Annotated in this window: 53 protein-coding genes (2 of these 53 cut by a window edge); 41 read left to right on the forward strand and 12 right to left on the reverse strand. The window is 28.0% G+C overall.

Annotated elements, in window-relative coordinates:
* Positions 1-631: the 5' portion of an arsenic resistance protein gene (locus tag ACYUEX_RS05820; protein WP_460287066.1), read on the reverse strand. 158 nt of this gene lie to the left of the window's left edge; only the first 631 of its 789 coding nucleotides appear in the window; its start codon is at positions 629-631; its stop codon lies off the left edge, out of view.
* Positions 632-634: 3 nt separating this feature from the next.
* A complete protein-coding gene (locus ACYUEX_RS05825; protein WP_460286983.1) occupies positions 635-817 on the reverse strand; it encodes a hypothetical protein in 183 nt (60 codons plus the stop codon).
* Positions 818-1,047: 230 nt separating this feature from the next.
* Between ACYUEX_RS05825 and ACYUEX_RS05830 the strand changes: the two genes are divergently transcribed.
* Positions 1,048-1,407, forward strand: a complete 360-nt coding sequence (locus ACYUEX_RS05830; protein WP_460286985.1) for a hypothetical protein — start codon at positions 1,048-1,050, stop codon at positions 1,405-1,407.
* An 88-nt stretch (positions 1,408-1,495) separates the two neighbouring features.
* Positions 1,496-1,690 carry a hypothetical protein gene (locus tag ACYUEX_RS05835; protein ID WP_460286987.1) on the forward strand — a complete coding sequence of 65 codons (195 nt, stop codon included), beginning with the start codon at positions 1,496-1,498 and terminating at the stop codon, positions 1,688-1,690.
* 242 nt (positions 1,691-1,932) lie between these two features.
* On the opposite strand, the gene ACYUEX_RS05840 is transcribed toward ACYUEX_RS05835, so the two are convergent.
* Complete coding sequence (locus tag ACYUEX_RS05840; protein ID WP_460286988.1) at positions 1,933-3,837, reverse strand: NAD(+) synthase; 1,905 nt, start codon at positions 3,835-3,837, stop codon at positions 1,933-1,935.
* 336 nt (positions 3,838-4,173) lie between these two features.
* Here ACYUEX_RS05840 and ACYUEX_RS05845 point away from each other — a divergent pair, with 336 nt between their 5' ends.
* The 5 genes from ACYUEX_RS05845 (at position 4,174) to ACYUEX_RS05865 (ending at position 7,792) form a co-directional block, all read left to right on the forward strand.
* A complete protein-coding gene (locus tag ACYUEX_RS05845) occupies positions 4,174-4,605 on the forward strand; it encodes an NfeD family protein (RefSeq protein WP_460286989.1) in 432 nt (143 codons plus the stop codon).
* Positions 4,606-5,556 carry an SPFH domain-containing protein gene (locus ACYUEX_RS05850; protein WP_460286990.1) on the forward strand — a complete coding sequence of 317 codons (951 nt, stop codon included), beginning with the start codon at positions 4,606-4,608 and terminating at the stop codon, positions 5,554-5,556.
* A 159-nt stretch (positions 5,557-5,715) separates the two neighbouring features.
* Complete coding sequence (locus tag ACYUEX_RS05855; protein WP_460286991.1) at positions 5,716-6,666, forward strand: amidase domain-containing protein; 951 nt, start codon at positions 5,716-5,718, stop codon at positions 6,664-6,666.
* A gap of 522 nt (positions 6,667-7,188) precedes the next feature.
* On the forward strand, positions 7,189-7,344 hold the full coding sequence (locus tag ACYUEX_RS05860; RefSeq protein ID WP_195263398.1) for a zinc-ribbon domain-containing protein: 156 nt from the start codon (positions 7,189-7,191) through the stop codon (positions 7,342-7,344).
* A gap of 292 nt (positions 7,345-7,636) precedes the next feature.
* Positions 7,637-7,792 (forward strand): zinc-ribbon domain-containing protein, encoded by a 156-nt coding sequence (locus ACYUEX_RS05865; protein ID WP_460286993.1) that lies wholly within the window; start codon positions 7,637-7,639, stop codon positions 7,790-7,792.
* 159 nt (positions 7,793-7,951) lie between these two features.
* Here the strand turns inward: ACYUEX_RS05865 and ACYUEX_RS05870 are convergent, their stop codons facing one another.
* A complete protein-coding gene (locus ACYUEX_RS05870) occupies positions 7,952-8,146 on the reverse strand; it encodes a hypothetical protein (RefSeq protein ID WP_322459217.1) in 195 nt (64 codons plus the stop codon).
* A 14-nt stretch (positions 8,147-8,160) separates the two neighbouring features.
* Positions 8,161-8,349, reverse strand: a complete 189-nt coding sequence (locus tag ACYUEX_RS05875; protein WP_322459218.1) for a hypothetical protein — start codon at positions 8,347-8,349, stop codon at positions 8,161-8,163.
* Positions 8,350-8,817: 468 nt separating this feature from the next.
* Here ACYUEX_RS05875 and ACYUEX_RS05880 point away from each other — a divergent pair, with 468 nt between their 5' ends.
* The 13 genes from ACYUEX_RS05880 to ACYUEX_RS05940 all read left to right on the forward strand — a co-directional run bounded on the left by ACYUEX_RS05880 (position 8,818) and on the right by ACYUEX_RS05940 (position 26,495).
* Positions 8,818-12,561, forward strand: a complete 3,744-nt coding sequence (locus tag ACYUEX_RS05880) for a phosphoribosylformylglycinamidine synthase (RefSeq protein WP_460286998.1) — start codon at positions 8,818-8,820, stop codon at positions 12,559-12,561.
* A 42-nt stretch (positions 12,562-12,603) separates the two neighbouring features.
* On the forward strand, positions 12,604-13,083 hold the full coding sequence (purE, locus tag ACYUEX_RS05885) for a 5-(carboxyamino)imidazole ribonucleotide mutase (RefSeq protein WP_460286999.1): 480 nt from the start codon (positions 12,604-12,606) through the stop codon (positions 13,081-13,083).
* A complete protein-coding gene (purC, locus tag ACYUEX_RS05890; protein ID WP_460287001.1) occupies positions 13,083-13,787 on the forward strand; it encodes a phosphoribosylaminoimidazolesuccinocarboxamide synthase in 705 nt (234 codons plus the stop codon). The genes purE and purC overlap by 1 nt, the downstream gene beginning before the upstream one ends.
* A gap of 65 nt (positions 13,788-13,852) precedes the next feature.
* Complete coding sequence (gene purF, locus ACYUEX_RS05895) at positions 13,853-15,259, forward strand: amidophosphoribosyltransferase (protein ID WP_460287002.1); 1,407 nt, start codon at positions 13,853-13,855, stop codon at positions 15,257-15,259.
* A gap of 22 nt (positions 15,260-15,281) precedes the next feature.
* Complete coding sequence (gene purM / locus ACYUEX_RS05900; RefSeq protein ID WP_460287004.1) at positions 15,282-16,283, forward strand: phosphoribosylformylglycinamidine cyclo-ligase; 1,002 nt, start codon at positions 15,282-15,284, stop codon at positions 16,281-16,283.
* Positions 16,271-16,879 (forward strand): phosphoribosylglycinamide formyltransferase, encoded by a 609-nt coding sequence (gene purN / locus ACYUEX_RS05905; protein ID WP_460287005.1) that lies wholly within the window; start codon positions 16,271-16,273, stop codon positions 16,877-16,879. The genes purM and purN overlap by 13 nt, the downstream gene beginning before the upstream one ends.
* Positions 16,880-16,969: 90 nt before the next feature.
* Positions 16,970-18,472, forward strand: a complete 1,503-nt coding sequence (gene purH / locus ACYUEX_RS05910; RefSeq protein ID WP_460287007.1) for a bifunctional phosphoribosylaminoimidazolecarboxamide formyltransferase/IMP cyclohydrolase — start codon at positions 16,970-16,972, stop codon at positions 18,470-18,472.
* A gap of 297 nt (positions 18,473-18,769) precedes the next feature.
* Positions 18,770-20,017, forward strand: coding sequence for a phosphoribosylamine--glycine ligase (gene purD / locus ACYUEX_RS05915; RefSeq protein WP_460287008.1), 1,248 nt, complete (start codon positions 18,770-18,772; stop codon positions 20,015-20,017).
* A gap of 586 nt (positions 20,018-20,603) precedes the next feature.
* Positions 20,604-23,180, forward strand: a complete 2,577-nt coding sequence (locus ACYUEX_RS05920; protein WP_460287009.1) for a GmrSD restriction endonuclease domain-containing protein — start codon at positions 20,604-20,606, stop codon at positions 23,178-23,180.
* 341 nt (positions 23,181-23,521) lie between these two features.
* On the forward strand, positions 23,522-23,845 hold the full coding sequence (locus ACYUEX_RS05925; protein ID WP_460287010.1) for a hypothetical protein: 324 nt from the start codon (positions 23,522-23,524) through the stop codon (positions 23,843-23,845).
* A 61-nt stretch (positions 23,846-23,906) separates the two neighbouring features.
* On the forward strand, positions 23,907-25,412 hold the full coding sequence (locus ACYUEX_RS05930) for a P-loop ATPase, Sll1717 family (RefSeq protein WP_460287011.1): 1,506 nt from the start codon (positions 23,907-23,909) through the stop codon (positions 25,410-25,412).
* A 49-nt stretch (positions 25,413-25,461) separates the two neighbouring features.
* Positions 25,462-26,154: a hypothetical protein gene (locus ACYUEX_RS05935; RefSeq protein WP_460287012.1), complete on the forward strand. Its 693-nt coding sequence runs from the start codon at positions 25,462-25,464 to the stop codon at positions 26,152-26,154.
* A gap of 149 nt (positions 26,155-26,303) precedes the next feature.
* A complete protein-coding gene (locus ACYUEX_RS05940) occupies positions 26,304-26,495 on the forward strand; it encodes a hypothetical protein (RefSeq protein WP_460287013.1) in 192 nt (63 codons plus the stop codon).
* 213 nt (positions 26,496-26,708) lie between these two features.
* Here ACYUEX_RS05940 and ACYUEX_RS05945 read toward each other — a convergent pair whose 3' ends face one another.
* Complete coding sequence (locus tag ACYUEX_RS05945) at positions 26,709-27,326, reverse strand: DUF4318 domain-containing protein (RefSeq protein ID WP_460287014.1); 618 nt, start codon at positions 27,324-27,326, stop codon at positions 26,709-26,711.
* Positions 27,327-27,330: 4 nt separating this feature from the next.
* Positions 27,331-27,780, reverse strand: a complete 450-nt coding sequence (locus ACYUEX_RS05950; RefSeq protein WP_460287016.1) for a LytTR family DNA-binding domain-containing protein — start codon at positions 27,778-27,780, stop codon at positions 27,331-27,333.
* Positions 27,781-28,106: 326 nt separating this feature from the next.
* Between ACYUEX_RS05950 and ACYUEX_RS05955 the strand changes: the two genes are divergently transcribed.
* The 15 genes from ACYUEX_RS05955 (at position 28,107) to ACYUEX_RS06025 (ending at position 43,315) form a co-directional block, all read left to right on the forward strand.
* Entirely contained in the window at positions 28,107-28,256 is a 150-nt protein-coding gene (locus tag ACYUEX_RS05955) for a hypothetical protein (protein WP_460287018.1), read from the forward strand.
* Positions 28,257-28,755: 499 nt separating this feature from the next.
* Positions 28,756-29,592, forward strand: coding sequence for an AraC family transcriptional regulator (locus tag ACYUEX_RS05960; RefSeq protein ID WP_460287019.1), 837 nt, complete (start codon positions 28,756-28,758; stop codon positions 29,590-29,592).
* Between the two features lie 93 nt (positions 29,593-29,685).
* Positions 29,686-30,231 (forward strand): DUF6144 family protein, encoded by a 546-nt coding sequence (locus tag ACYUEX_RS05965; protein ID WP_460287020.1) that lies wholly within the window; start codon positions 29,686-29,688, stop codon positions 30,229-30,231.
* Positions 30,232-30,862: 631 nt separating this feature from the next.
* Positions 30,863-32,614, forward strand: coding sequence for an ATP-dependent nuclease (locus ACYUEX_RS05970; protein WP_460287021.1), 1,752 nt, complete (start codon positions 30,863-30,865; stop codon positions 32,612-32,614).
* Positions 32,607-34,262, forward strand: coding sequence for a UvrD-helicase domain-containing protein (locus ACYUEX_RS05975; RefSeq protein ID WP_460287022.1), 1,656 nt, complete (start codon positions 32,607-32,609; stop codon positions 34,260-34,262). The genes ACYUEX_RS05970 and ACYUEX_RS05975 overlap by 8 nt, the downstream gene beginning before the upstream one ends.
* 165 nt (positions 34,263-34,427) lie before the next feature.
* Positions 34,428-34,643 (forward strand): hypothetical protein, encoded by a 216-nt coding sequence (locus tag ACYUEX_RS05980; RefSeq protein WP_460287023.1) that lies wholly within the window; start codon positions 34,428-34,430, stop codon positions 34,641-34,643.
* Between the two features lie 190 nt (positions 34,644-34,833).
* The gene (locus tag ACYUEX_RS05985; RefSeq protein ID WP_460287024.1) at positions 34,834-35,097 is read left to right on the forward strand and encodes a hypothetical protein; all 264 of its coding nucleotides are present in this window, start codon (positions 34,834-34,836) and stop codon (positions 35,095-35,097) included.
* Between the two features lie 41 nt (positions 35,098-35,138).
* Positions 35,139-35,735: a hypothetical protein gene (locus ACYUEX_RS05990; protein ID WP_460287025.1), complete on the forward strand. Its 597-nt coding sequence runs from the start codon at positions 35,139-35,141 to the stop codon at positions 35,733-35,735.
* A 69-nt stretch (positions 35,736-35,804) separates the two neighbouring features.
* Positions 35,805-37,076: a hypothetical protein gene (locus ACYUEX_RS05995; protein ID WP_460287026.1), complete on the forward strand. Its 1,272-nt coding sequence runs from the start codon at positions 35,805-35,807 to the stop codon at positions 37,074-37,076.
* A gap of 322 nt (positions 37,077-37,398) precedes the next feature.
* The gene (locus ACYUEX_RS06000; protein WP_460287027.1) at positions 37,399-37,953 is read left to right on the forward strand and encodes an RNA polymerase sigma factor; all 555 of its coding nucleotides are present in this window, start codon (positions 37,399-37,401) and stop codon (positions 37,951-37,953) included.
* Positions 37,954-39,312, forward strand: a complete 1,359-nt coding sequence (locus ACYUEX_RS06005; RefSeq protein WP_460287028.1) for a DUF4179 domain-containing protein — start codon at positions 37,954-37,956, stop codon at positions 39,310-39,312.
* A gap of 880 nt (positions 39,313-40,192) precedes the next feature.
* Positions 40,193-40,810: a TetR/AcrR family transcriptional regulator gene (locus ACYUEX_RS06010; RefSeq protein ID WP_460287029.1), complete on the forward strand. Its 618-nt coding sequence runs from the start codon at positions 40,193-40,195 to the stop codon at positions 40,808-40,810.
* 1 nt (position 40,811) lies between these two features.
* Entirely contained in the window at positions 40,812-41,690 is an 879-nt protein-coding gene (locus tag ACYUEX_RS06015) for an ABC transporter ATP-binding protein (RefSeq protein ID WP_460287030.1), read from the forward strand.
* A gap of 14 nt (positions 41,691-41,704) precedes the next feature.
* The gene (locus tag ACYUEX_RS06020) at positions 41,705-42,505 is read left to right on the forward strand and encodes an ABC transporter permease (protein ID WP_411168471.1); all 801 of its coding nucleotides are present in this window, start codon (positions 41,705-41,707) and stop codon (positions 42,503-42,505) included.
* Between the two features lie 12 nt (positions 42,506-42,517).
* On the forward strand, positions 42,518-43,315 hold the full coding sequence (locus ACYUEX_RS06025) for an ABC transporter permease subunit (RefSeq protein ID WP_411168470.1): 798 nt from the start codon (positions 42,518-42,520) through the stop codon (positions 43,313-43,315).
* Between the two features lie 192 nt (positions 43,316-43,507).
* Here the strand turns inward: ACYUEX_RS06025 and ACYUEX_RS06030 are convergent, their stop codons facing one another.
* A complete protein-coding gene (locus ACYUEX_RS06030) occupies positions 43,508-44,392 on the reverse strand; it encodes a LysR family transcriptional regulator (protein WP_411168469.1) in 885 nt (294 codons plus the stop codon).
* 210 nt (positions 44,393-44,602) lie between these two features.
* Between ACYUEX_RS06030 and ACYUEX_RS06035 the strand changes: the two genes are divergently transcribed.
* On the forward strand, positions 44,603-45,424 hold the full coding sequence (locus tag ACYUEX_RS06035; RefSeq protein ID WP_460287032.1) for a nitroreductase family protein: 822 nt from the start codon (positions 44,603-44,605) through the stop codon (positions 45,422-45,424).
* A gap of 533 nt (positions 45,425-45,957) precedes the next feature.
* The gene (locus tag ACYUEX_RS06040; protein ID WP_411168467.1) at positions 45,958-46,815 is read left to right on the forward strand and encodes a DegV family protein; all 858 of its coding nucleotides are present in this window, start codon (positions 45,958-45,960) and stop codon (positions 46,813-46,815) included.
* A 497-nt stretch (positions 46,816-47,312) separates the two neighbouring features.
* Here the strand turns inward: ACYUEX_RS06040 and ACYUEX_RS06045 are convergent, their stop codons facing one another.
* The gene (locus ACYUEX_RS06045) at positions 47,313-47,864 is read right to left on the reverse strand and encodes a TetR/AcrR family transcriptional regulator (protein WP_411168466.1); all 552 of its coding nucleotides are present in this window, start codon (positions 47,862-47,864) and stop codon (positions 47,313-47,315) included.
* A 251-nt stretch (positions 47,865-48,115) separates the two neighbouring features.
* On the opposite strand from ACYUEX_RS06045, the gene ACYUEX_RS06050 reads away from it, so the two are divergent.
* The 4 genes from ACYUEX_RS06050 (at position 48,116) to ACYUEX_RS06065 (ending at position 55,307) form a co-directional block, all read left to right on the forward strand.
* A complete protein-coding gene (locus tag ACYUEX_RS06050) occupies positions 48,116-48,817 on the forward strand; it encodes an ABC transporter ATP-binding protein (protein ID WP_411168465.1) in 702 nt (233 codons plus the stop codon).
* A 10-nt stretch (positions 48,818-48,827) separates the two neighbouring features.
* Positions 48,828-52,235, forward strand: coding sequence for an FtsX-like permease family protein (locus ACYUEX_RS06055; protein ID WP_460287033.1), 3,408 nt, complete (start codon positions 48,828-48,830; stop codon positions 52,233-52,235).
* A gap of 797 nt (positions 52,236-53,032) precedes the next feature.
* Entirely contained in the window at positions 53,033-53,584 is a 552-nt protein-coding gene (locus ACYUEX_RS06060; protein ID WP_460287034.1) for a helix-turn-helix domain-containing protein, read from the forward strand.
* A gap of 472 nt (positions 53,585-54,056) precedes the next feature.
* The gene (locus ACYUEX_RS06065) at positions 54,057-55,307 is read left to right on the forward strand and encodes a GNAT family N-acetyltransferase (protein ID WP_460287035.1); all 1,251 of its coding nucleotides are present in this window, start codon (positions 54,057-54,059) and stop codon (positions 55,305-55,307) included.
* Positions 55,308-55,436: 129 nt separating this feature from the next.
* Here ACYUEX_RS06065 and ACYUEX_RS06070 read toward each other — a convergent pair whose 3' ends face one another.
* From ACYUEX_RS06070 to ACYUEX_RS06080, 3 genes are all read right to left on the reverse strand, one after another.
* On the reverse strand, positions 55,437-56,444 hold the full coding sequence (locus tag ACYUEX_RS06070) for an ABC transporter substrate-binding protein (protein WP_460287036.1): 1,008 nt from the start codon (positions 56,442-56,444) through the stop codon (positions 55,437-55,439).
* A 114-nt stretch (positions 56,445-56,558) separates the two neighbouring features.
* Positions 56,559-57,314, reverse strand: a complete 756-nt coding sequence (locus tag ACYUEX_RS06075) for an ABC transporter ATP-binding protein (protein ID WP_460287037.1) — start codon at positions 57,312-57,314, stop codon at positions 56,559-56,561.
* A protein-coding gene (locus ACYUEX_RS06080) for an ABC transporter permease (RefSeq protein ID WP_460287038.1) crosses the window boundary here: on the reverse strand, positions 57,301-57,671 show its 3' portion. 523 nt of this gene lie beyond the right edge of the window; the window shows 371 of its 894 coding nt (coding positions 524-894); its start codon lies off the right edge, out of view — the gene reads right to left on this strand; its stop codon occupies positions 57,301-57,303. Before ACYUEX_RS06080 ends, ACYUEX_RS06075 begins: the two co-directional genes overlap by 14 nt.

Here is a 57,671-nt window from a genome sequence, read left to right on the forward strand (position 1 = left end):
GAGAGTTTCGAGCGAGAGTAGTTAAACTTAAAGAAACACTATCTTGGTAATTCAGTTTAATAGCCTTACCTACTAATCTTCCAACTATAAAGTTAATTATAAAGAATAGCAATATTGGTACTAATAAAATAAATAATACTTGATAATTTTCTAGCAAGACTTTTCCCTGTGAAGCAAACATAGATATAATGGCTATATTTAAAAAATATCCTTGATAATCACACGCTTTAGGAAGTAGTTTATCTTCAAATACACTATCACCTATTTTATTTATAATAAGTTTTCTAGCGACTATTGAGCACAATAGAGGAATCATTAAACTAAATACAACTCCTTTACCCAAGCTTATAACATTTATATCTACACTAGTTCCAGCTATCAATAATATATACACGGGTAATAAAAGTAATTGAAGTATTATATTTAAAGGAAGGATAGAAGAACCTAAAGCTACATTTCCCTTGGCAATTCCAGTAAATATTAAATACCAATCTGTGCAGGGAGTTACCATAAGCATAATAAACCCTATTAAAAGTTCTGGATGATTATTTAAAAATAATCTGCCTAAGATAAATACTATTATTGGTGTCCACACAAAATTTATGATAATTGATGTTGATGTAAACTTTATATTTTAAAATGAGTTTCCTATTTCTCTTAAAGGCACTTGTAGAAATACTAAAAATAACATTATTGTTAATGATGGCATTATTAAATATTCTGAATAAGTTTGGATCAGACTTATTTGACCTAGTAGAATTCCTAATAAAACCATCGCGAAAATAGTAAAACTTTGAAACTTATTTATACTTTCCATTAATAATCTCCTTTAATTTAAAGTAATAGTAATTGAATATGGTTATCATTTGGTGAATTAAATTATATTATATAGTAAATGATATTACAAGTTTTAATACTATAAATTTTTGTCTAGGAAAGTCAGAATATGTTTATTAAATAATTACTGAAATATATTCTTTGAAAATTGAATAATATTGTGTTGGGAAAATATGTTATAATAGATTAATAATAGTAAGATATTGTGTATTGAACAGAAAGGAAGATTTAATAATTAATAAATGGCAAAAAGGAATATTAGATATAACAATCTCATCATTCTTAATTTTTGTATTTTTATCGTTAGCAAATCCTAAGAAAAGTGTTAATTGGATAAAATGGTATCTTTTACTTGAGGGAAAAGAGAAGAAAAACTATAATCCCGAGATAGCACTAAATAATATAAAAAGAATATTACTATTGATTGGAGTTATTGGTGTTGTTGGATTAATTTTATCTATTTTTATAAATAAACTATTTGCAATACCAACATTTATATTAATACTATTAGTATTTATTGTATTTATTAAATATACTGGACCTAAAAGTAGCTTAATTATTAAAAAATGAATTAAGTGAAAATACCGTATCATTCAAAAAAGTGAATATGCGGTATTTTTTATTTTGTAATTCTAATAATACTGAAAGGAGAGTTTTTATGAAAGAGATAAAAATAGAGAAATGTCCATATTGTGAATCTACAGATTTTGCTAAAGGTTATCAGTTGGCACAAGGAAGTGTTTATCCACAGTCATTTGGATTTAAAATGGGTAGTTCTATTGAGCACATTATTTGCAAAGAGTGTGGTAGCATAATTCATTCAAAAGTAATAAAGATAGAAAGATTTAAATAAGCTCAACTATATAGATGTGGATTGACGCAAAATTCAGTTTATATAAGAAATAAAGATATTGTATGGAAAGTAGTATTATCATGAACTGTTGGAGTTTTATAATTCTATGTTTCAAAATGCCGTTAAGAATTACTATTGCCTGAGCGAATGCGAGTTATAGTAATTTAGGTATTTTGAATAAATAGAATTATAAAAACTCCCAGTGAAATGATACTGACTACTTGGAATACAATATCTTTCTTTTATTTAAAAGAGTTAAAAGAAGCATCAGAAGGCATTCTCCAATCACCACGAGGACTCAATGATATGCTACCAACCTTAGGGCCATCTGGAAGAGCGCTTCTCTTAAATTGTTGAGTAAAGAATCTATAAACAAATTTATCAAGCCATTTTCTTATTTCTTCAGAAGTATAATCATCTTTAAATGCTTGTTCTGCAAGCATTTGGATTCTTTCTTTTGAAGATCCATTTTTAATAAAGTGATATAAGAAGAAGTCATGTAATTCATAAGGTCCAACTATGTCCTCAGTTTTTTGAGTTATTTCACCTTTTTCACTTTTAGGTAAAAGCTCAGGACTAACTGGCGTATCTAATATATCTAAAAGAGTATCTGAAACTTGAGAATTAGATTCCTTTTCAGCAACATATCTAACTAAATATCTAACAAGAGTTTTTGGTATTGATGGATTAACTGAATACATACTCATATGATCTCCATTATAAGTACACCATCCAAGAGCTAATTCAGAAAGGTCTCCTGTACCAATTAATAAACCACCTTCTTTATTAGCTAAATCCATAAGAATTTGAGTTCTTTCTCTTGCTTGAACATTTTCATATGTAACATCATGAATATTTTTGTCATGACCTATATCTTCAAAATGTTGAAGAGAAGCCTTAACTATATTTATTTCTCTTAAATCACAACCTAGTTCATTGCATAAAGTTAAAGCATTGTTATAGGTTCTATCAGTGGTACCAAATCCAGGCATAGTTATTGTAACTATATTTTTATTATCTAATCCTAATAATTCAAAGGTTTTAACGACTACTAATAAAGCTAATGTAGAGTCTAGACCTCCAGAAATACCTATAACTGCTCTCTTTAGACCAGTATGTTCCATTCTTTTTGCAAGAGCAGAAGCTTGGATATTAAATATTTCTTTACATCTTTCTTCTCTAACTTTTGCATTAGAAGGAACAAAAGGATGCTTATCCACAAATCTATCAAAGTTAGATAGTTTAGTGTCTTTATAATTAAAGTTAATATTTTCAGCTTCAAATGGAAGTATCCTTGAAGCATCTCTATAGCTTATATTCTTAAGTCTTTCACTATTTAGTTTAAATACATCTATGCATGAATATATTACTTCATTATCTCTTTGGAATCTTTCATTTTCTTTAAGTAAAGTTCCATTTTCAGAAATTATCATATGACCACTAAATAATAAGTCAGTAGTTGATTCATGTACTCCAGCAGAAGAATAAATATAAGCTGACATACATCTAGCACTTTGATTAGAAATAAGTGCTTCTCTATAATCTTTCTTACTTACAAGCTCATTTGAAGCAGAAAGGTTTCCTATTATATTTGCACCAAGAAGTGAAAGGTAAGAGCTAGGGGGAATTGTAACCCAAAGATCTTCACAAACCTCAAAGGCAAATCTAAAGTTTCCAGAAGTAAATATTAAGTTAGTTCCAAAAGGAACTTCTTTTTGAAAAGAAAAATCTACTTTCTCATCAATTATTCCAAGACCTTCACTAAACCAACGTTTTTCATAAAATTCACTGTAGTTTGGTATGTATGATTTAGGAACTATTCCAAGAATCTTTCCATCAAAAATTATGTAAGCACAATTAAATAAAGCATTTTTAAATTTTAAAGGAGCTCCAACTGCAATTAGCATATCTAAGCCTTTACTTTTTTCAATAAGCTTTTCTATGGCAGAATTAGCTTTATCTAACAAACTAAATTGCATAAATAAATCACTGCAGGTATAGGAGGTGATGCATAATTCAGGAAAAACTATTGACTTAGCTCCATTCTTATGTGCCTCATCTAAACAAATAAATATATTTTCTAAGTTATAATCAACATCAGCTACACGAGTTACTGGACATGCTGCTGCAATCTTTATAAAATCCATAAAATCTCTCCAATCTATATTAAGCTAATAATAATCTTGTATATAAGTTATTTTAACTCTTTTTACTTTTTAAATTCATTTGGTTAAAAATAGTTTAGGCATTTTAATTAAATTTTACATATATAAATAATAATAAAAGGAAAACTATAGAAAATCAATGATAATAGAAGGAAGATGAATTTAAAGTTAAAATAAGTTATAAAATACTATATAAAAAGATAAAAAAGACATTGTAAAGGAGTGGGGTGTATAGTATAATCAATTCATAAGTTAACAAAATTTTAATTTTTGCTAAAATATGTTATAATGTTATCAGAAATAAAGGAGGGGGAAATAATGAGTGCAGTAATTTTTTGGATTATAGTTGCTGCTGTAGTAATTGCCATAGATATAGCAACTAGTAATTTCTTGTTTGCTTGGTTTGCAGCTGGAGCATTTGCAGCTATGATAGCAGATTTGTTAGGAGTATCTTTTGGGGTTCAAGCAGTGCTTTTCTTAGTTGTAAACTTAATAACTGTATCTGTAGGTTATCCATGGGCAAAACGAAAGTTTAAAGCTGGAGTTAAGCGTACACCGTTAATGGAAGAGAACTATATAGGAAGAGTTATGAAAGCAAAAGAAGACATTAAAGACAGAGCTAAAATAAAAGTTGACGGAATATATTGGACTGTACAAAACTTAGGAGAAGAAATAAAACAAAATGAAAGCTTTAAGATTATAGGAATAGAAGGTATTAAATTAATAATAAAAAAAGAGGAGGAAATTTAGATGGAAGGCTTATTAGGACTAATAATTACAGGGGTAGTAATACTTTTTGTATTAATAGTAATTTTATCATCAATTAAAATTGTTAACACAGGATACTTATACGTAGTAGAAAGATTTGGTCAATATCATAAGACTTTAGAACCAGGATGGCATTTCTTAATTCCTTTTGCAGATTTTGTTAGAAAGAAAGTTTCAACAAAACAACAAATTTTAGACGTACCGCCACAATCAGTTATTACAAAGGATAATGTTAAAATATCAGTAGATAATGTTATATTCTACAAATTATTAAATGCAAGAGATGCTGTTTATAATATTGAAGATTTTAGATCAGGTATAGTTTATTCAGCAACAACTAATATGAGAAATATACTTGGTAATATGAGTTTAGATGAAATATTATCTGGAAGAGATAAAATAAATCAAGATCTTTTAAGTATAATTGATGAAGTTACTGATGCATATGGTATTAAGATACTTTCAGTTGAAATTAAAAATATAATTCCACCAACTGAAATTCAAGAAGCAATGGAAAAGCAAATGAAAGCAGAAAGAAATAAAAGAGCTATGATTCTTGAAGCTGAAGGTTTAAGACAATCTCAAATTGAGAAAGCTGAAGGGGAAAAGAGAGGTAAAATCCTTGCAGCAGAAGCTGAAAAAGAAGCTAATATTAGAAGAGCTGAAGGTTTAAAGGAATCTCAATTACTTGAAGCAGAAGGTAAAGCTAAAGCTATAGAAGAAATATCAATTGCAGAAGCAGAAGCTATAAGAAAAGTAAACCAAGCAATTATAGAATCAGGTACTAATGAAACAGTTATAGCTTTAAAGCAAGTTGAAGCCCTTAAAGAAATGGCTAATAACCCAGCTAATAAGCTTATATTACCAAATGAGACTTTATCTTCACTTGGAAGCATTGCAGCTATAGGTGAAATGTTAAAGAAAGATAATTAGTATTAGAAATTAAAAAGTTAATATATTAAATTATGATAAGGTACTATAAATAAGATAGTACCTTATTTTGCTATATAAATTAATAAGAAATATATAATAAATTTAATTTTATTTCAAAGACTATATATTGAAGTTTAAATTAGTTTGGAGAAATAAAATATGAAAATGTTTATAAAAAAAAGAATAAAACTAATAATTATATTAGTTTTATTAATACTAGAAACTTTTAAAATTAGTACGGATGCAAGTTCATTAGGAACTGGAAGTAAAAATATTAATTATAATAGGGAAGCAGCTAGAGAATATGCTTTAAAATGGGCCACATCATCAAATAGTAAATATTATAACTACGTTAATGAAGGGGGAGATTGTACTAATTTTGTATCACAGGTTTTAAGAGCTGGTGGTTTAGAGTTTGTAGGTTCTAAAGCAAATGCCACTAGTATTAAATCCTGGTTTTATTATTCTCAAAACCTTCCTAATAGAACATCTACATGGACAGCAGCTCAGCCCTTTGCTTTACATTTTGGTAAAGAATACAAAAGAGCTTATGCCTTTACAGAATATAAGCTAATAGATGCGCTAGAAAATTGGGATACTATATATAAAAGTCTATTACCAGGTGACATAGTTCAGTATGCAAGGCAAAATAATATAGCTTTTCATTCTCAAGCTATTACAGACTTAATAGAAAAAAATAGAACTATATATTTTTGTCAGCATTCAAATTCTATGGAGTATTTCAGGAAAGATGGTAATTTAAGATATTATCTAATGGGAAAGCCAAATGATTACAACTTTTATATATATAATATAAAAGAAGATAGTGTTAATAGATCAGAAAATTTAGAAATTAAAAGTAGTAATAATTTAGATAATAGTAAAACAGAAGAGGACTATAGAAAAGAACTAATAGAAGCTTTAGATATAATAAAACTAAGCTTAGAGGATACAAGAATTGAAAATGAAAAAAACTATGATGAAAAAACAAAAATATTTATAGACAAAATGGATAAAAGGATAGAAGAAGTAGAATTCCATATAGATAAAAGGGGAAAATCTTCAAGGGAATTATTAGATATGCTATTAGAAAGAGAAAGCTTAGATTAAAGATATATAGGTTCTATTAAAGTTTCTACATTTAATATAGTATTTCAATTATTGTAAGTTATATAGTTATAAGATAATTTAAAAGAACCTATATATGTAAAATTAAAAAATATATATGATTCTAATTGAATATTAAACTTGTATTTTGACTTTTAACTATTGGTTTTAATTCAAATATAGATAATGCAGAATATTAATTAGAACATATATATAATAAAAATTTATAAACAGAGATTATTATAAAATTTAGAATAGAAAGAAATAAATATGATAAGAATAATAATAACCCAATAGGGTTACGTAGGTTTCTTTGCCGGTGGTTAAAACTGCCGGTATTTTTTTATTTTTAATAAATTAAAATTATTTTAAAAAAAGAGTAGCTTTTTTAAAATAACTATGTTATTATAAATGAGTAGTCAATAAGACTAACAATATTTTGTTTAAAGATTTTGAAAGATAATGACATTCTCCGTTATAGAGATTAGTAGTTACTTGAATAGTCTTTAGAATGGAGGATTTAAAATGGAAGATAAGAAATTAGTATGTAAAGATTGTGGTTCAGAATTCGTATTCACAGTAGGAGAGCAAGAATTCTACAAAGAAAAAGGATTCGATAACGAGCCAGTAAGATGCATGGATTGCAGAAGAGCAAGAAAAGCACAAAACAACAGAAGATAGTTATCTGTAATTTAAGCTATAGGTTTTCCTATAGCTTTTATTTTTATGTGAAGATACATATAAAATAAACATAATATAATATGCTGAAAAATATTAATATATATCGAAAAATGAATGTTAAATTATTAATTAATATATTAAAAACCACTAGCAAAAATAATAGATGTATGATAAAATGTTATAGTAAGTCGTAAGACTAAGAAATATTTGTTTAAAGATTAAATAGAAATTAGCTTTCTCCATTGTAGAGATTGGTTGATATTATATTGGTCTTTAGAATGGAGGATTTAAAATGGAAGATAAGAAAATAATATGTAAAGACTGCGGTAAGGAATTCGTATTCACAGTAGGAGAGCAAGAATTCTACAAAGAAAAAGGATTCGATAACGAGCCAGTAAGATGTATGGATTGCAGAAGAGCAAGAAAAAATCAAAACAACAGAAGATAATTAGCAAAGACTGTAGGTTTTCCTACAGTCTTTTTAATTTATGCTCTAAATCTTCGATTTAGTTAGTAAAAGTTACATCTTAGAAGGTATGTGAAGAAATTTTTCCAAATTTGCTGCTATAAGTATTCTATTTAATTAGCAGAATTTGAATTTCTATTCTCAATCTTTAAACCCATAAGTTGAAGTTCTAGTTGCATGTAGAGCTTCATTAACATTAGATAAAGTATCTTGAATAAGTTGTTTATTATCATCTTTTTCAACAGATTTAATAGCATCATGCAATAATTTTTGAGCATGAGTAACGTCAGAAAGAGCAAAGTTCAATTCATTTTTTGCATTTGGTTTATGTCCCATAAAAGCATCTCCTCCTAATCCTTAAATTTGTTTAAAGTGTTTTGTGCAGAATCTATAGCACTGTCAATAGATTTAAGTGCAGTATGAATTTCATTTCTATTATGATCATTTTCTGCGTGTAAATAAGCAGTATTTAGATGGGTTTGGCATGAACAAAGCTCATCTAAAGCTATTTCTAAATTTTCTTTGGAATTACCTTTCATAATTAACACCACCTTAAATTAAATCTCTATTAGTTTGTGTAAAAAAAATATTTCAATAACATTTATTAATAAAATTAATTAAAGAATTAATAGCTAAAATGTTATTAATTAGCTTTAAAACGCGCTATGTTCAAACATTAAAACTTATTAATGCAATATTTACTACAGAAAGAATGAGATTCTAAAAGTTCGCTTATATTTTTTACGCAACTATCATATCAACGAAAATATCTAACAGATCCTAAAATTCCAACGGAATAACTAAGAAATATATACACGAATATTATTTTTAGATACCAATAATATAATTCGATATGTAACGAATTATAAAAAGAAATATTGATATAAAGTTGACAAAAATATATCTAAATGATAACCTTAAAATATAAATACGAAATATATAAATAAATAATAAAAAAATATTCGTATTTTAAAATAGGGACTAATACTGCTTTGGAGGTATGAAAGTTGAAGGTGAGATGTGTATTTGTAGAGAAAAAAAGAGGCTTTAATGTTGAAGGAAAAAGTTTGCTTGAAGATTTTAAAAATAATTTAGGAGCTAGTTCTTTAGAAGAGGTTAGGCTTGTAAATAAATACACTTTAGGACAAATGAAGGAAGAAGATTATAAAAAAGCTCTTTATACAATATTTTCAGAAAAAACAGTAGATAATGTTTATGAAAACAAATTTGAAGTAAAGGATAACGAAATTGCCTTTGGAGTTGAGTATTTACCAGGACAATATGATCAAAGAGCAGATTCAGCTTCAGAATGTTATCAATTATTGACTTCAGAAGAAAAAATAGAAGTTAAATGGACAAAAATAATAATTTTAAAAGGTGATTTATCAAAGAATGAAGTAGAAAAAATTAAAAATTATTATATAAATCCAGTTGATTCTAGAGAAGTAAATATAGATAACTTAGAATTATCATCAAAACTTCCAGAGCCAAAAGAAGTAAAAATATTAAATGGATTCATTGAAAAAAGTGACGAAGAAATAAAAGAGCTACATAGCAAAATGGGCATTGCTATGAGCTTAGAGGATATAAAGCTTATAAGAGATTATTTTAAAAATGAAGATAGAGATCCAAGTATTACAGAGATAAAAGTCATAGACACATATTGGTCAGATCATTGTAGACACACAACTTTTTCAACTGCAATAGAAAAAGTAAATATAGAAGAGGGGCTTTATACAAGCGCTTTAGTTAAATCATATAAAGCATATTTAAAGTCAAGAGAATTTGTTTATGGTGAAACAAATAGAGATGAAACCTTAATGGATATAGCTGTTATAACAATGAAGGAAATGAGAAAAAGAGGGCTATTAGAAGACTTAGATGTATCTGATGAAATAAATGCTTGTTCAATTAAGGTAAATATAGAAACTAACAATGGAACTGAAGAATATCTAGTAATGTTTAAAAATGAAACACATAATCATCCAACTGAAATAGAACCTTTTGGTGGAGCAGCTACATGTCTTGGTGGAGCTATTAGAGACCCATTATCAGGCAGAACTTATGTATATCAAGCTATGAGAGTTACAGGGGCGGCAGATCCAACAGTTAGCATAGAAGAAACATTAAAAGGAAAACTTCCACAAAGAACTATAACTTTAGGGGCAGCACATGGATATAGTTCCTATGGAAATCAAATAGGACTTGCAACAGGACAAGTTTCAGAAATATATCATCCTAATTATGTTGCAAAGAGAATGGAAATTGGAGCAGTTATAGCAGCAGCACCTAGGAAAAATATAGTTAGAGAGGAACCTAAGCCAGGAGATGTTGTAATACTTTTAGGTGGAAGAACAGGAAGAGATGGATTAGGTGGAGCAACAGGGTCATCTAAAGAACATACAGAAGATTCAATTAATGAATGTGGAGCAGAAGTTCAAAAGGGAAATCCACCAACAGAAAGGAAAATTCAAAGATTATTTAGAAATTCAGAAGTTTCAATAATGATAAAAAGGTGTAATGACTTTGGGGCAGGTGGAGTTTCAGTTGCAATTGGAGAATTAACAAGAGGATTAGATATAGATTTAGATAAAGTTCCAAAGAAATATGAGGGATTAGATGGAACAGAAATTGCTATTTCAGAATCTCAAGAAAGAATGGCTGTTGTAGTTAATAAAGAGGATGAAGAAAAGTTTATAAGCTTAGCAGCAAAAGAGAATTTAGAGGCAGTAAAGGTAGCAACAGTAACAGATACAGAGAAACTTAGAATGTTCTGGAGAGGAAAAAATATAGTAGATTTAAAAAGAGAATTTTTAGATACAAATGGGGCAAGGCAAACAACGGAAGTAGAGGTAGAATTGCCAAAGAATTATCCATTCAATGTATCAGATGTAGATGTAAAAGAAGAATGGATTAACAATTTAAGAAATTTAAATGTAGCATCACAAAAGGGGTTAGTTGAGAGGTTTGATGCAACTATAGGGGCAGGTACAGTACTTATGCCTTTTGGGGGTAAATATCAAAGTACTCAAGCAGAAGGAATGGCAGCCAAAATACCTGTTCTAAATGGTGAAAGTAAAGATGCTACATTAATGACATATGGATTTAATCCTGAAATGGGAATGTGGAGTCCATATCATATGGCATATTATTCAGTAATAGAAGCGATAACAAAACTTTCAGCTATGGGTGGAAATTATAAAAAAGCAAGACTTACATTACAAGAGTATTTTGAGAGATTAGGAAAAGATAAAAATAAATGGGGCAAACCTTTTTCAGCATTACTTGGTGCATATCAAGCACAAATGGATTTAGGAATACCAGCAATTGGAGGTAAAGATTCAATGTCAGGAACCTTTGGTGATTTGGATGTACCTCCATCATTAGTAGCCTTTGCTGTTGGGGTTATCAGAGCAAAGGATGTTATATCACCAGAATTTAAAAATAAAGATTCTAAGATAGTACTTTTAATAGCAGAGAAAAATGAAGATATGACTTTAAAAGTAGATGAGTATAAAAAGAATTTAGAAAGATTACATCAGCTTATTTTAGATGGAAAAGTAATTTCAGCATCATCAATAAAATTTGGTGGATTAGCAGAGGCTTTAACTAAAATGAGTTTAGGAAATCGTATTGGGGTAGAATTTGAAGGCGTAAATAAAGAAGAATTATTTGGCCTTAACTATGGAAGCTTAGTTTTAGAAGTTAAAAATGAAGTTGAAATAGAAAAAGAATTCAATGGTTGCGCTTATAAAGCAATAGGTAATACAACAGAAAATAGGGCTATAGTTTCAAAGGAATATGATATTAATTTTGATATAGAATTTTTAGAAATGATATTAGAAGAAAAATTATCAAAGGTATTTAAGATTAAAACAGAAGATAAAAATGAAAGAATTGAAACAATTTTATATGACAAAAAGGAAATAAAAACTCCAACAATAAAAATTGCAAAACCAAAAGTATTTATTCCAGTCTTCCCAGGGACAAACTGTGAATATGATTGTGCAAGAGCTTTCAGTAATGAAGGGGCAGAAGTTTCAGAACTTGTTTTAAATAATATGAACAAGGAATCTTTAAAAGAATCAATACTTAAAATGGAAAAGACAATAAGAGAAAGTCAAATAATAATGTTACCAGGTGGATTTTCTGCTGGAGATGAACCAGATGGTTCAGGTAAGTTTATAGCAACAGTATTTAGAAATGAAAAAATTAAGGATGCTGTAATGGACTTATTAAAAAATAGAGATGGATTAATCCTTGGTATATGCAATGGCTTCCAAGCACTAATAAAATTAGGATTAGTTCCTTATGGTGAAATTGTAGATATAGAAGAAGATATGGCAACACTAACTTACAATGAAATCAATAGGCATATGAGTTCAATAGTTAGAACGAAAATAGCTTCAAATAAATCACCTTGGTTTAGTGAAGTAAATATAGGAGACATACATTCAGTTGCAATTTCTCATGGAGAAGGAAGATTTGTAGCACCAAATTCTTTATTAGATAAATTAAGAGAAAATGGACAAATAGCAACACAATATGTTGATTTAAATGGTGAAATATCTATGGACATGCCTTTTAATCCAAATGGATCAATGTTAGGTATAGAAGGAATAACAAGTCCAGATGGAAGAATCCTTGGTAAAATGGGGCACTCAGAAAGAATAGGAGAAAACCTATATAAAAATGTTCCAGGAAACTTTGATCAAAAGATATTTAAAGCGGGCGTGAAATACTTTAAGTGATGTTAAAAATATGAAGATTAATGGATAAAGGAGAGTTTATTTATGAAGGTAGCTATATTTTTTGGAAGTAAATCTGATACTGATGTTATGAAGGGAGCTGCTAATTGCCTAAGGGAGTTTGGAGTTGAATTTAAAGCTTATGTATTATCAGCTCATAGGGTTCCTGAAAAGTTAACGGAAACTTTAAAGGAAGCTGAGAAAAATGGATGTGAAGTTGTTATTGCAGGAGCTGGACTTGCAGCACATTTACCTGGAGTTATAGCTTCACAAACTACTATGCCTGTAATAGGAGTTCCAATAAAAGGAGCAGTTGAAGGATTAGATGCTTTATTTTCAATAGTTCAAATGCCAAAGTCAATTCCTGTTGCAACTGTTGGAATTAACAATAGTTATAATGCTGGAATGCTTGCAGTTCAAATGCTTGCTATTAAAGATAGTACTTTAAGAGAAAAATTAAATAAATTTAGAATAGATATGAAAAATAAATTTATAGAAGAAAATGGAGAAGGAGTAGATCTATAATGGAAAAGTTAGAAATGATGTATGAAGGAAAAGCAAAAAAAATATATGCTACAGATAAGGCTGATGAAGTAATAGTTTATTACAAAGATGATGCAACAGCATTTAATGGAGAAAAGAAAGGGCAAATTGAGGATAAGGGTGCTTTAAATAATGCAATAACATCAATGATTTTTGAAATGCTAAAGGAAAATGGAATCAAAACACACTTTATAGAAAAATTAAATGAAAGAGAACAGCTTTGCAAAAAGGTTGAAATAGTACCACTAGAAGTAATAGTTAGAAATGTAGCAGCAGGATCAATGGCTAAGAGATTAGGGCTAAATGAAGGCTTTGAACTTAAAACTACAGTATTTGAATTATCATATAAAGATGATTCACTAGGAGATCCATTAATAAATGATTATCATGCGGTGGGAATTGGAGCAACTACCTTTGAAGAATTAGATAAGATTTACGAGATGACAGCTAAAATAAATGATTTATTAAAAGAATTCTTTATAAAACAAAATATAAGGTTAATAGATTTTAAATTAGAATTTGGAAGATATAACGGAGAAATTCTTTTAGCAGATGAAATTTCACCAGATACATGTAGATTTTGGGATGCAACAACAGGAGAAAAACTAGATAAAGATAGATTTAGAAGAGACCTTGGAAATGTTAAAGATGCTTATGTTGAGATATTAAACAGAATAAAGAAATAATAAATTACATCAATAATTGTTAATTATCAATTACTAACTGTGAATTAATTGTAGGGGGTATTGTTTTGAGCTTAGATTTAATTTTAGATCCAAGTAATGATAAATTTAAGGATGAATGTGGTGTTTTTGGTGTTTATGTAAATAAGCCTATGGACGTTGCTTCTATGACATATTATGGGTTATATGCACTTCAACATAGAGGGCAAGAAAGTGCAGGAATAGCTGTAGCAAATGGTGAAACTGTTGATATCCATAAAGGTATGGGGCTTATAACAGAAGCATTTTCTAAAATAGATTTAGAGAAACTTAAAGGTTTTGCAGCAATAGGACATGTTAGATATTCAACATCTGGAGATACTAGAATTGAAAATGCACAGCCATTACTTAGTAAGACTAAACTTGGGTCAATAGCTATGGCTCATAATGGTACCTTAGTTAATGCAGATGTTATAAGAGAGCTTTTAGAAGATGGAGGACATGTTTTTCATACATCAATAGATTCAGAGGTTATAGCAAATCTTATAGCAAGAGGAGCCAAAAGAGGAATTGAAAGAGCCATATTTGATGCAATTCAAGCAATAAGAGGCTCTTTTGCAATGGTAATCTTAACAGAAAATAAGCTTATAGGAGTTAGAGATCCGCATGGAATTAGACCTTTATGTCTTGGAAAAACAGAAGAAGGATATGTATTATCATCAGAAAGCTGTGCTTTAGATGCAATAGGAGCAGAATTAGTTAGGGATATTGAGCCAGGAGAAATAATTGTTATAGATGAAAAAGGAATTAAATCTTATAAATACTCAGAAAACACCCAATGTCAAACTTGTGCCTTTGAGTATATATATTTTGCAAGAGCAGACTCAACAATTGATGGGTTAGATGTTCATGAATCAAGAGTAAGAGCTGGGGAGCAATTATTTAAAGAGCATAAAATAGAAGCTGATGTGGTAGTTGCAGTTCCAGACTCAGGAATACCAGCAGCAATAGGTTATTCAAAAGCTTCAGGAATACCTTATGATACAGGCTTTATAAAAAATAGATATGTAGGTAGAACCTTTATAACGCCTTCTCAAGAAATCAGAGAAAAAGCTGTAACTGTTAAATTAAATCCACTTAAAGTAAATGTAAATGGAAAAAGAGTTGTGCTAATTGATGATTCAATAGTAAGGGGAACTACATCAAAATATTTAGTAGATTCTTTAAGAAGAGCAGGAGCAAAAGAAGTACATTTTTTAGTAGCTTCACCAATAGTTAAATTTCCTTGCTATTTTGGAATAGATACTCCATATAGAAGTGAGCTTATAGGAGCTAAAAAATCAATTGAAGAAATAAGAGAAGCAATAGGATCAGACAGTTTAGGATATTTAAGTATAAAAGGTATGTATAGTTGCTTTAAAGAAAATTGTGGATATTGTGTTGGTTGCTTTAATGGAATATATCCAGTAGCAACACCTATAGAAAAAGCAAAATAAAAGCTGAAAGGTAGTGTGTTAAATGATAACTTATAAAGAAGCTGGAGTTAATATAGAAGAAGGATATAAATCAGTAAAGCTTATAAAAGAATATGCAAGCAAAACAATGAGTGAATATGTGCTAAATGGACTTGGAAGCTTTGCTGGAATGGTTGAACTTCCAGAAGGATACAAAAAACCAGTTTTAGTTTCTGGAACAGATGGAGTTGGAACTAAGCTTGATATAGCTTTTAAAACTAAAAAATACGATACTGTTGGAATTGATTGTGTTGCAATGTGTGTTAATGATATTTTATGCCATGGAGCAAAGCCACTATTTTTCTTAGACTATATAGCTTGTGGAAAGTTAGAGGCTGAAGTTGCTTCTGATTTAGTAAAAGGAGTATCAGAAGGATGCATTCAAGGAGATTGTGCTTTAATTGGAGGAGAAACTGCTGAGATGCCAGGATTTTATAGAGATGGTGAATACGATATGGCGGGCTTCGCAGTAGGAATTGTAGATAAAGATAAAATAATAAATGGTAAAGATATAAAGGATGAAGACAAGTTAATAGGTATTGCATCTTCAGGGTTACACTCTAATGGTTATTCATTAATTAGAAAAATATTTGAAGATTTAAATGAAGATTTAGGTGGAAAAGAAGCATGGAAAACCTTAATAACTCCAACAAAAATTTATGTTAAGCCAATCTTAAAACTACTTGAAAGCTTTGAAATAAAGGGAATGGCACATATAACAGGCGGTGGATTTATAGAAAATGTACCAAGGATGTTTAATGGAGAAAACTTTACAGCAGTTATTAAAAAAGATAGTTATCCATTACCATTAGTATTTGAAAAGATAATAGAAAAAGGTGTAGATAAAGATCATATGTACAATACCTTCAACATGGGAATTGGATTTATACTATGTGTTAATGAATCAGATGCTAAGCCTATTATAAAAGCTTTAATTGAAATGGGAGAAAAGGCTTATGAAATAGGTTATGTAACATCTGGAGGTGAAGGTGTTTGTTTAAAATAGCAGTACTTGCATCTGGTGGAGGAACAAACCTTCAATCAATAATAGATTCAATAGAAAATGGAAAATTAAATTGCAAAATAGAAATGGTTATAGGAAGTAAAGAAGGGATATTTGCTTTAGATCGAGTTGAGAAAAAAGGAATAAAGACTTATGTAGTATCTAAAAAAGAATATATAGGTACTACATCAGATAAGATATTAGAATTAACTAAGGGAAAAGTTGATTTAATAGTCCTTGCTGGATATCTTTCAATATTACAAGGAGATATCCTTAAAGAATTTAAAGATAAGATAATAAACATACATCCATCATTAATACCAAGCTTTTGTGGACCAAGAATGTACGGGTTAAAGGTTCATGAAGCTGTTATAAATTCAGGAGTAAAATATTCAGGTTGTACAGTACACTTTGTAAATGAAGAAGTAGATGGTGGAGCAATAATACTACAAGAGGTAGTACCAGTTTACTTTGAAGATACAAAAGAGGAATTACAAAAAAGAGTGTTAGAAAAAGAACATATAATATTGCCAAAAGCAATTGATTTAATAAGTAAAAATAAAGTAGAAATTATAAATGGAAAAAGCCAGATTATATAATGGACAAGTTATAGGAGAAATTAAAAAATGTTTAACTACTATCAATGTATTAATTGTTAAATATTAATTTATAGCAAAGGGGTTTTTAGGTTGATTAAAAGAGCATTAGTTAGTGTTTTTGATAAAGAAGGTATTTTAGAGTTTTCTAATTTTTTACAAGATAAAGGTGTTGAAATAATATCTACAGGTGGTACTTATAAACATCTTAAGGACAATGGAGTTAATGTTATTGAAGTTAACGAAGTTACTAATTTTCCAGAGATGTTAGACGGAAGGGTTAAAACTCTTCATCCTATTATACATGCAGGAATACTTGCTATAAGAGATAATGAAGAACATATGGATACTATTAGAGAAAGAAGTATTGAAACTATAGATATGGTTATAGTTAATTTATATCCATTCTTCCAAAAGGTTAGAGAAGATTTAAGCTTTGCTGAAAAGGTTGAATTTATAGATATTGGTGGACCTACAATGCTTAGAGCAGCAGCTAAGAATTTTAAAGATGTAGTAGTTATTTCAGATAAAGAAGATTACAAGGCTGTTATGGAAGATATATCTGAAAATGGAGATGTTTCATTAGCCTTAAGAAAAAAATTAGCAGGAAAAGTATTTAACTTAATGAGCGCATATGATGCAGCAATATCAAACTTTTTATTAGAAGATGAAGAATATCCAGAATACCTTTCAATATCATACAAGAAAAAGCAAACATTAAGATATGGAGAAAATCCACATCAAAGTGCAGCTTACTACAGCTCAACAGAATTTGATGGAGCTATGAATAGTTTTGAAATATTAAATGGTAAAGAATTATCATACAACAATATTAAAGACTTAGATATAGCTTGGAAAGTTGCCTCTGAATTTGATGAAGTAGCTTGTTGTGGACTTAAACATAATACCCCTTGTGGAGTAGCTATTGGAGAAACTCCTTTTGAAGTTTATAAAAAGGCACATGATGCAGATAAAGCTTCAATATTTGGTGGAATAGTAGCAATAAATAGAAAGATAGATAAAGCTACAGCAGAAGAAATGGTGAAAATATTCTTAGAAGTAGTGGCAGCACCAGATTTTGATGAAGATTCTTTAGAAGTATTAAAAACTAAAAAGAACCTAAGAGTAATTAAATGCAATAATACTCCAAAAGATAAAAAATATATGGTAACAGTAGATGGTGGAATACTAGTTCAAGAAGAAGATAAAAATCTAATTGATGAATTAAAAGTAGTAACAGAAAAAGTACCAACTGAAGAAGAAATGACAGATTTATTATTTGGTATGAAAGTAGTTAAATACGTTAAATCTAATGCAATAGTTGCTATAAAAGATAAAGTAGCAGTTGGAATAGGTGGGGGACAAGTTAATAGAATCTGGGCAACAGAAGAAGCTCTTCAAAGAGGACAAGGTGCAACAGTTTTAGCTTCAGATGCTTTCTTCCCATTTAGAGATGTGGTAGATGAGTGTGCTAAAAATGGTATTAAAGCAATAATACAACCAGGTGGATCAATAAGGGATCAAGAGTCAATTGATGCCTGCAATGAGCATGGAATTGCCATGGTATTTACAGGATTTAGGCACTTTAAGCATTAATATTAACTAGGGAAACAGAGAAATTGTTACTTCGGTATATTATGAAATTTCGCAGAGTATTTCTAATATTCTTATCGGTATAATTGCTAAATTTAAGTAACTTCCTACGGTGAGACAACTTAAATTCTTAACGCAATTATGCTTCAAAGAATATTTAAATACTTACTACTCATTACAATATAAACTTCCGTAAAAATTTTTCTGTTTCCTAGACGTTAAAATTAATGTTTGTAAGTTTGTTCATGTAAATAGCATAGAGATGGAATAAAGTAAGTAGTGTTACTTGGAGGTAAATGGATGAGGATTTTATTAATTGGATCTGGTGGGAGGGAGCATGCTTTGGCTTGGAAGCTTGCTAAGAGTGAGAGGGTTAAAAAGATATTTGTTGCTCCTGGTAATGGGGGAACTGCTAGGGAAAGTAAGTGTGAAAATATAGATATTACTGATATAGATGAACTTTTGAAGTTTGCTTTGGAAAACTCAATTGATTTAACTGTTGTCGGTCCTGAGGATCCTTTAACTAAGGGGATTGTTGATAAGTTTAAGAGGGAAGGGCTTAGGATATTTGGACCTAGTGAAAAGGCTGCAAGGCTTGAAGGTAGTAAGAGTTTTTCTAAGGATTTTATGAAAAAGTATGGAGTAAAAACTACACGGTATGAAGTTTTTTATGATGCAAACAAAGCTTTAAGTTATTTAGAAACTTGTCCTTATCCTACAGTAGTTAAGGCTGATGGATTAGCTGCTGGTAAGGGAGTTGCTATTTGTGAAAATAAAGAAGAAGCTGTAAATGCAGTAAAGTCTTTTATGGTTGATGATATATTCAATGGAGCGGGACAAAAAATAGTTATAGAAGAATTTTTAGATGGAGTAGAAGCTTCAATACTTTCAATAACAGATGGAAAGACTATAATTCCATTTATATCAGCAAAGGATCATAAGCAAATCTTTGATGGGGGTAAAGGTCCAAATACTGGAGGAATGGGAGTTTTAGCACCTAATCCATATGTAACAGATGAAGTTTTAAAAGATTTTGAAGAAAACATAATGAATAAAACCTTAGTTGGGATAAGAGAAGAAGGCTTTGATTACAAAGGGATAATATTCTTTGGGCTTATGATAACTAAAAAAGGCTCATATCTTTTAGAGTATAATGTAAGAATGGGAGATCCAGAAACTCAATCAGTACTTAATTTAATGGAAAGTGATTTATTAGAACTTATAGAAGCTGCATTAATAGAAGATTTAAAAAATACAAAAATTAAATGGAAAAATGGAGCTTGTGTTAATGTAGTTTTAGCATCAAAAGGATATCCAGGAAGTTTTCCTAAAGGATATGAAATAACTATAGAAGATGAAATAAAGGATAAAGTATTTCTAGCAGGAGCAAAGCTTGAAGATGAAATTTTAAAAACTAATGGAGGAAGAGTTCTTTCAGTAGTTGGAATTGGAGAAACAATAGAAGAAGCTAGAAAAGATGCTTATAAGGCCATAGAAAAAGTTGACTTTAAGGAGAAGTATTTTAGGGAAGATATAGGATTAGTATAATTGATCTAAGTTTCACAAATAAGGCATAATTAAATAAATAATAGATCAGTATTCTCGCCTATTTGCCACGAATACTTTGTCAGCAAAATCCAGACATAGCCACACTATGACTGGATTTCATCTTGTCTCGTATCAAATATGCTTCGAATCTTTGGTCTCTTATTTCTTTTCATATGCCTAATATAAAAGAAAATATTATTTGGAGGAATACCATGAATAAAGAAACTAAAGATCAAGTTTATGAAAAAGCAAAGCAAATGATAATAGCAGGTGAGTCTTGGGATAAAATAATGGAAGAAACAAATCCTAAATTCTAAAGATATTATTAGGGTTATTTTATTAGAATTCTAGATAAAGTTTGAAAGTGGGTTTTTTATAATCCACTTTTTGTTTTAGCATAAAAGAATATTGTTTTAATATAAACTAGTATGGGGGTTCCATAAGCCTCGCTTCCACTATGAAACATACGATAATACAGAAATATGTTGTCGTGTTTTGTATTTTTTACAAAATTTATAATTACATAAATGACTAAATATGGTAAACTAAAGAAGAATTATAGTAGATTTGGAGGGGGAAGTAGTTTATGGATGGAAAAGGTTTTGAACTACAATCAGATGAGATAGAATTAATATTAAAAAATCATCTTAAAATAGAATCAAAGGTAATGTCTATAGAGACATTATTGGGAAATGTTAGGATGAGGAATAAAATAGTTTATGATCCATATTATCAAAGAAATTATGTATGGGATAATGATAAAGCTACGTACTTTGTTGAAAGCATATTATTGGGAACAGAAATTCCACCTTTAGTTTTCTTTAAGACCGATCAAGGCAAAATTGAAGTAATAGATGGAAGACAAAGATATGAAACATTAAGTAAGTTTTTAGGTGGCAATTTATCCTTAACTAAAAAAGGATTGACCAACTTAAAATCATTGCATAAGAAAAAATATGCTGACTTAGAACCTAAAATACAGGATATATATTTGGATACTAAAATAAGAATAATAGAATTTAGTATAGTTAACGAGCCTAAGTTAACCGATAGACAAGAAGATTTAATTAAGAAAGAGATATTTAGACGATATAATTCAGGAATAACACCATTAACAAGTGTTGATATTAATAGGGCTATGTATAATAATGATAATATTACAAATTTTTTTAAAAATAAAATAAGAGATGATGAGGCATTATATCAAAAATTAATAGGATTGTTTTTTAATTCAAATAGTAATAGAAAAGTATCTGTAGATACTATAATGCATAAAATAAGACAGATTTTAGTTTTATATAAAATTCCGGTTAAGTACTATTCGAGGTCAAGTAATAGGCAATTTGTAATAGAAAGTTTTTATGAAATACTTATGAATGAAACTGAAGATCCATCAATAATATATAATGATTTTATACAAAAAATAGAACTGTTAATAAAATTAAAGGGAATATTTCACAAATATGAAATTGAGTATAATAAACTTATATCTGAGTGCTTAATTTGGGCATTATATATATGTGATGTAGAAAATATAGATATTCCTGAGTTTAAAGAAGACGAACAATTTTATAATGAATTTTTAATATATGTTAAACAAGATTTGAATAAATTCTCTAATCTTGAAAGTCATTTTTATAAGAGTTATGAGCCAAGATATGAGTATATATTAAAATTTGTAGAGAATAAATTCAATAAGAATCTAAGAGATACATATATAACAAGTCATGGGGATATAGTTAAGAATAGGAAAAATGTTGATTCAGATATAAATATAACAAAACAACTAGATGAATTAAAGGAATTAAGAATAGATAAGGCAGAACCTTCAAGTACCACAATAGAAGATTTGAGTTCTCAAATGTTAAGAAAAAGATTTCTGGTAAGACCCTCATATCAGAGAGAAGAAGTTATAAATTTAGTTAAATCATCATCTATAATAGAAAGCATTCTTTTGGATATAAAGCTTCCTCCAATATTTATATTTAAAAGGAAGGATGGGGTAAGTGAAGTAATAGATGGACAACAAAGATTATTAACGATATTAGGATATATGGGAGTAGGATTTTGTGATGAAAGAGGAAATAGTATTTATTCTAAGAAAAATCAATTTAAATTAAAAGATTTAAGAGTATTAGATGAACTAAATGGATCAAGATTTGAGTCATTAGATTCTAAATTGCAGGATAAAATATATGATTTTAACTTGTCAGTAGTTACAATAGATGAAGAAAGAAATCCTAATTTCAATCCAATAGATTTATTTATAAGATTAAACAATAAACCTTATCCTGTAAGAGAAAATACATTTGAAATGTGGAATTCTTATATTGATAAAGAAATAATAACTAAAATAAGAACTAATGTAAATAAAAATGAAGAGTGGATGTACTTTAGAAAAAACAATAGTAGAATGATAAATGAAGAAATGTATACAATCTTGTCATATTTAAGTTATAAGAATAATTATGAAAATATTAAAGAAAAAGATATATTTGATATTTACCAAAAAGGGCAAAGAATTAATTTCAGAATACAAAATAAAAAAGACTTAACAAAAATCTTAGAATCAGCTTCAAAAGAAAATTATAGTAAGAATCGTTTTTTAGCTAGTATAAAAAATGTTGAATCATTTATTAAAAAGTTAAGATTAATTTTAGTAACAGAAAATATAAGTAATGATAATATTAATGACTATCTTAAAAATGAGTTAAATCTAATTTTTAAAGTAAAGGCTAATTCTACAAGAAGAAGTTTACAAGATTTCTATGCATTATGGTATATTATACAGCCATTAAATATGGAAATGATAAGAATAAATAGAGAAATAATAAAAGAAGAATTACAAATTATTTTTACATTTATGAAAGAAATCCCTGAAAATTCATTAAGTGATTTTCTAAATAGAGTTAATGAATTCAATGAAAAATATAGAATAAATCAAAGAAAACTAAAACTTCCGGTAGAGAAAGCTGAAGAAATAATTAAAAAGCAAAATTTCACATGTCCAATATGTAAAGGAAAGTTGTATATTGGGGATATTACTAATAATGATCATATAGTTGCACTTGCAATAGGTGGAGATGATGAAATCGAAAATATACAAGTTACTCACGAAAGCTGTAATCATGAAAAAGGTTGCAAACAATTAGAAGTGATATAGTAATATATTTTAAGGAGCTATTAGTAATAGCTTCTTTTTATAATAAAGATAAGTTATAAGAATATATTATTATATTTATAAGATATCTATATTAGATAGACAATATATACCAATAGCTTCGTAAAAATAATATGGTTACAAATAAATGAATAATAAGGAAATATATTAATGAGTGTGTTTTAACAGAGCATGAAGAAAGAATATTTAATGATAAATCTATACCATTATTAGTTGAAGGTATTAATGAAAATCTAAAGATTTAGAGTAAATAGGATAAGGATAAAAGAGCAGTTTTTCAAAAAGAATTTAAAGATATCAAAAAACAAATTGGTAATATTGTAATGGCAATAACAAATGGATTTATCCAAGAAGAGTTTAAGGTTAAGATGGAAGAATTAAAGGAACGAAAAGTTTACTTAGAAGCAAATCAATCAGTTACTAAAGTTACAGAAGAGGATATAAGAGGGCTTTTAACTGGGTTAAAGGAATATGTAGTAACTAAGAATATCCCAGAGTGCAAAAATTTCATACAGGACTTTGTTAAAGATGTTGTAGTATATAAGACCCACGTTGAAGTAGTATTCAACGTGGGTTTTAATATTGTTAAAACAAAACAAGTTATAAATATTAATAGAGAAGAATTTTTCAAATGTTATTTAGTTTAAATATTTAAATAAAATGTAATTGGTGTTATTATGTAAATATAGATGAAATAGGGGGAAGGGTATGAAGTTATTATATGATGTTGAGAATTTTGGAGCTATTGATGCAGATACTGATGAATTACTTTTAGAATGTTTTGAAAATCATAATGCTTATTTAGATTTGGTGAATTTTAAGAAATTTTTAATAGTAGGGAAAAAGGGAAGTGGAAAGACTGCTATATATAAAAAAATTATGTCAGAAAAAGAACATGATGTTTTTTGTGTGGGACATAGTTTTTCTGATTATCCTTGGCATCATCATGATAAGCAATCAAGAATAGGTGTTCCAAGTCACGATAGATTTATTCAAAGTTGGAAGTACTTGATTCTTATGTCAATATCAAAGGTAATATTAAATAATGATAATAGTGTGCCTTTTGATGATGAGTCAAGGGAAAGTTATAGTGTTATAGAAAATTTTATATATGACACTTATGGTACAACTAAGCCAGATGTATCTCAAATATTTTTACCGCAAAAGAAGATAAAATTAAAATCATTTTTAGGATTTGAGAAAGGTGGGGTTAAAATATCATCTCCTTTTGAAATAGTATCAATGGATAATTTACCACAGGTAATATCAGAGGTTAATATTAACTTAATGAACCATGTATTTAATTGTCTAAATGATAAAAATAAATATTATGTTTGCTTCGATGAATTAGATTTAGGATTTGATCCAAATGATGTAAATTATATAGATAGGCTAATAGGTTTAATAAGAGCAAGTAAAGATATAAATAATAAGGCTAAAGAAAAGGGAAAGAAATTATTTGTATGTATATTTTTAAGAGATGATATTTATGACAAATTAAAGTTTGAAGATAAAAACAAGATAACAGAGAATTATCTCTCTAGAATAGAATGGGACACTAATAGAACAAAGAAGACTTTAAAGAAGGTAATGGAGAATAGATTTACTAAGGTTCTGGGTGATACAGAAATGGAATCAGTTGTTTGGGAAGATATATTTGATGAGAAACAAAATATAAATGGAAAACAACAAAAATATAAATATATATTAGACCTAACATTCAATAGACCAAGAGACATAATAAAATTTTGTAATATAATTTTGCAAGAATATAAAGATAGGTTAGATGAGAGCGGTGATTCTTCAAATAAAATTATTAATTCAGATATTATTAATGGTAAAATAAATTATAGTGAATACTTTTTAGAAGAATTAGATGATGAAATACACAAACATATTCCAGAATATGAAAAATATTTGGAGATATTTAAAGCATTAGGTGTAGCTCAATTTACATCAGAAGAATTTATTAAGGTTTATGAAGATAAAAGAGAGCAGTATTGCTATACAAAAAATCCAAATGAAGTACTGCAATTATTATTTGATTTTTCCGTAATAGGTTACTATAAAGCTGGTGGAGTTGGTGGTGGTTCTAATTATATATATATGTATAAGAAACCTAAGGCAATTTTTGACTCAAGTGCTAGACTAGTTGTTCATCCAGGTTTAGTAGATGTACTAGGTATAAAAAAACATTCTAAGGAGAGTAATTAAAAATAATTAATTATATAAAAAGCTATTAGATAAGATAGGCGGTGTTATTTTGGAGAAGTATAGTGAACTAAAAAAAGACAGTAGTGATTATTTAAATACAGGAGTTAAGAGTATTGTTGGATTAATTCCAGGGGTTGGAGGATTAGCGGCAGAAGTATTTTCAGAAGTAATTACACCATCATTAGAACGTAGAAGAGAAGCATGGTTAGATAATTTATCAATAATTTTAAATGAACTAAATGAAAAAGTAGAGAATTTTAGTATAGATAATTTAATAAGTAATGAGAAGTTTGTTACTTGTTTAATTGAAGCTAGTCAGTTAGCTATAAAGAATCATCAAGAAGAAAAATTAAAATGTTTAAAAAATGCAATAGTAAATACAATTATATTTGATATATCAGATGATAAATCAAAAATGTTTTTAAATTTAGTAGATGAGCTAAGTTGTATGCAGATAAGTATACTAAAATTTTTAGATGATCCGAATGAATACTATATTAGAAATGGAATGGAAAGAAAGTCATATTATATGGGGAGTCCAAGTATATTACTATTAGAAGCATATCCGATGCTGAATGATGATAAAGAATATATGAATAAATTAGTTAAAGATATTTATTCTAATGGATTAATAAATATAGAGTCTTTAAATACCTCTATGACAGAATCAGGTATGTATGCATCTAGAACTACTAAGTTTGGTAAAGAATTTATAAGTTTTATATCGAGACAAGCTATATAATATCAGAAGTCGAGGATATTAATGGTCACCCTTCACTCCCACAATAAAACAATAAAATTAACTTTACTAAATATAAGAATTCTATAAATATATGATTTTTATTTAAAAAGGAAGATTATAGAAAATGTTGAATTGTATATATAATTAGAATGAATATATTAGTAAATTTTATTTCAACAGAGGGCGTATGCTACATGGGAGAAAGATATAAACTTGAAGAGAAAAGTAGAGAAATTCATTTAATTAAAGAAGTGCTAATTTCTAATCATGATTGTGGAGAGTTACACAAAATTATTGACAGACTTAAAAAAAGAAAAGTTATGACTTATATTAAATTATAGCCATAACTTTTAATTTTATTTAAATGTATTTTGGTTACGCTAGTAAAAACTATAACGCCTGCTATACTTATAATAAACCTTTTTAAGTTCAATCAAATTTCAATTAATTTATATTTCCCTACAATTAATAACATAGTTTGCAAATCTGCCACCAGTAGATACTATGCATTTACATAATACATTATCTATTTTAACAATAGGCTCTGAGCTTTCTTATAGTTCAGTTATTTTAAGTGCATAAACTAACATTCCTGTAAGGTCATAATAGTAACTTATTTCAGCTTTATTTAAAACACCATTAATTTTAACTATAGCTGGTAAATCTTTTTCAATATACTCTAATGAAATATTACTAGTACTACAGTGACTTTCTAGAATTTTAAAAAAATCTTCATTTGTTTTTGGTTTGCTTTTTAAATCTATTACTAATGCTCTATTTTTAAATAATGTAACACCATTTAACTCTTTGGCAACTTTACTAAGTGATATATAATCAATAAGCCAAAGAATAAATATCACTATTATATTTACTGATACTATACAACGAATATATGCTGGGATAAAACCTGCTAAAACTGTTACTACAGTAAAAATTATAAAAATCCAATAAACTGATTCTATTCCTTTTATGCCACTAGTATTTTTTCTAGGTGGTAAGTTATGAAGATATTTAATAGCTATTCCAATTAGAATATAGATAATTAAAATAGGTATAAAGTATTGAAATGTTTTTAATGTATTTTCAATATCATTAGTAAACCTTAGAGTTAAAATTGAGCTTATAAGCAAGGTAAAACCTATACTAATTCCTTTCACTATATTTTCCTTCATTATATTATAAACCTCCTTTTATACGATTTCTTACTTCTTTTAAATATTTTCTTGAAATATAAGTTGTTTTTGAATTTATTAATTTAGCTTCCATTAGCCCATTAAGTAATGGCTTATACATTGATACTTTTTCTAAGTTTAATATAGTTGACTTTGAAATTCTTATAAACTTAGATGGTAATATTTTTTCTAATTCGTAAAGTCGATTTTTTGATTCATAGGTTTGTTTATTTGTATGAATTAATAAAGTATCTTTATTTGTTTCAACATAAAATATATCATTACTTTGTATCTTAAAAAGCTGATCATTTTTATAACATGATAATTTGATGCTTTTGTATTCCTCATTTTCTATATAATCAATAAGTGTATTAATTGAGTTAGTTCTTTCATGTATATATATAGATGCAAATTCCTCTTTATCATGTCCTATCTCTTCAACTAATACTTTCATAATATCCTCCTAGCTCTGTATTTAAAAATAACGCTCGTTTATTTTAATTAATTATCTCTTTAATGTAATAATATAATACTATTCATTTATTTTCCATATTTAACAGGTCAGTGGCAGATATTATTAGGTAAGTGGCATTTCTGGAGTTATTAAAAATCTATTAATTGGTTATTATAAGATGTATTTAGGAATCAAGTTGAGTTTACTAGCAAAAGTAAGATTCCTAGACTTGATAAATATAAGTTAAACTTATTTATCTTTTATATGTAATAATTAATTTAAGTTTTACAAATAATATAAAAGAAAATATTATTTGGAGGAATACTATGAGTAAAGAAACTGAAAATCAAGTTTATGAAAAAGCAAAGCAAATGATAATAGCAGGTGAGTCTTGGGATAAAATAATGGAAGAAACAAGACTAAGACAAAAGGATTTAAAAAGAATACAGATGGAAGAGATAAATCCTAAATTCTAAAGAGATTAGAAGAGGGTTTAGTCGAAATTCTAGATAAAGTTTGAAAGTGGGTTTTTTATAATCCACTTTTTTGTTTTAGTATAAATTAGTATGGAGGCTCTATATGCCTCGCCGCCACCATGAAATCCTCGAAAATGCAGAAAAAGTGTTTTCGATGGTTATTATTTTAGAATTAAGAATAATGAACCATACCATAAGTAAATGAGGTTTTAGGATTAGCCATTGATTTTACTTGGTTAAGGCTATTTTTACGACTGAAAATACCGTATCATAAGTAATGTTATATTTACAAAATATGTTATAATAAAAGAGGTAAGAAATATTTTAAGCATAAAATAAATATGAAAATGCTGTTTAAAGAAGCTTGTATTTTCTATTATCAATGTTATTACTGAAGGTTATCATTTTTGTTAATATTTTTTATAAATGGAAGTAAAATTCTTAGGAAAATGGAATCATTAGTAGATATGTAAAAAGTATTTGGGGGAGTGGGATTAAAATGATAATTAAAAAATCTTTGATAAATAAAAGTATTGAGTATATTTTACAGCATATAGATGAGGATATTTATATTGAAGATGTTGCTAATCACTGTAATTTTTCAAAATATCATTTTAGCAGAATGTTTAAAGAAGAAACAGGAGTAAGTATTTATTCTTTTATCAAACGTATAAAAATGGATCAAAGTGCAGTAAGTCTTAAGGTTGAAAAAGATAAAACTATTACTGATATTGGAGTTAATTATGGATACAGTTCTTCGAATTATAGTTCAGCCTTTAGTAAGCAGTATAGTATTTGTCCAGTGGAATTTAGAAAGGCTATGAATTCAACAGGTGTCGCTAATCCATTTTGTCCTAGTGAATATAATACTTTTAAGTCTTTTGAATATTATGATGAGAATATTATTATACAAAATCTAACTGATTTTAAAGTGATTTATGAAAGATATATCGGAAATTATAGTGATATAGGGGTTAATTGGGATAGTTTTATGAAACGGTACAAAGCCTATATTAAATCAGATACACTTTTGATTGAAAAATCTTATGATGATCCAGCTATTACCCAATTAGACAAATGTATATATGATTTATGCATCACTGTTGGTAAAGATGTAGAGTTAGAAAATGTTACAATGATAAAAGGCGGTAAATTTGCAGTTTATCGTTTTAATGGATTTATACATGATATTTTTGTGACATTCCAAGGAGTTTTTAACATTTGGCTTCCACTTAGTGGATACAAAAGGGATGAAAGATATGGATTAGGTATTTACCACAATATTGATAGAAAAAATAATCATGTTGCTATGGATTTATGTATTGCTATTAAATAGAGCAAGAATTCAGAAGTAAAAAAGTAAGCTTTCCTTTATTATGAAAATAGTGACAAAGCTATCACTAGATAAAGTTAGGAAGAGGGGGATCTTATGTTTGATATAAGGAAAATCCAAGAGCATGTTATTTATGAAGCTGTAAAAAATGAGAGCAATGAAGATATTGCAAGGGAAGTTGTATATGGAAAAGAAGAAAGTGGTAAATCAGAGGATAATGCTATATGGGTAAATTCTACAATGAAGAGATTAGAAAACAAATTTGATAAGGTAACTACTAAGAAGATTAGAATGAAGTGCCAGTGTGGATATGGAATGGATAAGAAATTAGAATTAGTAAAAGAACTAATGGAATTATCATCAAGTTTAGAAGAGTTTGGAAATTTACAGAAAGCAAAAGATGCAGGGTTATTTTATGAAAATGGAGATCTTTATTTACAATTTAATTTTTGTCCATGTCCGATGCTTGCAGATGTAGATAGGCTAGATTCTGATGCATGGTGTCAATGTACTACTGGGTATAGTAAAGTATTATTTGAAAAAGCTTTTCAGTGTAAAGTTGATGTGGAACTATTAAAAAGTATAAAAATGGGTGATGAAAGATGCCTTATGAAAATAATTCCACAAGGGGTTATATGGTAATATGGAGAAACCTCACTTAAGTAAGATACGGAGAGCCGTATCATAAGTAAATGAGGTTTTTAGCCTTAGGTATTGATATAACTTGCCTAAGGCTGTTTTTATAGGTGAAAATACCATATCATAAGTAATGATTAAATTTCAAAATAAACAATATTTTACTTAAAATGCTAATTTTTTTTAGATGCAGTTGATGTATGAGTACAATTAGTGGAAGTGGAGTATCAGTCTAAGATGGCTTCTTATTATAATCCGAGTAAATAATATGATTATTAAATATTTTTGAGAATATATGTTTTGCTGAACAATGCATCCTTTTATTTCTAGTGAGGTAAAAATTAAACAAGAATTTTTAAAAAAGTAGAAATTTCTTAGAAATTAGCTATCTGTATTTGAAGGATTTCAAAGTTATATGTAGAATATTGGTATTATAGGAATTGATATGAATATTTGATGGGATTTATAATATTGAACTGAGGAAAATTTCAGAAGACATGATTTCTAGACATTTAAAATAATTAAAGATTAGGGGTTTTTAAAGAGTGGTTTAAGAATAGCTAGTATAAAAGGTGAATTATATTTTTCTCGCAATATAAATAAGGATAGAAATAACAACAATATAAAGGAGTAAGTTATGCATATTTCACAAGTTAAAATTAAAGGTTTTAGAAATTACAAAAATGATAGCATTAATTTCAATGAGAAAACATTAATCATTGGACAAAATGATATTGGAAAATCTAATCTGCTTTATGCGTTGAGACTATTGTTAGATAAGAATATTTCTGACTCGGATTTAGAACTTGATGAATCTGATTTTTATGTCTACGAAGAAACAAATGAGATAATTATTCAAATTAGGTTTTCAAATATAGTAGAAGCATGTGTCATTGAAAAATTCAAGGGATATGTTCATGACTCTGGTGAGTTGATTATATGCCTAAAAGCAGAACGAGACAGTACCGGTAAGATAGAGACAAAATTTTATGCAGGTAAGGATGGAGAAAGTCTGGATGAAATAAGTGGTAGATTTTATATAAAAACTTTAAATATGGAGTATGTAGGTAGTAGTAGAAATCTTGGAAGTTATATAAAAAAGGAAAGAAAAAGATTACTTCAAGATGCAATGAAAATAAGAACTGAAGCAGAAGTGTTGCATGATAATAGTACAATGAATACTATTAAAACAGATATTGTAAATACTAATAATAAAATTAAGTCTTTATCATATATTTTAAAATCTACTGAAAGTGTAAATAATGAACTTTCTAAAATGTCATCTCATCATAAGGAAACTGGTATTAATTTTAATGTTGTTACAAACTCTGCTGAAGATATACTTAACAACTTGGAGCTTGTTTCGAAGGTAAACGAAAAAGATTTAATCGTTGGAGGGTATGGAAGGAATAATCAGATATTTATTTCATTATGGACAAGAAAAAATCAAATTGAAGAAGAAATACCAACTTCGGTCACAATATATTGTATTGAAGAACCAGAAGCACATTTACACCCACATCAGCAAAGAAAACTTGCACGATATTTAATAAATGAACTGAAGGGACAAGTTATACTTTCGTCGCACTCACCTCAAATAGCCTCTGAGTTTGAGCCTAAATCAATTATAAGGCTTTATGATGAGAATGGTTCTACCCGTTCAGCGAATAATGGATGTTCAGCTGCAATTGAAGATGCCTTTGATGTATTCTCATATAGGTTAAACATTATTCCAGCTGAAGCTTTCTTCAGTAAAGTCGTTTTGCTAGTTGAAGGGCCTTCAGAAGAACTTTTCTATAAGGCTTTAGCAAATTCACTTGGAATTGATTTGGATAGATTCAATATTAGTATTTTAAAAGTAGATGGTATAGGATTCAAAGTTTATATATCTGTTCTTAAAGCATTAGGAATTAAATATGTAATTAGGACTGATAATGACATCTTTAAGAATTCAAATGGTGTCGGATATAGATGCGCTGGGATACAAAGATGTATAGATATATACAGTACATACTTCGAATCAATACCAGAGATAGAAGTGTTGTTGACAAAACAAGAAGCTATCAAGAAATTAAAAAGATATAGTATTCCTAAGAAAGTTCAGAATTTAGTAAATAAATTTCAAAATCAATTTGAAAATATAGGATTATTCCTAGCAAATGTAGACCTTGAAAATGATATGTATACATCGGCAATTAAAAATGAGTTAGAGTTGTTCTATGAACGTAATACCCAGGTGGAAGTAGTGAAAAAGATGACAGAGAATAAGGCTTTAACAATGTATTCTTTCTTGAAGGAACATTGGGGTACACTTTCAAAGTTAAAAGGTGATGATTTAGCAAAACCACTACTTAGATGTGTTCAATTAGTAGGTGAGAGCGTTGACTAGGATACGAGAGAAAAAGGAGCCTACTCAGCAACAAAATGAAATTATTCAATATGAAGGAAACTTGGTAGTGCTAGCAAAACCGGGTAGTGGAAAAACATTTACTATTTCTCAAAAGATTAGACTAATACTTGAAAGAAGTTTAGAATTTCAAGGAGTTATAGCAATTTCCTTTACAAATAAGGCCAGTAAAGAGCTGAAGAATAGAGTGCTAAATGGTGGGGTAGATAAAAAAGGATCATTTTTCGATACTATGACAACATTTTACTTGATGGAAATTATATATCCATTCGGTTCTCATATATTTGGCAAGGCTTCAAATGATTTTAAAGTATGTAGTAAGGATGCTACAGAATTAGAGGTTATTAATTTTAGAGAACATAATACTAACTTGAACTATGATTCCCCACCAATTGATATTATTTTAAAACTTGGTGAATTATATAAAAAAGGACTTATTCTGATAGAGGCAATAGATGCACTTGCAGTTTTTATATTTGATAATTGTTACGCTTGTAGAAGATATCTTAAATATAAATATACTCATATATTTATAGATGAGTATCAGGATTGTGGGTACATGCAGAATGAACTTTTTAAAAGACTAGTAAATGAAGGGTTGGTTGGTGTAGCGGTAGGAGATAAAGATCAATCAATATATGGATTTTCCGGTAAAAGTTCTGAATATCTAATAGCTCTAGCTTCAGATAGAAGGTTCAGGCCGTATTATTTGGATAAAAATTTTCGATGCCATCAATCTATATCAGATTATTCGTTAAGATTACTGAATTCTGACTATCAGGTTAATACAAGTGTTGAAAAAAGAGTAGTACGTTTAAGGGTACAGGGAAAAGAGCAACAGATAGCAGAGTTTATTGAAAATAACATTGCAATGTTTAAAACCAGATTTGGAATTCAAGATAATAACAAGTTTGCTATTTTAGTTAAGAATAATAAAACAGGAGAAAATATTTCTAAGGCATTAAGTATAAAGCATAAGCTATTTAAGCGCACAGCAATTGATGAAGATTCCAGTCTTTGGTCAGGTGTTTTTAAGAATATTATGATGTGTATTCAAGCAGATAACTACAGTTCATATGAGTTTTGCGAAGAATATTTTGATCCGTTCACTGATGAGAAATGCTTTAAAGAGTTATATGGTTTAATTGAAGTTGTAAAAGAAAATTTTAATACTGATATCTCTGTGAAATTAAAATGTTATCAAGATGTAGCTGAGAAAATATACCCGAAGGCGTATAATGAACAAGCATTAAGCAAATTACGTGAAGTACTATCGGATACAACTTCGCTAGATAGTTTTTCCCCTGCTTTAAAAGAGGAAATTCAGATTATGACTTTACATAAATCTAAAGGGCTTGAATTTGCAGTTGTATTTCACTTGGATCTGAATAAGTTCATACTACCAGAGGAAGGAAGCTATGATGGGGTGTGGCAATATAAAGATTATGAACAATGTAAAAATTTGCATTATGTAGGAATCACTAGAGCTGAGGAATTATGTGTTCTGGTCACAAGTACAATTAGAACAAATTCTAGTGGGCAAGAAAAACAGGGTTCACCTTCAGAGTTTTTTCAAATAAATGATTTAGATGATTATAGCCTAAAGTGGCAGGACTTTATAATTCAATAGTAAACTTCTGAAAGATAAATGATAATGGATCTATAGATAAAAATAGTTACTTTGAATACACGACAGGCGTTTTTTATAAATTCTATCATGTGTTGACTAAAATATTTTCTCAATCGCCGATGGTCAAGTTTACTGCTTTAGGTTAAAAGGAGATGATAAGAAAATATGATTTTGTATTTTTCTACAACAGGAAACTGTAAGTATATAGAAAAAAGGATTGCTGATGCTACAAATGATACAATTAGTGCAATTTCAAAGCGTATAAAGGAAGACAATTACAAGATAGAATTACTACTAGGAGAGAAACCTGGTATTATAACACCTATCTATTCATGGCACCTACCGATTATTGTAAGATATTTTCTTAAAAGGTGGAAATAAAAACAAGGGTAAAAATTTATATTTACTTCATCGGAACATTTGTTACCACACCTAGAGATGTTAGGTCAGATGCCACATACTTGGATGCCAATTTTTAGTTTAAGTAATCAGTAAAAGATTGCTGAGTAAAATGCTAAAGCTGAAACAAAGATAGAGAAGATTTAAATATAAAATACAATATCAATAGTTAATGAAGCAATTATCAAAAAAAGGATGGAGATTTAAGGAACCTTTAGATGATTTAATTGTTACACCAAAACCAGTATTATTAAAGAAATCTATAGATATGTTAATAACAAATGATGTTATGAATGAAACCGAGATAGTTAATGAACTAGCTAATTATGGAATGGCTTTGGATACTGATGATATTGAAATGTTGTTATCTTTAGATAAAGGTAGATTAAGAAAGAAGGATAGTAATAATATAGTTATTAATTTAAAGAGAGAGTAATAATTTATAAAATACTCTCTCCAATTTATATAGGAGAATATATGAGAGAAATAGTTAGAGATTATTTATTTAATAAATACGATGAGTTGGAATATAAAAAGAAGTTAACTAGTTTAAAGTTTTACTATAAGTATAATGGGGTAAATATAAATTTATACTTTGATGCATATGATGTGGATAGTCTGTCATTTAGTGTTATTTTAAGTTATGATGGAGAGTATTATTTTACAAGTTTAAACATAATGAATAATACAATAAAAACAGAATATTTAGTTGATATACCATCAAAAATGTTAGGCAAAATATTAGTGAACAACAAGTTAGAGCATTTTTATTTTAAGATGGAAGAGTATATTTTAAATAATGAACCAATAAAAATAAACTATGAGAAGGATAAATTATTTGTTAATACAATTAAATATAAGAAAAAGGGTACTGACCTTCCTTTTTGGCATCATATACGAAAAGTTAGAATGACAGATACAACATTAAACGAGCTAAGTGAGCATGGAGATATATCAAGGAATATATTAATACAAATACAAAATCAAAATTTAACATTAGTTAGAACTGGAGACCCAAGAAAGAGGAATAACTTAACAATGATATTGGGACAATATGATATAAAATTAAAGTAAGTTGTGTATTAAATGAAAATGTAGATAATTTAAATTAAATAAGTAGTATTTTATATGGGGAGATAATTAATGAGGTGTTTAAGTTGTTATAATATAATAAATAATATAGATAATCTACTAATTACTTTTAATCCAGATGAATATGGATTAAGTAAAAACGAATCAAGTAGTATTTTAAAGTGTAATAATTGTGATGAAGATATATTATATGGTGATTATTATTTAGATGAGGAATGTTCGGAGATTGATGATATTCAAGATGATTTATGCTATATAATTACAAAAACTATAGAAAAAAATATTAAAGCATGCTCAACTTGTGGACATGGAAATAACATGAGAGATTTGCAAGCGAGTTTATATATTCATTTTAAAGAAGATGATGAGTGGGAAGAATTATATGATGATTACCATGTGTGTACAGAATTGCAAGAACTTATATGCAATAATAGTGTAATAGATGAAGAATATTATGATTTGATAATAGAAAATATTAGATGTCCTAGCTGTGGAAACGGTGGTGGTGCATATAATAAAGATACTATGTATAATGAAAAATTCAACAAATATTCAGAAGTATATACCAAAAATGATATTGAATTATTTGATAAAAACTTTTATGGAGATTACTCATCAATTAAGCAATACTTAAAATTACTTGATGAAACAATAACTGTAGATGAACTTAAGAAATTCAGGGATGAATATATAGAGAATCCAGTATTTATTTATAATAATGAAGTATTTAAAACTATATATTCAAAATTAAAAGAAGTATATACCAGAAAACAATTTATTTCATTATATCATTCTAAAAGGTTATTTAGAACGAGAGCAAATACAGTTGGAGAATTATTCTCAAAAGAGTTAATGTGGAATCCTCCAAGTGGTAAACCGAATCAAGGAAGATATAATTGTCATGGTAAGTCTGTTTTATATTGTTCTAATAATATAGAGATATTAAGAAAAGAAATTGAAATTAGAGAATGTGAAGAATACAATTTTGCAGTGTTTAGATTACTAAAATCTATTAATGTACTTCCAGTAGATTTGATATTTGATGATTTTGATGGATTTATAAATGATGATTCTGTAGATGATAGCTGTTTAAAAAAGAAATATATAATTACCAATATAGTTCAAATGATATGTGAACAAATCGGATATAATGGAGTGGCATATAAGTCTGTAAAGGATAGTAGATATGTAAATTATGCACTTTTTAATTTAGAAAAAGATATAGATATCGAGGTTATAAAATTATTTAAGGATAGCGATATAAAAAGGAGCAAAATGGAACAAGTAATATATGAGCTAGAGAGAGATAAAAGAAGGAAATAACATCTAATTAGTATTTATAAAAACCTCATTTCAATACGATATGGAGAACCGTATCATAAGTAAATACGAAATTTACTGAAATTTGATAATTAAATTATAGGAACAACTTATATTATTAAAAATTATAATATAGATTATTTTTTGATAAAGATCTCGTAGTATAGCTTTATACTACGGGATTTTTTAATTAGAAAACTTTGTTTGAATATTGAAGAAATTATATGATATATTTAGATGAATTTTTACAACTATAACAAAAAAATATATTAAGGGAACTTTTTGGTATAGATATTTATCTTAATAGTGTAAGGAGGGGAAAAGGATGAGTATTAGCACTAAAGTTTTAAATTTTTATAGCTTTAATAAATCCAAAATAGAAGGGGATACAATTAAGAAGATTGATAAGATAGAATTTATTAAGCTCATTGAAGAGAATAAATTACCGTTATATAGACTTGCAAAGAGTATAGTCAAAAATGAACATGATACACAAGATGCTGTTAGTGAAGCTATAGTAAAGGCTTATGAGAATTTGGAGAGGCTTAAAAGTAGAGATAGTTTTAAATCATGGATTATGAGAATTCTTGTTAATGAATGTTATGCATTACTCAATAGACAAAATAAAATAAAGCTTGAAGAAAATATGACTGTTTATAACATATGTTATGAAGAAAATTCTCCATATGAACTTATGTGTGAGATTGAAAAATTAGAATTAGAATTTCGAACTGTTTTAATACTTTTTTATTATGAAGATATGAGTATAAAGTCCATAAGTGAAGTATTAAGTATTTCTCAGGGGACAGTAAAATCTAGATTAAGTAGGTCTAAAGCTAAACTTAAGACTATATTAGAAGAAAGTGAGGGAGGAATATAAATGGATGATTTTGATAAGCTAATTAAATATAAGATAAAAAACGAAAAATGGGAAACATCAATAGCTTTTGATAATACAATAAAGACTTCCTTAGATAGATTAGAAAATAAAAAAATAAAAAAGATGATACCTAGTAAGATAATAGCTATAGTAGCTATACTTATTGTTGTGAATGTTACAACTGTTTTCGCAATGACACCCCAAGGAAAAGAGATGATAAAAGGGATTGTTGAGTTTTTTAATGGAGAATATGGACAAGGATATATATCGAATAAGGAAAATTTTGATAAATTTAATAAAGCGACAGGCATTACAGTAGAAGATAAAGGGATAAAGGTAACACTTGATAATATTGCAGTTGATGATAATTTTTTAAATACTTTTTATACAATAGAAAGTATAGAACCTATAAAAAAAGTTGAAGAAGATACTCCGTGGACAGCTAAATTTACATCACCATTTTTAATATCAAGTATAAATGGTGATAATAATTATATAGGAAATAATAATGATATAGATGCATATTTTAAGTCTGATAAAATACTAAAAGTAATGAAAAGAGAGAATATTTCTCAAGTTAATCTTAATGACACGTTTGATTTGAGAATAACTTGTGATGAAATATTCGGAGAAAAGGGTAACTGGACAATAGATACTAAAGTTAGTAAAAAAGATGCTAAAGTAGAAACTATTTCAGTTAATCCTAATAAGAAAGCAACTATTAACCTAAATGATTTTAAGCATGATATAAATATTGAGAAGGTTACATTATCACCTTTTGGAAATCAAATAGTTATATCTGAAGAAACTTCTACGGAGAGATTTTTTTCAAGATTTGCATTATATGATGATAAAGGAAATTCACTAGATGTACTTAATACTAGTTTACATGGAAGCTCTTTTGGGAAGGTTACAAATTCTTATGAATTTATAAATTCAAATAAAGATATGCAGTATGTTACATTAGTACCTATAGAGTGGGAAGATAAACATCAAGAAAAAGATAAAATTAAAAATGATTTAAATAGTTTTCCAGTGAGTTTAAATGTAAGTGAAAATGGAAAACTAATGATTCAAGATATGCAATTTGAAAATAATGCATTAAAGATAGACTATAAAAAAGAAGGGGTAGTAGTAGTTGACCCAACGTTTTCTTTTTATGATGAAAATGGAAACGATATTGATTTTGGTCACGTATATTTATCTAGTAAAGTTGATAGACAAAATGGTATATATACTGAAATATTTAAATTTACAAATGAGAACATAGACATATCCAAGATTAAGAAAATAGGTGTCTCTAAGCAAGATGATTTTAAACTACTTAAAAATCAATCAATAAAAATTGATTTAAAATAAGTGTATAAATTAATTAAGAGAAATAGAGCCAATAAAATTTAAAATAAATGATAGTTTAGTGGATTATTTAAGTAAAGAAGAAGGAGTGTCTGTAAAGGGGACTTCTTCTTTCTTATCGCATAAAAGTTCTTATAGAATAAATATTTAAATAGATTGTAAATCAATGAAAATGTAGTTACTTTAAAGAGAAATAAGATAACTACAAATATTAGTAACACCACACTGGAATGTAAATGTAGTTACTCTAAAAGGAAAATAAGGTAACTACAAATATCAGTAGCACCATACTAGAATATAAATAGCATACTTGAAAGTAGCTTGTATAGTAGCTAGTGAATATTAGTAACACCATATTGGAATGTAAATTTTTAAATTATGAAGGTATAGTGTTTTAATATAAACTAGTATGGAGGTTCTATATGCTTCACCTCCACCAAATAAGAAATACATATAGAAAGCTCTTGATTTCAAGGGCTTTTAGTGTTTTTGAAGGAAAGTGAGTGGGGAATTTTTATGTCAATAAAACACAAAACTTATAGTACAGAATTTAAAATTAAGGAATTGATAATAGTATTGCTATTAAAGGCATCGGTGAAATTACTTTAGAAAAGTGGTTATTAGTGTAATAATTTAAAAGTTAACTAATGTAATATATTATAGAACATGGTAGAGCTTATGTAATCATAGGCTCTATCACTTTTTTATGCCAAGGAAACTATATTGATGAAAAAATTTGCGTTTTTAGAATTTAATTAATTTGACATTCAACTTAAAGAATAAAAAATTTTATAGATGATCCCTTGGAATTTATAGTCAATGGAGTATTATATAATTATACTGACTCATATAGTTAAACTAAAGTGGTTATGGTGGTGTTACTATGAATGAAAAATTTTTTGAGTTACCGATAGAGAAGCAAAGGAGCATTATTAATGCAGGTTTTAAAGTGTTTTCTCAGAATGATTATAAAAGATCATCTACTGAAGATATTGCAAGCTATGCAGGTATATCTAAGGGATTGTTATTTTATTATTTTCATAATAAAAAAACTCTATATATGTTTTTATATGAATATGCAACGAAATTAATTACAGAAAATATAGTAGAATCTAATTTTGAAGATATAACTGATTTCTTTGAGTTAATTCAGTATGCAGGATCCAGAAAAGTCCAATTGTTAAAGGAAAGTCCATTTATAGCTGAATTTATAGTTAAATGTTTTTATTCTCAAAAGGAAGATGTTTCTCAGGATTTAAATAATAAGATTGTAGATGTTACAGATATGCTTTATAAACAGTACTTTACTAATATAGATTTAACAAAGTTTAAGGACGATGTTAATCCTAAAGATATAGTAAAAATGCTTACTTGGATGGCAGATGGATATTTACATGAGCTTAATCGTAGAAATTCACATGTAGATTATGATGAGTTTAATAAGGAATATAAAATGTGGTGTAGCATGTTAAAAAAAGTTTCATATAAGGAGGATTTATAATATGGATATTATAATCGAAACTAAAAATCTTACTAAGAGTTATGGGAAATCAAGGGGGATAATTGATGTCAATTTAACTGTGGAGCAGGGCGAAATATTTGGTTTTATTGGACCTAATGGAGCAGGTAAGTCTACCACCATTAGAACGCTACTTTCCTTAATAAACAAAACAAGTGGTGAAGCTAAAATTTTTGGACTTGACTGTGAAAAAGATAAAGTGAAGATTCTTAAGGAAGTTGGATATTTACCATCAGAAGTGTTCTACTATGATAATATGAAAGCTAAAGATTTACTAAATTATTCTGCTAGCTTTTATGGTAAAGATTGCTCTGCAAGAATAAAGGAATTATCAGAAGCCCTTGAATTAGACTTAAATAAAAAGATTGAAGATATGAGCTTAGGCAATAAGAAGAAAGTAGGGATTGTACAAGGTTTATTACATTCACCTAAATTAATAATACTAGATGAACCTACATCAGGATTAGATCCTTTAATGCAAAAGAAATTCTTCGAAATTATAAAAAAAGAAAATGAGAGAGGAGCTACAGTGTTATTTTCATCGCATATATTAAGTGAAGTTCAAAGGATTTGTGACAGAGTAGCTATTATAAAAGATGGAAGAATTATAAAAACTGAAAAAATAAGTGATTTAAAGCAAAGTGCATATAAAAAAGTAACTTTTAATATAACTTATGAAACACCTAAGGAGTTAAATATACCTGGATCTAAAAATATTGAAATTAATGGTCAAAATATTTCATTCCTTTATAAAGGTAATATTAACTCACTATTAGAGGAAATAGGAAAATTTAAATTAACAAACATAGATATAACTGAGCCTTCGCTAGAGGAAGTATTTATGCACTATTATGAAGCATAAGGAGGTACAAGACATTGAATATATTTAAATTTGAATTAAAGTCAGCCTTAAAAAATTCAATTATCTGGCTAGTAGTTTTGTTAGTATTAATTTTAGTATTTATGAAAGCTATGTATCCTCTTTATATTGATGGAGCAAAAGATATAGAGTCAGTAGTAGCTAATTTTCCACCGGAATTTACTGCAGCTTTTGGATTTAACATAAAAGAAATATTTCAATATGGGGGATTTTACTCTTTCTGTTCTAATTATATAGTTTTATGTGGAGCAATAATGGCAGTATATTTAGGTGTATCAACTTTTGCTAGAGAGAAAAAAGTTAAGACTATGGATTTTCTTTTTACAAAACCGATATCCAGAGAAAAAATATTTGCATGTAAATTATTAGCTAACATTTCTATTCTATTAGTTACTAATATTGTTTTTATTACTTCAGCTTATTTTATATATGAAAGCAGTGGAGATACTACTACAACAATTGAAAAAATCTTATTAGCTACAAGTGGTTTGTTTTTTACTCAATTAGTATTTTTATCCTTGGGAATTATATTCGCAATATTTGTAAAGAAAGTAAGAAGTATAGCTGGTATAGCAATAGCTTTTGGGTTTGGTGGTTTTATAATATCAGCGGTAGTTAACATTATAGATGAAGAGATATTAAATTATATAGCACCAATGAAATATTTTGCTCCAAATTCTGTTTTTAGTAATGGAGCTTTCGAAGTGAAATATGTTATTACAGCAATAGTTGTAATAGTAGTTTGTATAGGTGCTGCTTTTATTAAATACAAAAACAGCGATATACAAGCTGTCTAGGAGGTGAATGTAATGAATATATTAAAAAAGGAATTGAAAACAGGATTAAAACCTTTTATATTTTGGACAATAGGTCTATTTTTTCTAGTATTTGCTGGAGTAGTAAAATTTACTGGCATAGGTGGAGAAGGAGGAGCCTCAGTTAAGGAATTATTTGATAAGTTTCCTAAGATAATTCTTGCCCTTTTTGGTATGTCAGGGTTAGATGCTACATCTATAGATGGTTATTATGGTATTTTAGTATTTTATGTATTGATATGTGGGATGATATATGGGGTATCTCTTGGAACTAACATTATTAATAGAGAAGTAGTTGATAAGACATTTGAATTTATTTTTACAAAGCCAAGAAATAGAAGTTATATAGTAAATATGAAGTTTGTAAGTGCTACTATATATTTAGCAGCTTTTAGTCTTGTAAATTATATCTTTTCTATAGTAGCTATAAGAACTTTAGATTTAGAAAAAAACATAGATAAAGAGATATTATTATTTTCTTTAACTATATTTATAATTAGTATGTTGTATTGTGTTATAGGTATATTTATTGCAACTGTAGTGAAAAATCATGAAAAGGGGAACTTATACGGAAACTTATTTTTCTTTGTAACATTCATCTTAAGTATAGTATATGATGTCGTAGGGAATGGAAGAGTAATTAGGATATTTACACCATTTAAATATTTCTTGCCTACAGATATTGTTGATGGAAAGTTTGAAATAGTACCTCTTATTGCATCAATAGTTATAATTGTAGTTCTATATATAATTTCACTTGGAATTTTTGAAAAAAAAGAACTGAATAATTAGCAAGCTCAGGGCAAGCCCTTACGCAAGGCTCCCATGGCACGAACAAGATTTAGATATTGTTGCAACAGGTTACGAAGGTGAAGGTATAGCAAAGCTTGAAGTCTACCCATGACTTACGGACAGTTATTAGGTATAAATTTATTAATATTCATAGTCCCCGAGAGGGGATTTTTTTATGGGTTTACTAAACTTCTAACTCTTAGAAGCTAATGATATTACATAGTCTCTAAACTTTTTTGTTGTAGGAGACATGTAGGAATTCTTTAGCCAGCCCATATAAATAGTTTTATATCCAATATCTTCTTTTATTTTTATAATAGAGAGAGCATTTGTATTAATAAGAGGAGCGTTAGCAACTATAGTAATACCAGCACCAGCAGCTACTAATCCTCCAAGCATACTAACTTCGTTAGGTTGTATAGAAATTTTAGGAGTATAGCCAATAACTTCAGAATAAGAAAGAATCATATCTTTATTTCCTTCAGAAGATACAATAAATGATTCGTCTTTTAAGTCTTTTAAAGAAACTTCCGCTTGATTTGAAAGAGGATGATTTTTTGGAACAATCAAAACGTACTCTTCTTTTTTTATTGGTATTGATTTGATTTCAGTATGTTTATGAACATCATCAATGTTGTCATAAACCCCTAAATCTATTTTACCATCTTTTAAATCATTTAATATTTCAGGTGTAGATCCATGACTAAATTGAAATCTAATACAGGGATAGCTGTTTAAAAAATCACTAATTATAAAAGGCATAAAATATGTACCAATGCAATAAGTAGACGCAATAGAAATAATTCCTTTATCAGGGTTTGCCATGTCCTGTAATTCACGAAATCCTTTTTCAACTTCTAGAAGAGCTATATTGGCATGTTTTAAAAATGCCTCTCCAAAAGAGGTAAGTTTAACATTACGGCCATTTCTTTCAAATAAAGGTACATTTAATTCTGCCTCTAATTTAGAAATTGCTTTGCTTAAAGCAGGTTGAGTTACCGATACTAAAGCTGCAGCGGTGGTAAAATTTTGGGTTTCAGCTACTTTTTTAAAATACTTTAATTGCTGTAAATTCATGTGCATACTCCTTTTATTTGAAAATAGTGTGAATCTATAACTTTTGGTTATATGAGTATGAATATTAGTAATTAGTCATAATTAATAAAATCATGATATAATCCTAATATATCAGAAAATATATAAATAATTTAATAGGTTTATTATAAATTTTATTTATATATAAGTCAAAAGTATATTAAATAGAACCTATAAGGAGTAGAGTATATTATGATGAATGTAAATACTGAAAAGTGTATTGGCTGTGGACTATGTGTTAAGGATTGCTTTCCAAGAGACATTGAAATAGTTGATGGTAAAGCCAAGATTAATAATGAAACTTGTATTAAATGTGGGCATTGTATAGCTATATGTCCTAAAGAAGCAATATCAACAGATGAATACAACATGGAAGATGTGAAACAGTATAGTAAAGATGAGTTTTTAGTTGATGCTGATAACCTGCTAAATTTCATTAAATTCAGAAGAACTATAAGACAATTTAAAGATAAGGAAGTAGAAGAAGAGAAGATTTCTAAAATTATAGAAGCTGGTAGGTATACTCAAACTGGTGGCAACCTACAAGAGGTGTCTTATATAGTAGTAAGAGAAGGAATACAAGAACTAAAAGCTTTAGCAATAGAAAGTTCAAAGAAATTGGGAGAAGATGTACTAGCCAATCTGACTCCACAGACTATAAAACTTAAAAAATATGCAGAGATGTGGATAAAAATGTATGAAGAATATAATGCAAATCCTAATAAAAATGATAGGATGTTCTTTAATGCACCGGTAGTAATAATAGTTACAGCTAATTCAGAGGTAAATGGTGCATTAGCTTCTTCAAATATGGAGCTTATGACAAATGCTTTAGGTCTCGGAACAGTATTTAGCGGATTTTTAGTAAGAGCTGCACAAGATAACAAAAAGATTATGAATTTTCTTGGAGTAAAGGAAGGTAAAAAGATTGTAACATGCATGGTAATTGGATATCCTGATGTGAAATATTCTAGAACTGCTCCAAGAAAAGAAGCAGATATAAGTTGGAAATAAACTCATTTAATTATGAGTATTAGTATCACCTTTCTATAAAAACGCATGTGGAGACAGTTGTGAAGATAGTACGCAAATAAGCTGATATCGAAGGATTTGAGGAATTTATAAATACCTTATCAGAGGACGGTGAGTTAATGCTTATCGTCCTTTCTTCTTTTGCACAGGAAGAAAGTAAAAATGTGAGTGACAATCTTAAAGAATGAAAACTACAAAGGAGATGTGGGAATAAGTTCAAGAAGAAATTAAAAGAAGAATTAATGAATAATAAAATATGTATAATATGAAACTTTTAAAATAAAACTATAACATTATTAAAACAATTTTATAATATAATTATGGTTATTTAGTAAATTATTTACAAATAAGAAGAGCTATACTATGATTAATGTATTAGATGATTATATAGCAAACCAATTGCAAACTTATAATATGAATAATTAGATGGAAAACGAAGTAAACTTCATTTCATTAATTAAATAAAATAGCTTTAACAATATAAAATAATTAGATAATAGAAGGGGTAATTAAAAATGAGTAATATTATATTAGTGGCGGAAACTGGGTCAGATATTCCGAAAGATATTACAGAACAAATGGGAATTTTCCTTGTCCCAATGCATGTTACTATGGGGAATGAAACTTTTGATGATGGAACTTTTCCAGTTGAAAAAATTTGTCAGTATTACAACAATACAAATAAAATACCAAAGACAAGTGGAAGCTCACCAGAGGATTTTATAAGAGTATTTGATGAAATTCACAGATTATATCCGGATAAACAGATATTGCATTTAGCATATTCGTCAGTAACAACTTGCTCCTATCAGAGTGCTTTGATAGCAGCAGAGGATAGAGAATATGTTACGAGTATTGATACTAAGCAGGTATCTATTGGTCAGGGGGCAATTGTAATTCAAACAGCAAGATATTTAAAAGCAAACCCTAATGTTACTATGAAAGAATTGATAAAAGAAGTAAGCAGACTATGTGATATTTGCCAAATGTGTTTTATTCCTAATAAATTAGAGTATCTTAGAGCTGGAGGGCGTGTGAGTAATGCAGTCTTTATAGGTGGAAAAATACTTAATATACATCCATCAATTGAAATTGAAAATGGATATTTAGTAGCTAAGAAAAAGTATCGTGGAAAAATGGAAAGGATAGTCACAAAGCTAATAGAAGAATATAGCGATACGAAAAATTTGGATAAAAAAGAAGTGTGGCTATTGTGGTCAATAGGATTGTCTGATACAGTTCGTAGAGCAGCTGAAGATAAAGTAAAGGAAATAGGCTTTGAAAATATTAGATGGATGCAGACCGGATGTGTAATTACTACTCATGGAGGACCAGGTTCATTTGGAATTGTAGGATTTTCTAAAGCGGTTTAGGAGTGGCAATCTCAGTCGCTAACGCCTTCAAAAGGTTCCCCAGCAGGCGGTGAGAAAATTAATAAATTTTTAATATTCCTTCTGAAAATGCGGTAAAATAGGCATAAATAATTTAGAATTATAACTAAACAATTTGAGGGGGAATATCTTGAACAAGGACCAGAGATATGGCGTGTAGCTATTAAAAAGAAATAAAATTGATATAACTTTGACCTAATTTCTAAATAAATAAAAGGCATATATAGTATTTATAATAAAGCAGAAATTATATCAAAGACAATTAAAAAATATACCTTATAAGAATAAAACGGAACCTATAAATATAAACTTATGATTAAAGTGATATTTATATAGGTTCTTTTTTGTGCAATAATATAAAGCTCAGAGCAAATCCTTGTAGCATTATCATATCTTGCCTTGCTACTACATTGACGTAAGAATGGTGCATATGGGTTCCTGGAAGATTAAAGGTCACGAAGTGACCTTCTTGTAAAATTTTAAGGATGAAAAGCAATAATATGATTTATAATTCTAACTATTTCCTTAGGAGATTCATTTAAATCATTTTCTAGCCAAGTTTGAACAACTGAAACAACTCCTCCTACAGAATATTTTATAAAATAATCTAAAAAGACATCATCAACTTTTGAATTGTTAACTAGCTTATCAATTTCAGCTCTACTTGCTACGTAAACAATACGATCCATGATGTTATTTTCCATTTGTTTGCTGAATAATATTTTGCATAACTCTTTGTTCTCCTCAATTAATTCAAGGGCTTTAAGTAATAAAACATCTTTATAATCTTCAACAGGGGTCTCCTCAATATATTCTGAGATTTGATTAAAGAGTTCATCTTCTATGGAATTAAGCAAATCATAGGCATCTTTATAATAGGCATAAAAAGTTCCTCTATTAATATCTGATTTTTTGCAGATATCAGTAACAGTAACTTCGTGAATTTTCTTATGCTTAAGCAAATCAATTAAACTTTCTTTTATTATTTTTTTAGTATATAAAGTTCTTCTATTTCCTTTAACTCCTGCCATTTAACTCATCCTTTTCAACTAATCAAAAAAATTTTTAATTATATGCTATTAAATAAACAAAAATAACTCAAATGTATATTTAATAACATTATAAAAATATGTGCTTATTGTAACTAGCTTATGTATTATTTATACTTAGTATTATAGCATTAACCAAACAAAGTGTCTATTTAATAACATTGAGTATTTTAGGCATCTGAAAATTATTTTTTGAAGATGCCTTAAAGTAGATACAGATAAAGGAGAACGAGATGGCATATATAGAAATAAGAGATGAATATAAAAGATACAAGGTTGGAGAAAATATTGTTGTAGCAAACAATGGTATTGATTTTTCAATAGAAAAAGGAGAGTTTGTTATTATTTTAGGACCAAGTGGAGCAGGTAAAACAACTGTATTAAATATACTTGGAGGAATGGAGACTTGTGATGAAGGAAAGATAATTATTGATGATGTTGATATATCTAAATTTAATAATAAACAACTTACAAGTTACAGAAGATATGATGTGGGATTTGTATTTCAATTTTATAATTTAGTTCAAAATTTAACTGCAAAAGAAAATGTAGAACTTGCTACACAAATTTCAAAAAATGCTTTAGATGTTGATAAAACTCTTGAGTTAGTTGGACTTGCTCATAGAAAAGGTAATTTTCCATCTCAATTGTCAGGAGGAGAACAGCAAAGAGTAGCTATAGCAAGAGCTATTGCTAAAAATCCTAAATTGCTTTTATGTGATGAGCCAACTGGTGCTCTTGACTATAAAACAGGAAAACAGATTTTAAAGACATTACAAGATACATGTAAAAATACAGGGACAACAGTAATTGTTATAACTCATAATTCAGCTCTTGCACCAATTGCAGATAGAGTTATAAAACTCAAGGATGCAAAGGTTAGAAGTATCGAAGTAAATGAAAATCCTGTTTTAGTTGAGTCTATAGAGTGGTAGAGGATAAAAGATGAAAAATAGAGCATATAAAAAATCAATAACAAGAGAAATATTATCTTCAAAAGCAAGGTTTATTTCTATATTAGCCATAATATTTTTAGGAGTTGCCTTTTACTCTGGAATCAAATCAAGTGGACCAGACTTAAAAGAATCTATAAATGAATTTTTTAGTGAACAAAATTTAATGGATAGTAAGATAGTATCTAGTGTAGGTCTTAATGATAATGATCTAAAGTTACTTGAAAATAACGATAAAATTTTAGACTACTATGGAACACATAGTGTAGATGTAAATTTAACTAATACAAATAATGTTGTTAGGTTTATGGAATATAATCCAAATGACTCTGCTAATATAAATAAACATATTGTTACAGAAGGCAGATTACCTGAAAATAGTGGAGAGATATCTTTAGATAAAAATGCTTTAAAGGAAAATGAAAACTTAAAAATAGGTGATGATTATACAATAAAATCTGATGTAGACTTAGATAAGTATTTTACTAAGAAAACTTTTAAGATTGTTGGATTTGTACAAAGTCCTATGTATATAGAAAATATATCTAGAGGAACGACTACTGTTGGAAAAGGAAGTGTAGACTACTTTGCAGTCTTAAATAGTAGTGATATATCAATGGATGTATATACTGAAATATATGTACGATTTAAAAATGTAGCTAATCTTGGTTCATATAGTGATGAGTATAAAGAAAATATGGAAGAAAATAATAAGTATCTTGAAGACTTATATTCAAATAGAGCTATAGAAAGAATTGAGGAAGTAAAATTAGATGCACAAAAAGAATTTGATAAAGCTTATAAAGAAATAGAAGATGGGGAAAGAAAGCTTGAAGATGCTCAAAAAGAAATAGATGATGGTAAAGTGCAACTTCTTGATGGTAAAAAGCAATATGAAGAATTTGCAGAAAAGTATCAGCAAGAAATTAAAGATGGGGAATTAAAACTAATAGAAGGTGAAAAGCAATTAGATAATGGACAAAAAGAACTTGATAAGCAAAAAGAGCAATTTTTAGATGGTGAAAAACAACTTCAAGCAGCTAAAGTTGAACTTGATAATGCAAAGCAAGAATTTTTAAATCAAGGAATTGATCCTACCCAAAGTACAAAAGAGTATAAAAATCAAATAGATAGTTTAAATATGTTAATTACAACATACAATACACTTTCTAATGATATAAAAGAAATAGCAAATAACCTTAAAGAAGGTGACAAAATTCCAAATGAAAAAATTCAGTATTGGAAAGGGGTTATATCTAACCCTAATTTAGGATTAAATGGTTTAAGTGACTTAGTAAATAGTTTAGAAAAAGATCCAACAAATATTTATTTAGCACTTAATATCTCAAATGGTATAGAAGGTGCTAGTAAAACTGTAAGTGAAAATAAATCTAAATTGGAAGCTTTAGTGACTGGAATAAATCAGTATCAGCAAGGTGTAACTGCTTATGAAGAGCAAGCTCACATCTTTAATGAAGGAAAAATAAAACTTGAAGAAGCTCAAAAGCAATTAGATAAAGGAAAAGAAGAACTTATAAAAGGGAAAGCAGATCTTGAAGAAGGTAAAAAACAAGGTCAGTTAGAACTTGATAAGGCTAAGAAAGAGCTTGAAGATTCAGATCAAAAACTTCTTGATGGAGAAAAAGAAATCAAGGAAAATAGAGAAAAACTAGTAGATGGACGAAAAGAGATAGATAAAGAAAAAGAAAAATTAAATGATTTAGATGATAGTAAATATTATTTCTTTGATAGGGAGGATAATCCTGGTTACTCAACTTATAAAGGTTCAATTGACAGCTTAGATAAAATAGCTTCAGTATTTCCAGTATTTTTCTTCCTAGTTGCAGCACTTATATGCTTAACTACAATGACGAGAATGGTAGAAGAAAATAGAGTGGAAATAGGAACACTAAAAGCTTTAGGATATAGAGATTTAGAAATAGCTAGCAAATTTGTAGTTTATGCAGCATTAGCTAGTATTGTAGGATGTGTAATTGGTATATTAGTTGGAAGTAGTATTCTTCCATATATAATTAATCAAGCTTATGCATTTGCATTTACTTTACCAGATGTAAAAATACACTATTATTCATCCTATATAATTCAATCTTTAGTAGCTTCAATACTTTGTACAGTAGGAGCAGCATTAATTGTATTAAAAGGAGAATTAATAGAGAACCCTTCCAATTTAATGAGAGCAAAGGCTCCAAAGCTTGGTAAGAAGATATTGTTAGAAAGAATTACGCCTTTATGGGAAAGATTAAACTTTAATCAAAAAGTTACATTTAGAAATCTTTTTAGATATAAGCAAAGGATGTTAATGACAATACTTGGTATATCAGGATGTATGGCTATGCTTGTTGCAGGGATGGCTCTTGAAAAATCTAATTCTTCAGTTATGGATATTCAATTTGACAAATTATTAAAGTATGATGCTATGGTGGTATTTGATGATAATAGTACTGAAAAAGCAGATGAAGAATACAATAAATGTTTAAATAACTTAAAAGGATATGAAAGTAGCTTAAATATTCATCAGGAGTCAGTTACTTTTAGTAAAGAAGGTATAAGCAAGCAAACTGCTACTATGTATGTGCCAGAAAATACAAATGAGTTAAGTAAATATATATTACTAAATGATAGAAAAAGCGGTACTGAATATAAACTATCTGATAATGGTGTAATTATAAATGAAAAACTTGCAAAAATTTTAGATGTATCTGTAGGTGATGATATAATTGTAACAGATTCAGATAATAATTCTCATAAAGTTAAGGTAGATAATATAGTAGAAAATTATGCTGGACATTATATATATTTATCACCATCATATTATAAAGAGATATTTAATAGTGAGGCAATATATAATGCACAATTACTTAATTTAAATTCGGACAGAGAAGATGATAACAAAATATCCTCTACTCTTATGGACAATGATAAAGTAATAAATGTTACTCTTGCTTCAAAGATAAGAAGTTTAAGTGAATCTGCTGACTTAGGATTAGTTATGATAGTAATAATAGTGGCTTCAGGAAGTTTAGCATTTGTTGTGCTATACAACTTAATAAATATAAATGTATCTGAACGTATAAGAGAGATATCTACAATAAAGGTACTAGGTTTTTATGATAATGAAGTTGCAATGTATATATTTAGAGAAAACATAATACTAACAATACTAGGAATACTTTTAGGCTCATTTATGGGTAAAATATTATATGTATTTTTAGTAAGTACAGCAGAAATGGATAATATGATGATGATACCAACTGTTGACATGAGTAGCTATGTAATTTCTGGCTTAATTACAATGGTTTTTGCAATATTAGTTATGATAATGATGCACATAAAATTAAAAAAAGTAAATATGGTAGATGCTTTAAAATCTATAGAGTAAAATTAAAGGGAGTCGCGAAACGCGACTTCCTTTAATTTTTAATCAATATGTTAATTTACTATGATACTGATGTTAGTATAAAAAGTATATCTATTCTTTTATACTAACACCAGTTTTAAGTAGGAAAGAGATAGGTACAAGAATAACTGTTTTTATGCCTAAAAGACAGTAGAATATATCATTGGTATTTTTTCTGTTTTTCAAGGACCTAATGAAACGTTAGCCCCTTCAAAATCCTTGATTTTACTAGGTTTATCAAGAGTTTCAGTAGATAAAAAATATCTATCTACTATTTAAATATGCAGAAAACCATAACTTTTAAAAATTTCTAATAAAAAGCTTGTTATTAATAATAAATATAATAAAATTTATAAGAATTTATAATATCATAAAAATGAATGTATAAAAAATATTTTTAGGATTAATAGGGGAAAATCGTATTATAAATAAGTGCTATTTTTAGCCTTAGGCATTGATATATATTGCCTAAGGCTGTTTTTGAAATTGAAAATACCGTATCATAAATAATATTATATTTACAAAATATGCTATAATTAAATGGGAAAAATAATCTTTAAGTGTAAGACAAATAGGGATTTATCGTAGAGATAACCTCAAAACTATCTATAGTATGTAATGTAATAATTTTGATAAAAATTAAATGAAAAAGGATTTTTTCATACATTTTATGAATATTGCAAATTCAAGTTGCGGATTTGCAATTGTAGGTTGGTGTTATTTTAGTGTAAAACTTATTATAATTTACACATAATAACAAAGAAGAGAGGTAGAAAATCATGGGTTTTGCAGATAATTTAAAATCAATTAGGAAAGAAAGGAATATTTCACAGGAAGAGTTAGCAGAAATAATTGGAGTAAGCCGTCAAGCAGTTTCTAAATGGGAACAGGGAAGTGGCTATCCAGAGATGGAAAAATTGCTTATGTTATCTAAAGAGCTTAATATATCTTTAGATTATTTGATGTTAGGTGAGATAAAATCCACTGAAAACAACCAAAAGTTATCCAATAATATAATTATACCAACTGGGAAAATTACTATTAAATCATATGATGGAAAAGCAATTGTTAATTGCTATAAAGTTTTAGCATCACATGTAATGTATAAAGCAAAAAGCGATGAACCAAAATATTGGTTGATTGGTGTTAATAGCGGAGCGTTTTGGGGAGAAAAATCAATTGTACTTGGTTGGTATGCTGATGAAGAAAAAATAAAAAAGGAAATGGATGAAATTGCAGAATCAATTAATAATGGTGTACCAGCATATGAATTAAAATATGCAGTAAAAGTTAAGAATAAAATGTTAAGAGTAAAAATAGATGAAGAGTAACTTAATTTATTATATAATAGATGAGAATAAGTTAGAGTTTAACAAATTCCAATTTGTGGCCAAATTAAATAAATTTTAATTTATATGTTAGTAAAAAATTTTTATATAAAATAATATTAGATGCTTATTTTTTATAAAAATTTGATATAATATAACAGTAATAATTTTTGAAATTAATTGTGAAAGGTGGGCTTAATACAAAGGTAGTTAAAACTAATTAAGAAATTTTATAACTATGAAGACTTAGAAATAAGTCTATTAGAGTAGAAATTTTTAGGTATATTAATTAGTATAACTATTTTTGCTAAGTTCATTTAATTACAAGCTAAATATATAATTATTTGTAAGTAGTTAAGTTGTAGGTGAATTAGTTTGCCTGCAACTTTTTTGTTTATATGAATTTATTAAATAGTAATTACAATTAATATACTCTAATCGTTTCTAACTTGTAATTAGAAAGGAGTAATAAGAAATGGAAATCAAATTTTTAAAACAGGAAGATAAAGAAAGATATATTAAGTTTAATAAATTAATTTTTAAAGGTGGCAGAATTGAAGAAGAAATAGATAAATTACTATTTAGAAATCCATTCATCAAAATAGAAGAAGATTGTTTTTATATAGAAGAAAGTAATGAGATTATCTCTTCTTTAGTAGTAACTAAAAAAGTGCAAAAGATAGGGAATAATATTGTAAAAGTTGGAGAATTCGATTTAGTAGGAACTCATCCAGAATATAGACATAAAGGTTATTGTAGTAAGTTGATGGAGTATTCTTTTAAGAAGATGAAGGAAGAGGAAATATTTTTATGTAGATTGATCGGTATCCCTAATTTTTATCAACAGTATAGGTTTGAATATGCAGTACCTGCATATTTTTATAATTACGTAACTATTAACCATGAAGCATTAAAAAATAGTAAAAATCAATATGCTGTAGAAATGGTTAGTGAATTTAATAATGATTTATTAGAGAAAATGTTAGAAATATTTGAACAAGAAACAGATTTTAACTTTGGTTCAGAAGTAAGGAGTGTAGAATACTTAAAATATATGATAGAAGAAAAATGCCTAGATAAAAATTCCTACTGGTATATCGTGCTAGAAGAAGATGAATTAATGGGCTATGCATGGATTAAAGAGGAGGAGAAGCAGCTAATTATTAAAGAAGCTGCTATGAAAAATGAGTTGGCTTCAGAAAGCATATGTTTTAAGCTTTATCAAATTTTAATAAGTAAAAATTGTAATCATCTAGGAGTAAGAGCACCATTAAATAATAGTTTTGCTAAGTATATCTATAAACATGGTGGAGCAATTAGATGTAATAATGAAATATTTGATGGCACATGGGGAGAGATGTATAAGATTCTAAATTTAGATGAAGCCTTGATGAGTATTTCAAGTTTATTGGAAGAGAGATTGAAGGAATCAAAATTTTATAAATTGACTGCCAAATATACAATAGTGACGGAACTAGAAAGTGCCACGTTAGAAATAGATGATGGAGTAATTAAAATAACTAATGGAATAGGATTAGAAGTTAAAATTCCTATAAATGTGCTTACTTCAGTTTATACAGGTTATAAATCTATTGAGTGTTTTAAAGATAGGATACAATATTTTAACGATGATACGGAGGCAGTATTTAAGGTTTTATTTCCTGAAGGCTATCCATATATATGGACATTAGATATAAATGATAGTTTGAATGAAATTACATATTAGTACTTTCCCTCTTTGTAGTGAATTTTAAAGGTCATGCTTCGCCTTCACTAATAAATCCACGACATTTCTGTCGTGGATTTTTTATTTTATGATAATATATATTTTTGTTTTTTACACTATGATCCTTAATTAATTTTTGTCAGTTTTAACATATACTATGTTTTTATCATTAATTTTTTCTATAGAAAGAGATTTTAAAGTATCTTCATTAACTATTATTTGAGTTTCATCTAACATGGTTACAGGAATATTAGATACTTGCTCACCATTTAAAACTTTAACAGCAAGTTCTCCAGTTTTATAGCCTAATTTTTCGTAGTCTATACCTTGACATGCAAGTGCACCAGATTTGACAGAACCATCTTCTGAGGCGATTACTGGAATTTTATTATCAGTAGCGATTCTAGAAACTATCGGCATAGAAGAAACAATTAAATTATCTGTTGGAACATATAAAACATCTATATTAGATATTAAACTAGACATGGCTTGATTAATTTCATTTGCAGAGGAAACACCCTTTTCTATAATTTTATAATTATTTTTAGACGCATACTCCTTTAGCATATCAACCTGTACTTTTGAATTTACTTCACTAGTATTATATAAAACACCTATAGTCTTAGCATTTGGGATAAGTGTTTTAATCAATTCTAGATTTTTATCTATAGATATATAATCTGATGTACCAGATATATTTCCTCCAGGCATATCTAGAGATTTTACTAAACCAGCAGCGACTGGATCAGTAACAGCGGTCATTAGAATAGGTATATCTTTAGTTGCGTTATAAGCTGCTTGAGCTGATGGCGTTGATATAGAATATATTAAATCTTTTTTATCAGATACAAACTTATTTGCAATTGTTTGATTTGTAGGCATATCATTTTGAGCATTTTGGTAATCAATTTTTATATTTTCTCCATCTTTATATCCGTTATCTTCTAGTGCTTTTATGAACCCATATCTTGCTTTATCTAAAGATGGATGCTCTACTAGCTGAGTAATTCCTATGGTTTTGATATCCTTATTTGAATTAGATGATTTGTCATTATTATTCTTTGAACAACCTGTAAGTAAAGAGACTCCAACTGAGACTATTAAAATTAAATTTATTAACTTATTTTTTATTATCATATATATAATCCTCCTAAATTTTATTTTTATATGTGTTCACATATTCATATATATTGTTAAATCTATACACAAATTTATTTAACATTAATTAAGATATAAATTAAGTTTTATATTTTAAACTGCATATTCAAATTTATCTAGTATTTCTTCTATAGTGATATTTAATTTTTCATCACCGCTTATATCTAAAATTATTTTACCTTTATGAAGCATTATAAGCCTATCACCATAGTTGATAGCATGTTTTAGATTATGAGTTACCATCAGTGTAGTTATATTTTTTTCTCTAACAATTTTATTAGTCAAATCTATAATTTCATTTGAAGTCTTAGGATCTAAAGCAGCAGTATGCTCATCTAGTAATAAAACTTTTGGGTTTGTAATACTAGACATAATTAGAGAAAGTGCTTGCCTTTGACCGCCAGATAAATATTTTACTTGAACATCTAAATATTTTTTTAGATCAAGTGATATATCTTCTAATAAATCTTCGATAACTTCAGTTTTGTGACGAAGACATTTTTTTAGATTTAGTAAACTCCCTTTGTTTAAAGCTAAGGATAAATTTTCTCTAACTGTCATAGAAGGACAAGTGCCTAAACTTGGATCTTGGAATACTCTACTTATTAGCTGAGTTTTTTTATGCTCAGCTAGCTTTGTTAAGTTATTACCATCTAATAAAATATCTCCTTGGCTTTCTTTTATAAATCCTGAGATTATATTAAGTAAGGTAGATTTACCTGTGCCATTACTTCCAATGATACTAACAAATTCCCCTTTATTTATAGTTAGTGAGAGATCATTGAAGATTATATTAGGATCTCCATATGGATTAGGGAATGTTTTTGAAATATTTTTAATTTGTAGCATCTAAAACACCTCTTTTCTTTAAATTTTTATGGCCAGTATTTTTATTGTCAAAAATATTTAGATTACCAATACTTAAGAATGAAATTATTACTATAGAAGTCATTAATTTTAAGTTATTAGGAGATACTACACCTAAATTTATCGCAAAATAGATTGTAAATTGGTAGATTAAAGTTCCTAATAATACAGATGTAGTGGCCTTAATAAATGTAAGTCTCTTAAATATAGATGTACCAATTATAATTGATGCTATTCCAAGTACCAAAGTACCAATGCCCATATTAACATCAGAGAATCCTTGGAATTGAGCATATAAGCTACCAGATAAAGAAACCATAGCATTAGATAACATTAATC

This window comes from Clostridium sp. CTA-7 (assembly GCF_054768095.1).

Coding starts and splice junctions, on each gene's coding strand:
- ACYUEX_RS06005 (WP_460287028.1), top strand. CDS start 37,954: ATGGATGATTTTGATAAGCTAATTAAATATAAGATAAAAAACGAAAAA.
- ACYUEX_RS05870 (WP_322459217.1), bottom strand. CDS start 8,146: ATGGGACATAAACCAAATGCAAAAAATGAATTGAACTTTGCTCTTTCT.
- ACYUEX_RS06000 (WP_460287027.1), top strand. CDS start 37,399: ATGAGTATTAGCACTAAAGTTTTAAATTTTTATAGCTTTAATAAATCC.
- ACYUEX_RS05950 (WP_460287016.1), bottom strand. CDS start 27,780: ATGAAAGTATTAGTTGAAGAGATAGGACATGATAAAGAGGAATTTGCA.
- ACYUEX_RS05860 (WP_195263398.1), top strand. CDS start 7,189: ATGGAAGATAAGAAATTAGTATGTAAAGATTGTGGTTCAGAATTCGTA.
- ACYUEX_RS06025 (WP_411168470.1), top strand. CDS start 42,518: ATGAATATATTAAAAAAGGAATTGAAAACAGGATTAAAACCTTTTATA.
- ACYUEX_RS05955 (WP_460287018.1), top strand. CDS start 28,107: ATGAGTAAAGAAACTGAAAATCAAGTTTATGAAAAAGCAAAGCAAATG.
- ACYUEX_RS05835 (WP_460286987.1), top strand. CDS start 1,496: ATGAAAGAGATAAAAATAGAGAAATGTCCATATTGTGAATCTACAGAT.
- ACYUEX_RS05990 (WP_460287025.1), top strand. CDS start 35,139: ATGAGAGAAATAGTTAGAGATTATTTATTTAATAAATACGATGAGTTG.
- ACYUEX_RS05875 (WP_322459218.1), bottom strand. CDS start 8,349: ATGAAAGGTAATTCCAAAGAAAATTTAGAAATAGCTTTAGATGAGCTT.
- ACYUEX_RS05945 (WP_460287014.1), bottom strand. CDS start 27,326: ATGAAGGAAAATATAGTGAAAGGAATTAGTATAGGTTTTACCTTGCTT.
- ACYUEX_RS05825 (WP_460286983.1), bottom strand. CDS start 817: ATGGAAAGTATAAATAAGTTTCAAAGTTTTACTATTTTCGCGATGGTT.
- ACYUEX_RS06075 (WP_460287037.1), bottom strand. CDS start 57,314: ATGCTACAAATTAAAAATATTTCAAAAACATTCCCTAATCCATATGGA.
- ACYUEX_RS05995 (WP_460287026.1), top strand. CDS start 35,805: ATGAGGTGTTTAAGTTGTTATAATATAATAAATAATATAGATAATCTA.
- ACYUEX_RS05925 (WP_460287010.1), top strand. CDS start 23,522: ATGGCAATAACAAATGGATTTATCCAAGAAGAGTTTAAGGTTAAGATG.
- ACYUEX_RS06050 (WP_411168465.1), top strand. CDS start 48,116: ATGGCATATATAGAAATAAGAGATGAATATAAAAGATACAAGGTTGGA.
- purC (WP_460287001.1), top strand. CDS start 13,083: ATGGAAAAGTTAGAAATGATGTATGAAGGAAAAGCAAAAAAAATATAT.
- ACYUEX_RS06010 (WP_460287029.1), top strand. CDS start 40,193: ATGAATGAAAAATTTTTTGAGTTACCGATAGAGAAGCAAAGGAGCATT.
- ACYUEX_RS05960 (WP_460287019.1), top strand. CDS start 28,756: ATGATAATTAAAAAATCTTTGATAAATAAAAGTATTGAGTATATTTTA.
- ACYUEX_RS06015 (WP_460287030.1), top strand. CDS start 40,812: ATGGATATTATAATCGAAACTAAAAATCTTACTAAGAGTTATGGGAAA.
- ACYUEX_RS06060 (WP_460287034.1), top strand. CDS start 53,033: ATGGGTTTTGCAGATAATTTAAAATCAATTAGGAAAGAAAGGAATATT.
- ACYUEX_RS05865 (WP_460286993.1), top strand. CDS start 7,637: ATGGAAGATAAGAAAATAATATGTAAAGACTGCGGTAAGGAATTCGTA.
- ACYUEX_RS05845 (WP_460286989.1), top strand. CDS start 4,174: ATGAGTGCAGTAATTTTTTGGATTATAGTTGCTGCTGTAGTAATTGCC.
- ACYUEX_RS05850 (WP_460286990.1), top strand. CDS start 4,606: ATGGAAGGCTTATTAGGACTAATAATTACAGGGGTAGTAATACTTTTT.
- ACYUEX_RS06035 (WP_460287032.1), top strand. CDS start 44,603: ATGATGAATGTAAATACTGAAAAGTGTATTGGCTGTGGACTATGTGTT.
- ACYUEX_RS06065 (WP_460287035.1), top strand. CDS start 54,057: ATGGAAATCAAATTTTTAAAACAGGAAGATAAAGAAAGATATATTAAG.
- purE (WP_460286999.1), top strand. CDS start 12,604: ATGAAGGTAGCTATATTTTTTGGAAGTAAATCTGATACTGATGTTATG.
- ACYUEX_RS05940 (WP_460287013.1), top strand. CDS start 26,304: ATGAATATATTAGTAAATTTTATTTCAACAGAGGGCGTATGCTACATG.
- ACYUEX_RS05840 (WP_460286988.1), bottom strand. CDS start 3,837: ATGGATTTTATAAAGATTGCAGCAGCATGTCCAGTAACTCGTGTAGCT.
- ACYUEX_RS05855 (WP_460286991.1), top strand. CDS start 5,716: ATGAAAATGTTTATAAAAAAAAGAATAAAACTAATAATTATATTAGTT.
- purD (WP_460287008.1), top strand. CDS start 18,770: ATGAGGATTTTATTAATTGGATCTGGTGGGAGGGAGCATGCTTTGGCT.
- ACYUEX_RS05920 (WP_460287009.1), top strand. CDS start 20,604: ATGGATGGAAAAGGTTTTGAACTACAATCAGATGAGATAGAATTAATA.
- ACYUEX_RS05930 (WP_460287011.1), top strand. CDS start 23,907: ATGAAGTTATTATATGATGTTGAGAATTTTGGAGCTATTGATGCAGAT.
- ACYUEX_RS05965 (WP_460287020.1), top strand. CDS start 29,686: ATGTTTGATATAAGGAAAATCCAAGAGCATGTTATTTATGAAGCTGTA.
- ACYUEX_RS06045 (WP_411168466.1), bottom strand. CDS start 47,864: ATGGCAGGAGTTAAAGGAAATAGAAGAACTTTATATACTAAAAAAATA.
- ACYUEX_RS06040 (WP_411168467.1), top strand. CDS start 45,958: ATGAGTAATATTATATTAGTGGCGGAAACTGGGTCAGATATTCCGAAA.
- ACYUEX_RS06030 (WP_411168469.1), bottom strand. CDS start 44,392: ATGAATTTACAGCAATTAAAGTATTTTAAAAAAGTAGCTGAAACCCAA.
- purM (WP_460287004.1), top strand. CDS start 15,282: ATGATAACTTATAAAGAAGCTGGAGTTAATATAGAAGAAGGATATAAA.
- ACYUEX_RS05985 (WP_460287024.1), top strand. CDS start 34,834: ATGAAGCAATTATCAAAAAAAGGATGGAGATTTAAGGAACCTTTAGAT.
- ACYUEX_RS06055 (WP_460287033.1), top strand. CDS start 48,828: ATGAAAAATAGAGCATATAAAAAATCAATAACAAGAGAAATATTATCT.
- ACYUEX_RS05970 (WP_460287021.1), top strand. CDS start 30,863: ATGCATATTTCACAAGTTAAAATTAAAGGTTTTAGAAATTACAAAAAT.
- ACYUEX_RS05980 (WP_460287023.1), top strand. CDS start 34,428: ATGATTTTGTATTTTTCTACAACAGGAAACTGTAAGTATATAGAAAAA.
- ACYUEX_RS06070 (WP_460287036.1), bottom strand. CDS start 56,444: ATGATAATAAAAAATAAGTTAATAAATTTAATTTTAATAGTCTCAGTT.